General features: G+C 59.4%; 34 protein-coding genes and 1 pseudogene (1 of these 35 running past the window's edge). 27 read left to right on the top strand and 8 right to left on the bottom strand.

The genetic code is table 11. The annotated features are described in order from the left end of the window. The 3 genes from ACRRSD_RS24795 to ACRRSD_RS24785 form a co-directional block, all read right to left on the bottom strand. Nucleotides 1–9613 carry the 5' portion of a non-ribosomal peptide synthase/polyketide synthase gene (locus ACRRSD_RS24795; protein ID WP_435035863.1) on the bottom strand. Its footprint begins 5375 nt before the window's first position, so the window shows 9613 of its 14988 coding nt (coding positions 1–9613); it begins with the start codon at nt 9611–9613; the stop codon falls past the left edge of the window. Next, the gene (locus ACRRSD_RS24790; RefSeq protein WP_435035861.1) at nt 9613–21933 is read right to left on the bottom strand and encodes a non-ribosomal peptide synthase/polyketide synthase; all 12321 of its coding nucleotides are present in this window, start codon (nt 21931–21933) and stop codon (nt 9613–9615) included. Before ACRRSD_RS24790 ends, ACRRSD_RS24795 begins: the two co-directional genes overlap by 1 nt. A gap of 241 nt (nt 21934–22174) precedes the next feature. Then, nucleotides 22175–22912: a thioesterase II family protein gene (locus tag ACRRSD_RS24785; RefSeq protein WP_435035860.1), complete on the bottom strand. Its 738-nt coding sequence runs from the start codon at nt 22910–22912 to the stop codon at nt 22175–22177. 129 nt (nt 22913–23041) lie between these two features. Between ACRRSD_RS24785 and ACRRSD_RS24780 the strand changes: the two genes are divergently transcribed. Further along, complete coding sequence (locus ACRRSD_RS24780) at nt 23042–24175, top strand: cupin-like domain-containing protein (protein ID WP_435035859.1); 1134 nt, start codon at nt 23042–23044, stop codon at nt 24173–24175. Nucleotides 24176–24276: 101 nt separating this feature from the next. Here the strand turns inward: ACRRSD_RS24780 and ACRRSD_RS24775 are convergent, their stop codons facing one another. After that, nucleotides 24277–25449, bottom strand: a complete 1173-nt coding sequence (locus ACRRSD_RS24775; RefSeq protein ID WP_435035857.1) for an MFS transporter — start codon at nt 25447–25449, stop codon at nt 24277–24279. Between the two features lie 263 nt (nt 25450–25712). Here ACRRSD_RS24775 and ACRRSD_RS24770 point away from each other — a divergent pair, with 263 nt between their 5' ends. From ACRRSD_RS24770 to ACRRSD_RS24750, 5 genes are all read left to right on the top strand, one after another. Beyond that, nucleotides 25713–26714: a family 2 encapsulin nanocompartment cargo protein terpene cyclase gene (locus ACRRSD_RS24770; RefSeq protein ID WP_435035856.1), complete on the top strand. Its 1002-nt coding sequence runs from the start codon at nt 25713–25715 to the stop codon at nt 26712–26714. A 91-nt stretch (nt 26715–26805) separates the two neighbouring features. Further along, complete coding sequence (locus ACRRSD_RS24765; RefSeq protein ID WP_435035854.1) at nt 26806–27606, top strand: glucose 1-dehydrogenase; 801 nt, start codon at nt 26806–26808, stop codon at nt 27604–27606. After that, the gene (locus ACRRSD_RS24760; RefSeq protein ID WP_435035853.1) at nt 27599–29425 is read left to right on the top strand and encodes a glycoside hydrolase family 15 protein; all 1827 of its coding nucleotides are present in this window, start codon (nt 27599–27601) and stop codon (nt 29423–29425) included. Before ACRRSD_RS24765 ends, ACRRSD_RS24760 begins: the two co-directional genes overlap by 8 nt. Before the next feature lie 357 nt (nt 29426–29782). Beyond that, nucleotides 29783–30172 carry a hypothetical protein gene (locus ACRRSD_RS24755; protein WP_435035851.1) on the top strand — a complete coding sequence of 130 codons (390 nt, stop codon included), beginning with the start codon at nt 29783–29785 and terminating at the stop codon, nt 30170–30172. A gap of 12 nt (nt 30173–30184) precedes the next feature. Further along, nucleotides 30185–30817 (top strand): BRCT domain-containing protein, encoded by a 633-nt coding sequence (locus ACRRSD_RS24750; RefSeq protein ID WP_435035850.1) that lies wholly within the window; start codon nt 30185–30187, stop codon nt 30815–30817. Between the two features lie 8 nt (nt 30818–30825). On the opposite strand, the gene ACRRSD_RS24745 is transcribed toward ACRRSD_RS24750, so the two are convergent. Then, nucleotides 30826–31809, bottom strand: a complete 984-nt coding sequence (locus ACRRSD_RS24745; protein ID WP_435035848.1) for a GlxA family transcriptional regulator — start codon at nt 31807–31809, stop codon at nt 30826–30828. 89 nt (nt 31810–31898) lie between these two features. Between ACRRSD_RS24745 and inhA the strand changes: the two genes are divergently transcribed. From inhA to ACRRSD_RS24715, 6 genes and pseudogenes are all read left to right on the top strand, one after another. Then, nucleotides 31899–32585: an isonitrile hydratase gene (gene inhA, locus ACRRSD_RS24740; RefSeq protein WP_435035846.1), complete on the top strand. Its 687-nt coding sequence runs from the start codon at nt 31899–31901 to the stop codon at nt 32583–32585. A gap of 231 nt (nt 32586–32816) precedes the next feature. Further along, nucleotides 32817–33608: pseudogene (locus ACRRSD_RS24735) on the top strand (CPBP family intramembrane glutamic endopeptidase). A gap of 102 nt (nt 33609–33710) precedes the next feature. Beyond that, on the top strand, nt 33711–35276 hold the full coding sequence (locus ACRRSD_RS24730) for a methyl-accepting chemotaxis protein (RefSeq protein WP_122604914.1): 1566 nt from the start codon (nt 33711–33713) through the stop codon (nt 35274–35276). Between the two features lie 685 nt (nt 35277–35961). Then, nucleotides 35962–37386 (top strand): asparagine synthase-related protein, encoded by a 1425-nt coding sequence (locus ACRRSD_RS24725; protein WP_435035844.1) that lies wholly within the window; start codon nt 35962–35964, stop codon nt 37384–37386. Nucleotides 37387–37402: 16 nt separating this feature from the next. After that, the gene (locus ACRRSD_RS24720; RefSeq protein WP_435035842.1) at nt 37403–38083 is read left to right on the top strand and encodes a lasso peptide biosynthesis B2 protein; all 681 of its coding nucleotides are present in this window, start codon (nt 37403–37405) and stop codon (nt 38081–38083) included. A gap of 12 nt (nt 38084–38095) precedes the next feature. Beyond that, on the top strand, nt 38096–39751 hold the full coding sequence (locus ACRRSD_RS24715; RefSeq protein WP_435035840.1) for an ATP-binding cassette domain-containing protein: 1656 nt from the start codon (nt 38096–38098) through the stop codon (nt 39749–39751). 324 nt (nt 39752–40075) lie between these two features. On the opposite strand, the gene ACRRSD_RS24710 is transcribed toward ACRRSD_RS24715, so the two are convergent. After that, a complete protein-coding gene (locus ACRRSD_RS24710) occupies nt 40076–40441 on the bottom strand; it encodes a DUF6124 family protein (RefSeq protein ID WP_077571871.1) in 366 nt (121 codons plus the stop codon). 1046 nt (nt 40442–41487) lie between these two features. Continuing rightward, a complete protein-coding gene (locus ACRRSD_RS24705) occupies nt 41488–42168 on the bottom strand; it encodes an alpha/beta family hydrolase (protein ID WP_435035838.1) in 681 nt (226 codons plus the stop codon). Nucleotides 42169–42263: 95 nt separating this feature from the next. Here ACRRSD_RS24705 and ccoN (ACRRSD_RS24700) point away from each other — a divergent pair, with 95 nt between their 5' ends. The 10 genes from ccoN (ACRRSD_RS24700) (at nt 42264) to ACRRSD_RS24655 (ending at nt 50372) form a co-directional block, all read left to right on the top strand. Beyond that, nucleotides 42264–43688 (top strand): cytochrome-c oxidase, cbb3-type subunit I, encoded by a 1425-nt coding sequence (ccoN, locus tag ACRRSD_RS24700; protein ID WP_122597583.1) that lies wholly within the window; start codon nt 42264–42266, stop codon nt 43686–43688. A gap of 10 nt (nt 43689–43698) precedes the next feature. Further along, complete coding sequence (gene ccoO, locus ACRRSD_RS24695; protein WP_003223389.1) at nt 43699–44307, top strand: cytochrome-c oxidase, cbb3-type subunit II; 609 nt, start codon at nt 43699–43701, stop codon at nt 44305–44307. Nucleotides 44308–44312: 5 nt separating this feature from the next. Further along, entirely contained in the window at nt 44313–44510 is a 198-nt protein-coding gene (locus ACRRSD_RS24690; RefSeq protein ID WP_123592872.1) for a cbb3-type cytochrome oxidase subunit 3, read from the top strand. Further along, entirely contained in the window at nt 44507–45460 is a 954-nt protein-coding gene (ccoP, locus tag ACRRSD_RS24685; protein WP_435035835.1) for a cytochrome-c oxidase, cbb3-type subunit III, read from the top strand. Before ACRRSD_RS24690 ends, ccoP (ACRRSD_RS24685) begins: the two co-directional genes overlap by 4 nt. Nucleotides 45461–45942: 482 nt before the next feature. Next, on the top strand, nt 45943–47385 hold the full coding sequence (ccoN, locus tag ACRRSD_RS24680; RefSeq protein WP_034152833.1) for a cytochrome-c oxidase, cbb3-type subunit I: 1443 nt from the start codon (nt 45943–45945) through the stop codon (nt 47383–47385). Then, entirely contained in the window at nt 47385–47993 is a 609-nt protein-coding gene (ccoO, locus tag ACRRSD_RS24675) for a cytochrome-c oxidase, cbb3-type subunit II (RefSeq protein ID WP_007917161.1), read from the top strand. The genes ccoN (ACRRSD_RS24680) and ccoO (ACRRSD_RS24675) overlap by 1 nt, the downstream gene beginning before the upstream one ends. A gap of 5 nt (nt 47994–47998) precedes the next feature. Beyond that, on the top strand, nt 47999–48184 hold the full coding sequence (locus tag ACRRSD_RS24670) for a CcoQ/FixQ family Cbb3-type cytochrome c oxidase assembly chaperone (RefSeq protein WP_003175465.1): 186 nt from the start codon (nt 47999–48001) through the stop codon (nt 48182–48184). Next, nucleotides 48181–49164 (top strand): cytochrome-c oxidase, cbb3-type subunit III, encoded by a 984-nt coding sequence (gene ccoP, locus ACRRSD_RS24665; protein ID WP_435035832.1) that lies wholly within the window; start codon nt 48181–48183, stop codon nt 49162–49164. The genes ACRRSD_RS24670 and ccoP (ACRRSD_RS24665) overlap by 4 nt, the downstream gene beginning before the upstream one ends. Nucleotides 49165–49695: 531 nt before the next feature. Then, the gene (locus ACRRSD_RS24660) at nt 49696–49950 is read left to right on the top strand and encodes a type II toxin-antitoxin system Phd/YefM family antitoxin (protein WP_435038539.1); all 255 of its coding nucleotides are present in this window, start codon (nt 49696–49698) and stop codon (nt 49948–49950) included. Beyond that, on the top strand, nt 49950–50372 hold the full coding sequence (locus tag ACRRSD_RS24655; protein ID WP_435035831.1) for a type II toxin-antitoxin system VapC family toxin: 423 nt from the start codon (nt 49950–49952) through the stop codon (nt 50370–50372). The genes ACRRSD_RS24660 and ACRRSD_RS24655 overlap by 1 nt, the downstream gene beginning before the upstream one ends. Before the next feature lie 37 nt (nt 50373–50409). On the opposite strand, the gene ACRRSD_RS24650 is transcribed toward ACRRSD_RS24655, so the two are convergent. Beyond that, entirely contained in the window at nt 50410–51414 is a 1005-nt protein-coding gene (locus ACRRSD_RS24650) for a metallophosphoesterase family protein (RefSeq protein ID WP_435035829.1), read from the bottom strand. Nucleotides 51415–51992: 578 nt separating this feature from the next. Here ACRRSD_RS24650 and ccoG point away from each other — a divergent pair. The 5 genes from ccoG (at nt 51993) to ACRRSD_RS24625 (ending at nt 57644) form a co-directional block, all read left to right on the top strand. Then, nucleotides 51993–53408, top strand: coding sequence for a cytochrome c oxidase accessory protein CcoG (gene ccoG, locus ACRRSD_RS24645; protein ID WP_435035827.1), 1416 nt, complete (start codon nt 51993–51995; stop codon nt 53406–53408). Between the two features lie 11 nt (nt 53409–53419). Next, on the top strand, nt 53420–53959 hold the full coding sequence (locus ACRRSD_RS24640; protein ID WP_435035826.1) for a FixH family protein: 540 nt from the start codon (nt 53420–53422) through the stop codon (nt 53957–53959). 321 nt (nt 53960–54280) lie between these two features. Further along, complete coding sequence (locus ACRRSD_RS24635) at nt 54281–56731, top strand: heavy metal translocating P-type ATPase (RefSeq protein WP_435035824.1); 2451 nt, start codon at nt 54281–54283, stop codon at nt 56729–56731. Between the two features lie 24 nt (nt 56732–56755). Then, nucleotides 56756–56968: a cbb3-type cytochrome oxidase assembly protein CcoS gene (gene ccoS, locus ACRRSD_RS24630; protein WP_435035823.1), complete on the top strand. Its 213-nt coding sequence runs from the start codon at nt 56756–56758 to the stop codon at nt 56966–56968. Continuing rightward, a complete protein-coding gene (locus ACRRSD_RS24625; protein WP_016984739.1) occupies nt 56961–57644 on the top strand; it encodes a sulfite exporter TauE/SafE family protein in 684 nt (227 codons plus the stop codon). The genes ccoS and ACRRSD_RS24625 overlap by 8 nt, the downstream gene beginning before the upstream one ends. Nucleotides 57645–57671: the final 27 nt, after the last annotated feature.

Genomic DNA, 57671 nt, shown 5'->3' with positions numbered 1-57671 from the left:
CTTGCGTATCGCCCGGCACGCTCAGCGTCGCAGCGACCGCTTGCTCAGTGAGCAGCACCCGCGCACGGCTGTCTTCGAGCATGTAGGCAACGCGATCCGCCGGGTAATCCGGGTCCAGCGGCACATAGGCGCCGCCGGATTTGAGCACCGCCAGCAAGGCAATCAGCAACTGCTCGGAACGCGGCATCGCCACGCCCACGCGCACTTCCGGGCCGACACCCAACTCGATCAGTTTGTGCGCCAGACGATTGGCCTGCGCATCGAGTTCGGTGTAGGTCAGTTGCTGGTCAGCAAAAGTCACCGCCAAGGCAGCCGGCGTCGCCGCCACCTGACGGGCAATGCCCTGATGAATGCACAGCTCGGTGACGAAATCGGTCTCGGCACTTGGGCCGTTGTCGATCAGGTTCAACTCGCTGAGCGTACGCTCGCCCGACTCACTCATTTGCCCGAGCAGGCGCTGCAAGTATTCGCCCAACTGCACAACGCTGTGCGCCGCAAAGCTGTCGCACTGGTAGCTGAAGTGCATCGACAACTCGTCGCTCAAGTGCACCAGCAGGGTCAGCGGATAGTTGGTCTGTTCATGGTTGTTGATCTCGCCGAAGCGCAATTCCTGCGGCGCGCCCTGCGCCAGCGCCTCGGATACCGGATAGTTCTCGAACACCAGAATGTTGTCGAACAGCGCTTCACCGTTGCGCGCCGCCCAACGCTGAATGTCGAACAACGGCGTGTGTTCATGCTCACGCAGCGTCAGGTTTTGCGCCTGCACGCTCTGCAACCACTCACCTACGCTCGATTGCGAACGTGGGCTGGCGATCACCGGCAAGGTGTTGATGAACAGACCGATCTGCTGCTCGACGCCTTTGAGTTCTGTCGGACGCCCCGCCACCGTAGCGCCGAATGCGACGCTCTGTTGACCGGTCAAGCGCTGCAACAGCAACAACCAGGCCGCTTGAATCAGCGTATTGAGAGTGACTTTCTGCTGCCGGGCGAACTCGCCCAACTGCCGCGTTTGCGCCGCGTCGAGCACGCAGAAGTGCTCGCCATGGCCGTCCCGTTGAGCGTCGCCACGCTGTGCCTGAAGTGCCTGCGCCAGCAAGGTCGGTGCCTCGAGGTCAGCCAGTTGCGCGGTCCAGTAATGTTCGCTGGCCTGCACGTCCTGACGCTGCAACCACTCGATGTAATCACGATAACGCCCGGCCAGCGCCGGCTGAGCGATGCCGCTGTAGCGCTGCAACACTTCGCCGAGCAACTGCGAGTTGCTCCAGCCGTCCATCAGGATGTGGTGGTTGGTGTAGATCAAATGGCAACGCTGATCGTCCAGGCGCACCACGACCATACGCAGCAGCGGCCCCTGGCTCAGGTCGAAACCTTGTGCCTGCTCGGCGGCGGCCAGCGCGTTCAACTCGCCCAGGCAATCGCTGCGCTCACGCCAGTCAAGCACACTGAATGGCATGTCCAGTTGCTTGTGCACCACTTGCACCGGACGCGCCAGTTCACCTTGCCAGACAAAACTGGTGCGCAGGATGTCGTGGCTGTCCACCGCCGCTTGCCAGGCCTGCTGGAAGCGTTGCGGGTCGAGGCCTTCGACGTCGAGCCGGACCTGGTTGATGTAATCGCCAGTGGCCTGTTCGTAGAGACTGTGGAACAGCATGCCCTGCTGCATCGCCGACAGCGGATAGACATCGGCAATCTGCTGGGCCGGCAAAGGCAAGCCGTCGAGTTGCGCCTGGCTCAGCGCCGCCAAAGGGAAGTCCGACGGCGTCAGGCCTTCAACGCCTGGGGTCAGGCAATGGCCGATCAACGCCGCCAGTTCTTCGGCGTAATCCGCCGCCAGTGCTTCGATTACCGCGCTGTCGAAACGCTCGCTGCTGAACGTCCAGCCCACGCGCAATTCGCCGCCATACACCTGACCGTTAAGGGTCAGCCAGTTGCCCAGCGGCGCGTCCGCGCTCTGATCGAGGCCGGCATTGTCCGGCGCTGGTGCAAACAGCGCGCCGTCATCACCCTCGAAACTGCCGTCGAACTGGCCGAGGTAGTTGAAGGTGATGCGCGGGGTCGGCAAGGCGCGCAGGCTCTGTTGTGCCTGAGCATCGCCGAGATGACGCAGTGCGCCGAAACCGATGCCTTTGCTGGGGATAGCGCGCAGTTGTTCCTTGATCTGCTTGATCGACTCGCCCGGTGTAGCCGCCGGGGTCAGACGCACCGGGAACAGACTGGTGAACCAGCCCACGGTGCGGGTCAGATCGACACCGTCGAACAGTTCTTCGCGACCATGGCCTTCGAGCTGAATCAGCGTCGATGGCTGCCCGCTCCAGCGCCCGATCACCCGCGCCAGTGCGGTGAGCAACAGGTCGTTGACCTGAGTGCGATACGCCGCTGGGGCTTCTTGCAGCAGTTGCCGGGTCAGCTCCGCGCCGAGTCTGGTCTGTACCGTCTGCGCCAGCCCGTTCTGCTGACCGGCGTCCATACGCTTGCACGGCAGATCGCTGCCGACATCGCTCAGGCACGCCTGCCAGTAAGCCAGTTCCTGTTGTAACGCCGCGCTGTTGGCGTAGCGCTGCAAGTGCTCGCTCCAGTCCTTGAAGGCGCTGGTCTTGGACGGCAGGCTCAGCGGCTGCGCATCGAGCAATTGCTGATAAGCGTTTTGCAGGTCTTCCAGCAGAATCCGCCACGACACGCCGTCGACGGCCAGGTGATGGATCACCAACTGCAAGCGCTGCGTGCCATCGGCCAGATTCGCCAACACGGCGCGCAACAGCGGTCCGTTGTGCAAATCGAGGCTGCGCTGCGCGCGGTTGCCCAAGGCTTCCAGCGCAGCCGCATCGGCGACGTCTTCCTGCCACAGCAGGTTGTGCGGCAGGTCTTCAACCGCGCGGTGCTCGGCCTGCCACACGCCGTCGTGCTGAGTGAAACTCAGGCGCAAGGCATCGTGATGCGCGACCAGCGCGCGCAATACTTGCTCGATTTTCTCCGCGACCAGTGGCTGACGCGGCTTGAGCAACACCGACTGGTTCCAGTGCTGACGCTCAGGGATATCGTCTTCGAAAAACTGTTGCTGGATCGGCAGCAACAACGCCGCACCGGTGACCGCTTGTTGGTCGATGCTCGACTCGTCATCGCCCAATTGCGCGACCAGGGCCAGACGTTGAATGGTCTGGTGCTGGAACAGGTCCTTGGGATTGAGGCGAATGCCGGCCTGACGCGCACGGCTGACCACTTGAATCGAGATGATCGAGTCGCCGCCCAGTTCGAAGAAGTTGTCGTTCAGGCCGACTTGCGGCAGCTTCAGCACCTCTTGCCAGATTGCCGCCAAACGCTGCTCCAGCTCGCTTTGCGGCGCTTGATAGGCCTGCTGCGCCTGACTGGTATCCGGCGCCGGCAACGCACTGCGGTTGAGTTTTCCGTTGGCGGTCAGCGGCAATTGCGCGAGCAGCAACAGGTGCGCCGGGATCATGTGATCCGGCAGATTTTCCTTGAGTTGGGCACGCACGCGGTCGCGCCATTGCGCCTGTTCCGCTGGACTGGCGTCGAGCAACGTAGCGTCGCTCGGCACCAGCCAGGCGACCAGTTGTTGACCGCTGAGACCCGGTTGCGCCAGCACCACGGCTTGGCGTACGGCAGCCTGTTCGAGCAGTTGCGCTTCGATCTCACCGAGTTCGATACGGAAACCGCGAATCTTCACCTGATGGTCGATCCGCCCGATGTATTCGATCACGCCGTCAGCGCGATAGCGCGCCAGGTCGCCGGTGCGGTACAGACGACCACCGTCAGCGGCAAACGGATCGGGAATGAAACGCAACGTGGTCAGATCGGCACGGTTCAGATAACCACGGGCCAGCCCGGCGCGACCGACGTACAGCTCACCGATGCAGCCTTTGACCACCGGGTTCAGATCGCCGTCGAGCAGGTACCACGACAGGTCAGGAATCGGCTCGCCGATCGGGCTGCTGGCGTCACGCTGCAAATCGGCCAGCGACAACGGCCGGTAGGTGACGTGCACGGTGGTTTCAGTGATGCCGTACATGTTGATCAGTTGCGGTGCCTGATCGCCGAAACGCTCGAACCACGGGCGCAGGCTCTTCACTTCCAGCGCTTCGCCACCGAACACCACGTAGCGCAGCGCCAGTTGTTGCGCGGCGTGTTCCGGGGCGCAGGCCACTTGCATCAGTTGCTTGAACGCCGAGGGCGTCTGGTTGAGTACAGTGATGCCTTCGCGACAGAGCAAAGCGAAGAAATCTTCCGGCGCACGGCTGATCTCGTAAGGCACCACCACCAGTTTGCCGCCGTACAGCAGCGCACCGAAAATCTCCCACACGGAGAAGTCGAAGGCGTAGGAATGGAACAGGCTCCACACATCCGATGGGCCGAAATCGAACCAGGCAGCGGTGGCTTCGAACAGTCGCAGCACGTTGCGATGGGCGAGCAAGGTGCCCTTGGGCTGACCGGTCGAACCGGAGGTGTAGATCACATACGCGAGGTTGTCCGCGCTCATCTGCACCTGCGGGTTGCAGTCGCTGTAGCCCTCAAGGTCTTCACGATCCTGGTCGAGCATCAGACTGCGTACGGAGTCCGGCACGGGCAGGCGCGCAAGCAAGTGGCTTTGGCTCAACAGCAGGCCGATGCCGCTGTCGCCGATCATGTAGGCCAGACGCTCTTCCGGATAGCTCGGGTCCAGCGGCACATACGCACCGCCAGCCTTGAGAATCGCCAGCAGGCCGACCAGCATGTCGAGGCTGCGCTCCACCGCGAGGCCGACACGCACGTCCGGGCCGACGCCGCTGGCGATCAGCTTGTGGGCCAACTGATTGGCGCGGCTGTTCAGTTCACCGTAGCTCAAGGATTGCTCGGCATACGTCACGGCAACGGCTTGCGGTGCGCGGGCGGCCTGGGTTTCGATCAAGTGATGCAGGCACTGCTCGTTGGGGAAATCCGCCACGGCCGGGTTCCATTGCAGCAGCGTCGCCGCGCGTTCGGCGCCGTCGTGCAGCGGCAGTTCGGCAATGCGCTGACCGCTGTCGGCGATGATGCCGTGCAGCAGATTCGTCCAGTGTTGCGACAGGCGCTCGATGGTCTCGACGTCGAACAGGTCGGTGGCGTAGGTCAGTTCAGCCCAGACGTTATCGGTCGATTCGAAGGTGTTCAGGGTCAGGTCGAACTGCGCGGTATTCGACGCCCAAGGCAAGCCTTCGATGTGCAGTTGCGGCAAGCGTGTTGCGCCTTGTGCCTGACGCGCCTGGCTCTGGTGGTTGTGCATCACCTGGAACAGCGGGCTGTGGCTGAGGCTGCGTTCCGGTTGCAGCGCATCGACCAGTTGCTCGAACGGCAGATCCTGATGGGCCTGAGCGCCGAGCACGGTGTTTTTCACTTGCTGCAACAGGCTGCGGAAGGTCTGCTGGCTGTCGAATTCGGCCTTGAGTACCTGAGTGTTGACGAAGAAGCCGATCAGGCCCTCGGTCTCGACCCGGTTACGGTTGGCCACCGGCACGCCGACACGGATGTCGGCCTGACCGCTGTAGCGGTGCAGCAAGGTCTGGAACGAGGCCAGCAGCAGCGCGAACAGGGTGACGTTTTCACGCTGCGCGACTTGCTTGAGGGCAGCGGCCAGTTCGAGGCTCAGCGGGATGTCGCGACGCGCGCCGCGATAGCTTTGCTCGGGCGGACGCGGACGGTCGGTCGGCAGCTCCAGCAACGGTTGATCGCCATCGCCGAGTTGCGCGGTCCAGTAGCTCAACTGACGCTCGCGTTCACCAGCGTCCATCCACTGCTTTTGCCACACGGCGTAGTCGGCGTATTGCACCGGCAGCGCCGGCAATTGCGCGATCTGGCCCTGGCTGTACGCGGCATAGAGCGCCACCAGTTCATCGACCATGATGTTCATCGACCAACCGTCAGAGACGATGTGGTGCAAGGTGATCACCAGCGCGTGATCATTGGCGGCCAAACGCAGCAATTTCACCCGCAACAACGGGCCTTGCTGCAGGTTGAACAGGTGCAGGGTTTCTGCGGCGACCAGCGCTTGCAGCGCCGTATCGTCCAGCCCTGCAACGTCCTGCACTTCCAGGTCCAAGGTGCCGTGGGCCTGAATCACTTGCAGGGTCTGACCGTGCTCTTCGACGAAACAGGTACGCAGGGATTCGTGTCGCGCGATCAGCGCACTGAAGCTTTGCTGCAACGCCGGCAGATCCAGTTCGCCGCGCAGACGCAGCGCCGCCGGAACGTGGTAAGCGGTGCTGGTCGGTTCCAGCTGCCAGAGGAACCACTGACGCTCCTGCGCATAGGAAAGCGCCAGCGGTTGCAGGCGTGGCAAGGCAACAATCGGCGGTTCCTGAGTGGCCTGATCGACACCCAGCGCGGCAACGAAATCTTCCAGCGTGCTGTGCTCGAACAGCGTGCGCAGCGGCACTTGAACGTTCAGCGCCTGACGCACACGGGAGACCACTTGCGTTACCAACAAGGAATGGCCGCCGAGTTCGAAGAAGTTGTCACTGAGACCGACACGCTCAAGCTTGAGCACTGCTTGCCAGATTTCGGCGACGGCGTGTTGAGTCGCGGTTTGCGGCGCGATATAGGTTGACTGCAACTGGCTGGCGTCGGGCGCCGGCAAGGCTTTGCGGTCGACTTTGCCATTGGGGGTCAGCGGCAGTTGCGCGAGGAACAGCAGGTGCGCCGGCACCATGTATTCCGGCAGTTCGGCCTTGAGGCTGGCTTTCAATTCAGCGCGCAGTACGACTTCATCAATCGTGCTCGCGGATGGCACCACATAGCCGACCAGTTGCGGACCGGTCGGGCCGTCCTGAGCGACCACCACGGTTTCGCGCACGCTGTCGAGTGCGAGCAAACGCGCTTCGATCTCGCCAAGCTCGATACGGAAACCACGGATTTTCACCTGATGGTCGATGCGCCCGATGTACTCGATCACGCCTTCTGCGCGATAACGGGTCAGGTCGCCGGTGCGGTACAGACGGGCGCCGGTAGCCGAGAAAGGGTCCGGCACAAAACGTTCGGCGGTCAGGCTCGGGCGCTGGAAATAACCGCGCGCCAGACCGTCACCACCGATCAGCAATTCACCGGGTGCGCCGAGCGGATTCAGCTCAAGGTCGCTGCCGAGAATGTACAGCGCGGTGTTGTCGATCGGCGTACCGAGAAACGGGCGGCTGTGGTCCGCACTCAGCGCATGTTGCGCCGACCAGATCGTGGTTTCGGTCGGGCCATAGAGGTTCCACACGCTCGGCGTCAGCGCCAGCATGCGCTGGGCCAGTTCCTGCGGCAGTGCTTCACCGCCGCAGAGGAACGTGCGGCCCTTGAGAATCGCCGCGTGCTCGTTATCGAGCAGCATGCGCCAGGTCGATGGCGTGGCTTGCAGCACGCTAACGGCGTGACGCTCGATCAACGCCAGCACCGCTTGCGGGTCTTGATGCACGTCCTTGCCGGTCAGCACCACACAGGCGCCAGCCAGCAGTGGGCCATAGATTTCCAGGCCGAAAATATCGAACGAGAACGTGGTCAGCGATAGCATGCGATCCGCAGCGGCAATCCCCGGCTGCTTGATCATGCTCGCGACAAAGTTGCGCAGCGCCGCGTGGCGCACCATCACACCTTTCGGTTTACCGGTGGACCCGGAGGTGTAGATCGTGTACGCCAGATGTTCACCATTGACGGCGACGCTCGGCGCGGTCTGTGGGTAAGCCGCCAGCCAGTCACCTGGCTGATCGAGCAACAGGGTTTGCACACCCGCCGGGATCGGCAACTGCGCTTGCAAATGCGCTTGGGTCAGCAGCAATGGCAGGCCGCTGTCCTCGATCATGTAAGCCAGACGATCCTCGGGATACGCCGGGTCCAGCGGTACATAAGCACCACCGGCCTTGAGGATCGCCAGCAGGCCGACGATCATTTCGACGCTGCGCTCGACCGCGATGCCGACCACTTGGTCCGCGCCGACGCCGGCCTCGATCAGTTTGTGCGCCAGTTGGTTGGCCCGGGCATCCAGTTCGCCATACGTCAGTACATCGTCGCCAATGATCAGCGCCGTCGCCTGCGGGTTTTGCTGCGCCTGCAAGGCAAAGTCCTGTTGCACGCACTCGGCCTGCGCACTGTGATCCGCTACGCGCAACCAGTCTTGCAACAACACGCCGTGTTCAGCACTTTCCAGCAGCGGCAGTTCACCGACCCGCTGGGTTGGCGCGGCGATGATCCCCTGCAACAGGTTCTGCCAGTGACGCGCCAGACGCTCGACCGTTTCCGGCTTGAACAGATCGGTGGCGTAGGTCAGCTCGGCGGCGAAACCGTCATTCGATTCATAGGTATTGAGGGTCAGGTCGAATTGCGCGGTGCGCCCTTCCCACTGCACATCCTCGACACTCAGTTGCGGCAGTTGCACCGCGCCACGGCTCTGGTCACGACTGGCCTGGTGGTTGAACATCACCTGGAACACCGGGCTGTGGCTCAGGCTGCGTTCCGGTTGCAGCGCTTCGATCAACTGCTCGAACGGCAGATCCTGATGCGCCTGCGCGGCCATCGCCGCTTGCTTGACTTGCGCCAGCAATTGGTTGAACGGCAGTTGACCATTCACCTCGGCATTCAGCACCTGGGTGTTGACGAAGAAGCCGATCAGGCCTTCAGTCTCGACCCGATTGCGGTTGGCGGTCGGCACGCCGACGCGAATCTGCGCCTGACCGCTGTAGCGATGCAGCAACGCCTGAAACGACGCCAGCAACACCATGAACAGGCTGGCGCCTTCGCGCTGGGCCAATTGCTTGAGCGCATCGCCGAGGGCGGCTGGCAGGTCCAGTTGCAGGCGTGCACCGCGCAGGCTTTGCACCGCCGGGCGCGGAAAGTCGACGGGCAACTCCAGCACCGGCTGCTCGCCGTCCAGCGTCTTGATCCAGTAAGCCAGTTGCCGCTCACGCTCACCCGCTTCCAGCCAGTGGCGCTGCCAGATCGCGTAGTCGGCGTATTGCACCTCCAGTTCCGGCAGGCTCAACGGCTGCCCGGCGGTGTCGGCGGCGTAATGCTGGATCAGCTCGTTGACCAGCACTTTGATCGACCAGCCATCAGAGATGATGTGGTGCTGGATCAACACCAGCACATGATCGTCTGGCGCCACTTGCAGCAGTGCCACGCGCAGCAGCGGGCCCTGTTGCAGATTGAACGGGCGCGCGGTTTCGCCTTCAACGAACGCCTTGATCGCCGCTTCTGCGCCAGCGGCGTCGAGGCCGGCCGGCAACGGTGTCAGGGTGATGTTTAGCGGCAACTGCGGGTGAATCACCTGGCAGAAGGTTTCGCTGTGCTCGGCAAACGTGGTGCGCAAGCTTTCATGGCGCGCGGCCACGGCATTGAAGCTTCGTTCCAGCGCCGCCACGTCCAGCTCGCCCTTGAGGCGCAAGGCGCTGGGAATGTGATACGCGGTGCTGTGCGGGTCCATTTGCCAGAGGAACAGCTGACGTTCCTGAGCGTACGACAGAGGAATGGCGGCGAACCCGGAACGTGTTTCCGGGATCGGCAGGTTGGCCGGAGAGACGCCCTCTTCGAGCATCTTTTCCAGGTACAGCTTACGTTTGTCCAGCGGCAGAGTGATAAAGCGCTTGGCTACCCTCAAAGCAACACTCTTGTCCATCAGACTTCCTCCATATCGTCAAGCAGGGCTTCCAGCTTGCTCAGTTTCTGTTCGTTGATTGCCCCGCCTCCTGTATCGAGTCGAGCGACAAAGTCGCTCAGGACGGGGTGCTGGAATAACAGTTGCGGGGTCAGCGTCAGGCCCAGTTCAAGGGCCATGCGCGACACCACGTTGACCGCCAGCAGCGAGTGCCCGCCCAGTTCGAAGAAGTGATCGTTCAGACCAATGCGTTCAACCTCGAGCACTTGCTGCCAGATCGCCGCGACCTGCTGCTCAAGCTCACTCTGCGGCGCGATATACGCGGCCTGCATCTGGCTGGCATCCACCGCTGGCAGGGCCTTGCGGTCGAGTTTGCCGTTGGGCGTCAGTGGCAACTGCTCAAGGAACAGCAGGTGCGCGGGAATCATGTAGTCAGGTAACGAAGACTTGAGGCCAGTCTTTAGTCCGTCGCGCAGTTGCCGCTGCGCTGCACCGTCGTACAGATCCAGCTGCGGGGCGACCACATAGGCCACCAGTTGCGCACCGCCCTCTCCTTCAACGGCCAGCACCGCCGCTTCGGTGACGGCCGGTTGCGCGAGCAATCGCGCCTCGATCTCGCCCAGTTCGATGCGGAATCCACGAATTTTCACCTGATGGTCGATCCGGCCCATGTACTCCAGCGCACCCTCTTCGCGTTCACGAATCAAGTCGCCGGTGCGGTACATGCGCTCACCATTGCCGACGAACGGGTTCGGCACAAAGCGCTCGGCGGTCATCGCCGCACGGCCCAGATAACCACGGGTGATACCGGCGCCGGACAGGTACAGCTCGGCGGATATCCCTTGCGGCACCGCTTGCAGATCGGCGTCGAGCAAATGGCTGGCGCTGTGATCGAGGGCACGACCGATGCGCGGCTGGCCACCGGCAATGCGGCGGGTCCAGGTCGAATAGGTGGTGTCTTCCGACGGGCCGTACAGGTCGTAAACGTGCTCGACCGTCGACTGCTGATACAGCGCGTCGACCAGGCCTTGCTTGAGTGGTTCGCCAGCCAGATTGATGATGCGCACGCTCGGCGGAATCTGCCCGGCGCGTTGCAGGGCAGCGATCGCCGACGGCACGGTGTTGATCAGGCGGACCTGATCACGCGCCGGCAGGTTCGCCAGCTCCAAAGCGTTACGCGCAATGATCAGCGAACCGCCGTTGGCCAATGTGACAAACAGCTCCCACACCGACAGGTCGAAGCACACCGAAGTCGAGGCCAGCACGCCTTGGATGTCGTCGCGGCTGTAGACCTTGGCCGACCAGTCGATCAGCGCCATGACGTTGCGATGGGCGATGGCCACGCCTTTCGGTTTGCCGGTGGAACCGGAGGTGTAGATCACGTAGGCGAGGTTGTCCGGCGTGACCGATGTTTGAGGTGCGCTAGCCGGATAAGCGTTCAGCGAAACCTGATCCATCAGCAGCACTTGCGTATCGCCCGGCACGCTCAGCGTCGCAGCGACCGCTTGCTCAGTGAGCAGCACCCGCGCACGGCTGTCTTCGAGCATGTAGGCAACGCGATCCGCCGGGTAATCCGGGTCCAGCGGCACATAGGCGCCGCCGGATTTGAGCACCGCCAGCAAGGCAATCAGCAACTGCTCGGAACGCGGCATCGCCACGCCCACGCGCACTTCCGGGCCGACACCCAACTCGATCAGTTTGTGCGCCAGACGATTGGCCTGCGCGTCCAGTTCGGCGTAGGTCAGTTGTGTATCGGCGAAGGTCACCGCCAGCGCATCCGGGGCCGCCGTCACTTGGCGAGCGATGGCTTGATGAATGCACTGCTCGGCGACGAAATCGGTCTCGACACTTGGGCCTTTGTCGATCAGGTTCAACTCGCTGAGCAAGCGTTCGCCCGCGCCGCTCATCTGGCTGAGCAGGCGCTGCAAATGCGCGCCCAACTGCGCCACGCTGGCCGCCGCAAAACTGTCGCGCTGATAACTGAAATGCACCGACAGTTGCGCGCCCATGCTCACCAGCAAGGTCAACGGATAGTTGGTCTGCTCCTGATTGACCACTGCACCGAAACGCAAACCCTGCGGCGCGCCGCGCTCCAGCGCTTCGCCAATCGGGTAGTTCTCGAACACCATCAGGCTGTCGAACAACGCATCACCGCCCTGCCCGGCCCAGCGCTGAATGTCCGCCAGTGGCGTGTGTTCGAACTCGCGTGAAGCGAGGTTCTGCGCCTGCACGGCTTGCAGCCAACTGGCCAGACTCTGCTGCGCTTGCGGCGCGGCAACGACCGGCAAGGTGTTGATGAACAGACCGATCTGCTCCTCGGCTCCCGGCAGATCCGCCGGACGTCCGGCTACGGTCGCGCCGAACGCCACGCAGTCTTTGCCGGTGTAACGCTGCAACAGCAACAGCCACGCGGCTTGTACCAGCGTGTTGACGGTGACTTTCGAGGCACGGGCAAATTCACCCAGACGTACGCTCAGGTCGGCGTCCAGTACTTGGTAATGGTCGCCATAACCGACACTTGGCAAAGCGTCGATTGGCCGCGCAATGGCATTGGCCAGACGCGTCGGCTCTTGCAGGTGTTCCAGCGTTGCCAGCCAGTAATTCTCGGCAGCCGCCGCATCCTGACGCTGCAGCCAGCCGATGTAGTCGCGATAGCGACCCGCCGGACGAGGTACCGCTTCACCGCGGTAATGCTGCAACACTTCGCCGAGCAACTGCGCGCTGCTCCAGCCATCCATCAGGATGTGATGGTTGGTGTAGATCAGGTGATGACGATCAGTCGCCGTGCGCACCAGCACCAGGCGCAACAACGGCGCACTGTTGAGATCCAGCCCCAGTGCACGCTCCTCATCAGCCAGGGTTTGCAACGCCGAATCCAGATTAGCCTTGCCGTTCCAGTCGAGCACGCTGAACGGCACCTCGACCTGGCGCTGCACCACTTGCACCGGTTGCGGCAAGTCGCCCTGCCAGAAGAAACCACTGCGCAGGATATCGTGCGCATCCACCACCGCTTGCCAGGCCGCGTGGAAACGCTGCGGATCGACACCATCGACGTCGAGGCGCATCTGGTTGATGTAGTCGCCATTGCCGTGTTCGAGCAAGGTGTGGAACAACATGCCTTGCTGCATCGGCGACAGCGGATAGATGTCATCGATACCTTGCGGTTCCAGCACCAGCGCATCCAGTTGCGCTTGCGACAGGTGCGCCAGCGGGAAGTCCGACGGCGTCACGCCACGATTGCCGGTGTCGCAGCAATGGCCGATCAGTGCGGTCAGCTCTTGCACGTAGTCATCGGCCAGACGCTGAATGGTCGCGGCGTCGAACATGGCGCCACTGTAGGTCCAGCTCAGGTCCAGTTCACCGCCGAAGACTTTGCCATTCAGCGCCAACGGATTGCCCAGCGGCCCTTGCATATTGACTTCGGCACCGCCGGCTTCGCTGGTCGGCACAAACAAGGCTTGGTCGGCCGCGTCGAAGCTGCCGTCGAACTGGCCCAGATAGTTGAAGGTCAGGCGCGGCGCCGGCAAGGCCTGCAGAGTTTCGCGAGCCAGCGCATCACCCAGATACGCCAGCGCACCGAAGCCGATGCCTTTGTGCGGAATTGCCCGCAGTTGCTCCTTGACCTGTTTGAGCGATGCACCCAATTCGGCCACCGGCGACAGACGCGCCGGAAACACACTGGTGAACCAGCCCACGGTGCGGGTCAGGTCGATGCTGTCGAACAAGTCTTCGCGACCATGGCCCTCAAGCAAGACCAACGCGTTGTCAGCGCCGGTCCAGCGCACCATCACTCGCGCCAGTGCGGTCAGGAGCAGATCGTTGACCTGCGTGCGATAGGCCTGTGGCGCATCCTGCAAGAGTTGACGGGTCAGGGCTTTGTCCAGTTTGCTGCGGATCGTCAGCGCCTGATCGTGTTGCTGCCCGCCGTGCGGATGGTCGTAGGGCAAGGCAGCCGAAGCGCCCTGCAACTGCTGCTGCCAGAAGCCCAGTTCGGTTTGCAGCGCCGGGGTTGCCGCATAGTCCTGCAACGCTGCTGCCCAGGCTTTGACTGCGCTGGTCTTGGCCGGCAATTGCACGGGGTTACCCGCGAGGATCTGCCGATAAGCGTTTTGCAGGTCTTCGAACAGAATCCGCCACGACACGCCATCGACCACCAGGTGATGCACGATCAGCAACAGGCGTTGCGTACCGTCAGCCAGGTTCGCCAACACCGCGCGAATCAGCGAGCCGCCGCTCAATTGCAGACTGCGCTGGGCCTTTTCACCCAGGGCCTCCAGCGCCGCGAGGTCAGCGACCTCGACTTGCCAGAGGGTGGTCTCGCCGGCTTGCGTTGCAGCATCACGGTATTGCGCGACCCAGCCGTCAGCCTGCTCGACAAAGTCCAGGCGCAAGCTGTCGTGATGCAGCACCAAGGCATCCAGCGCCTGCTCGAGCACGTGAGCATTCAGGGGTTGATTGGGTTTGAGCATCACCGACTGGTTCCAGTGATGACGATCGGGAATGGCCTGCGCGAAGAACTCCTGATGAATCGGCAGCAGCGCCGTGCTGCCCGTCACCGGTTGTTGATCGATCAATTGCAACGCTTCACCGGTCTGCGCGACCACGGCCAGCGCCGCAATGGTCTGGTGCTGGAACAGGTCTTTCGGTGTAAAGCGAATCCCGACCTGCCGCGCGCGGCTGACCACTTGAATCGAGATGATCGAGTCGCCGCCCAGCTCGAAGAAGTTGTCGCTGATACCGACCTGCTCAAGTTTGAGCACGTCTTGCCAGATCGTTGCCAGTTGCTGCTCCAGCGCCGTTTGCGGTGCAACGTAAGTTTGTTGCAGTTGGCTGACGTCCGGTTTCGGCAGGTTCTTGCGATCGAGTTTGCCGTTCGGTGTCAGCGGCATGCGCTCCAGACGCAGCACGTAAGCCGGCACCATGTGCGCTGGCAACGTGGCTTTCAGTTGCGCACGCAGATCGTCGGTGAAGTCGGCACGGCTTGCATCGCCGACCACGTACGCCACCAGACGCTTGCCACTGCCGGCGCTGCCCTCCTGCGCCACGACCACCGCTTCGCGCACGCCGTCGAGCGCTTGCAGGGCTGCTTCGACTTCGCCCAGCTCAATGCGGAAGCCACGAATCTTCACCTGATTATCGATGCGATCCAGGTAGTCGAACGTGCCATCGACACGCTGGCGAACAAGGTCGCCAGTGCGATAAAGCAAGCCACCGGTAATGCTGAACGGGTCCGCGACGAAGCGCTCGGCAGTCAGCCCCGGACGGTTCAGATAACCCCGCGCCAACCCCGTGCCACCGAGGTACAACTCACCGGCCATGCCTTGCGGCAGCAGGTTCAGATCGGCGTCGAGCACGTAGGCGCTGCGGTCACCGATACGGCTGCCGATTGGCGCATAGGCTGCACCGCATGGCACCTCGCGACCGGCCTTCCAGATCAGCGGCGTGACCACGGTTTCGGTCGGGCCGTAACCGTTGATGATGTAGTCCGGATCGAGCGCACGCTTGACCCGCTCGAAACTCGCGTTCGGCACTGCATCACCGCCGAAGCAATAGATCCGCACTTTCGGCGGGTTACCGACGCGCTCGGCGTGTTCGGCCAGTTGTTGCAGGTACACCGGCGGGAATGCGACCACGGTCACGCCGTGTTCGATCATCGCGTTGTAGGTCTGCTCCGGCGTCCACAACGTGTCGTCGCGAATCAGCAGCGACGCGCCGTGGGTCAGGCTGGTCAGCCAGCGTTCGTGGGCACCGTCGAAGGCGAACGACATGAAGTGGAACTCACAGTCGCTGTCACGCATTTCATAGCGTTGGCCGATGGCCTGGCAGTGCATGGCCAGCGGGCCGTGGGCGACGCTGACGCCTTTCGGATTGCCGGTGGAACCGGAGGTGTAGATCACGTAGGCGAGGTTGTGCGGATCGAGCTGCACCTGTGGCGCCTTGACCGGCAACTCACGCAAATCGAGACGATCCAGTTCCAGCAACGGCACCGATTCATCGACCGGCAATTGCGCCGACACCGACGAGTCGCTGATCAGCAGCGCCAGCCCGGAGTCTTCGATCAGATAAGCCAGACGTTCGCGGGGGTAGCTGGTGTCCAGCGGCACATAAGCGCCGCCGGCCTTGAGCACGGCCAGCAGTGCGACGATCACCGACTCACTGCGCGGCAGCGCGACACCGACGCGGGTTTCCGCGCCGACGCCACGGGCGATCAGCGCGTGTGCCAGTTGGTTGGCGCGCAGGTCGATCTCACCGTAGCTGAAACGCTGACCGTTGAAGATCACCGCCGTGCGTTGCGGATTTTCTGCGGCCAGCGCGGCAATGCGCTGATGCACGCCGATGTCCAGCGGGTACGGCTGCGGCTGGTTTTCGGCTTGCTGGCGCGCCTGCTCTTGCGCGTCCGCCAAAGCGATTTCACCGAGGTTGCGCTCGGCCGACACGGCGAACTGCTCGAGCAATTGCAGCAGGTGCGCGCTGATACCGGCGATGACATCGGTGGCGAACTGGCCGCGATCGAAGCTGTAGTGCAAAGCCAGTTGCTGACCGAGCGTAACGGCCACGCTCAGCGCATAGTGCGTCTGCTCGAGGTTACCGACCTCGCCAAATGTCAGCCCTTGCCCGGCCTGACTCAGCGCCTGGGCAATCGGGTAGTTTTCGAACACCAGAATGTTGTCGAACAGTGCTTCACCGCCCTGCCCGGCCCAACGCTGGATATCGGCCAGCGGCGTGTGTTCGAAGTCGCGCAGGCTGAGGTTTTGCGCCTGTACCGCTTGCAGCCAGCTGCCAACGCTTTGATCCGGACGCGGCGCGCCGATCACCGGCAAGGTGTTGATGAACAGGCCGACCTGCTGCTCGATGCCCGGCAGATCCGCCGGCCGCCCAGCCACGGTCGCACCGAACGCCACGGTTTCGTGACCGGTATAGCGTTGCAGCAACAGCAGCCACGCCGCTTGCACCAAGGTGTTGACGGTGACTTTTTGCTGGCGGGCAAAGGTTTCCAGTGCCTGCGTACGCTGCACGTCGAGTGTCAGGTAGTGATCGCCGTGACCGCTGAGGTTCTCGCCGCCCGTGGCTGCGCGCGCCAGTCGCGTCGGCTCTTGCAGGGCGGCCAATTGGCCGCTCCAGTAGTCCTGACTCAATTGGCCGTCCTGACGTTGCAGCCAGGCGATGTAATCACGATAACGGCCGCCGCCATTCAGCGGCGTACGGCCGCTGTAGCGCTGCAAGACTTCGCCGAGCAACTGCGAGTTGCTCCAGCCGTCCATGAGGATGTGGTGATGGGTGTAAATCAAATGCCATTGCTCGGCACCGGTCTGCACCAGAACCAGTCGCAGCAGTGGCGCACAGCTCAGATCGAAACCCTGCTGACGCTCGGCATCGGCCAACGCCGCGAGCACTGCGGGCTGATCGTCGCGGTCGCGCCAGTCAAGAATGCTGAACGGCAGTTGCACCTGTTTGTGGACGATCTGCAGCGGGTGCGCCAACTCACCCTGCCAGACGAACCCGCTGCGCAGAATGTCCTGCGCATCGACGGTGGCCTGCCACGCAGCGCGGAACCGCTCGGGATCGAGACCCTGGACGTCGACGCGCAACTGGTTGATGTACTCACCCGCCGCTTGCTCGTAAAGGGTATGGAACAGCAAGCCCTGCTGCATCGGCGACAGAGGATAGACATCGTCGAGCTGACCTGCCGGCACCGGCAGCGCATCCAGTTGCGCTTGCGTCACGCGCGCCAGCGGGAAGTCCGACGGCGTCGCTTGCGCGGCTTGCAACGTGCAGCAATGCTCGATCAGCGCATGCAGTTCGCTGGCGTACTGATCCACCAGTTTCTGCACGGTAGTGCTGTCGAACATTTCGCGGCTGAAACCCCAGCTCATCGACAGTTCACCGCCATACACCTGACCTTCCACGGTCAGCCAGTTGGCCAGAGGCGCGGCCGGATCCTGCGCGACACCGCTGGTTTCGGCGGACGGTACGAACAGCGCCGCGTCGTCGAACTGACGATCGAACTGGCCGAGGTAGTTGAAGGTAATCCGTGGCGGCGCCAACTCCGCCAGTTCGGCGCGCACCGCCGGTGCCGCCAGATAACGCAGCACGCCGTAGCCCAGACCTTTGTCCGGCACCGCGCGCAGCTGCTCCTTGATCGCCTTGATCGAACCGTCGAGATCATCGGCAGCCGTCAGCTTGACCGCGAACAGACTGGTGAACCAACCCACGGTGCGGGTCAGGTCGATGTCATCGAACAGGTCTTCGCGGCCATGCCCTTCCAGTTCGATCAACGTGCCCGGCTGCTGGCTCCAGCGGCTGATGGTGCGCGCCAATGCGGTGAGCAATAGATCGTTGACCTGCGTGCGATACGCGGCCGGTGCCTGTTGCAGCAACTGGCGAGTGCGCTCGGCGTCGAGGCGCCATTCGATTTTCTCGCCGTGCAGGTTTTGCAGGCTGCCATCGGGACGTTCGCACGGCAGGTCCGTCGCGCCCTGATGCTGGGCTTTCCAGTAACCCAGTTGTTCATCGAAGCGTGAAGCGGCGCTTTCGAGGCGCGCGGTCCAGTTCTGGAAGGCATTGGTCTTGGCCGGCAACTGAATGCCGCCGCCCGCCGCCAGTTGCTCGTAAGCCTGCTGCAGATCTTCCAGCAACACCCGCCAGGAAACGCCGTCCACTGCCAAGTGGTGAATGATCAACGCCACGCGCTGAGTGCCATCGGCCATCGTCACCAGCAATGCACGCAGCAGCGGACCGTTTTGCAGATCGAGGCTGCGCTGGGCTTCGTTGCACAGCGCCTGCAATTGCTCAGCCGACTCGGCGTCACGCAACCACAGGTCAGCGCTGTCCACCAGCGGGCCATGGTTTTGCTGCCAGCCGTCGGCGCTTTCGCCAAAGCGCAGGCGCAAGGCGTCGTGATGATTGATCACCTGCGTCAGCGCGGCATCCAGCCACTGCGCATTCAAGCTGTCGCGCGGGGTCAGCAGCAGCGACTGGTTCCAGTGCTCACGCAGCGGCATCGCGCGGCTGAAGAAATGCTGTTGAATCGGCCCGAGCACGGCGTCGCCGGTCACCGGCCCTTGATCCATCGAGGTCTGATTATCCAGCGTCGCCACCAGCGCGAGGCTGCGCACCGTCTGGTACTGGAACAGGTCACGCGGGCTGAGACGAATCCCGGCCTGTCGCGCACGGCTGACCACTTGAATCGAAATGATCGAGTCGCCGCCCAGTTCGAAGAAGTTGTCTTCGAGGCCGACGCGCTCAAGGCCGAGCACGTCTTCCCAGATCGCCGCCAAGGCTTTTTCCAGCGCATTCTGCGGGGCAGCGAATGCTTGTTGCGGCGCGGCGTCCGGTTGCGGCAAGGCTTTACGGTCGAGTTTGCCGTTGGCGGTCACCGGCAGTTTGGTCAGCGTGATCAGGTAAGTCGGCACCATGAATTCCGGCAGGCTGCCAAGCAGCCACGCCTTGACGTCCTGCTGCCACTGCTCGTCCGGCTGAGCCTGTTCCAGCACCAGGTAAGCCACCAGGTGCTTGCCGCCCTGCACCAGCACCACCGCTTCGCGCACCAGCGGGTGCTGCATCAGGCGCGTTTCGATTTCGCCCAGCTCGATGCGCAGACCGCGCAATTTCACTTGATGGTCGAGACGACCGAGGTATTCGATCACGCCGTCGGCGCGCTGACGCACCCGGTCACCGGTGCGGTACAGCCGCGCGCCGTCGTGGAACGGGCACGGCACAAAACGCTCGGCGGTCAGCGCCGGACGCTGGTGATAACTGCGCGCCAGACCGGCGCCGCCCAGGTACAGTTCGCCGGCCACGCCACTCGGTACCGGCAGCAGCTCGGCATCAAGCACATGGGTGCGCAGGTTGGCGATCGGCCGACCGATCGGCACGCTGTCGGCGCCTTCGTCAACGCAGGTCCAGTGGGTCACGTCGATGGCCGCTTCGGTCGGGCCGTAAAGGTTGTAGAGGCCGGCGTTCGGCAGCTTGGCGAAGACTTGCAGTTGTGCGTCCAGCGGCAGCGCTTCACCGCTGCAGACGATGCGCTTGAGGCCCACGCAGCTTTCAACGCCCGCCTCGTGAATGAACGCCTGCAACATCGACGGCACAAAGTGCAGCGTGCTGATGCCATAGCGGTTGATGGTGTCGATCAGTTGCAGCGGATCGCGGTGCGCACCCGGCGCAGCAACCACCAGACGCGCACCGGTCAGCAGCGGCCAGAAGAATTCCCAGACCGACACGTCGAAACTGAACGGGGTTTTCTGCAACACCGAATCGCTGGCGTCGAGCCCGTAGGCTTCTTGCATCCAGCACAAGCGGTTGACCAGCGCGGCGTGGCTGTTGCCGGCGCCTTTCGGTTTACCGGTGGAACCCGAGGTGTAAATCACATAAGCCAGGTTCAGCGAATCGACGCTGACTTCAACACGGCTGTCGCTGAAGCTGTCGAGCAGACCCGGCTGATCCAGTGTGATGACCTGCACGCCGTCAGTCGGCAGCGATGCCCGCAAAGCATCCTGGGTCAGCAGCAAGGTGATGCCGCTGTCCTCGATCATGTAGGCCAGACGTTCCTGCGGGTACTCCGGATCGAGTGGCACATAAGCGCCGCCAGCCTTGAGAATCGCCAGCAGCGCGACGACCATTTCCACCGAACGCAGGGCGCACACACCGACCAGACTGTCGGCCCGCACACCTTGCTCACGCAGCAGATGCGCGAGGCGGTTGGCGCGGGCATCCAGTTCGGCGTAGCTCAGGGTCTGCTCGCCGAACACCAGCGCCGGCGCATTCGGTGTGCGCGCCACCTGCGCTTCGATCAGTTGGTGTATCGGTGTTTCGGTCGGATACACCGCGTGGACGTTGTTCCAGTCATGCACCAGCGTGCGCTGCTCCTCGGCTTCCAGCAGCGGCAATTCGCCGATGCGTTGCGCCGGATCGGCGACCATGGCCGAGAGCAAGCGCAACCAGTGGCGGGCCATGCGCTCGATGGTCGAAGCCTCGAACAAGTCGCTGGCGTACGTCAGCGCCGCGTGCAACTTGCCGCCCTTCTCATAAGTATCGAGGGTCAGGTCGAACTGGGTGGTGCGGCTCTGCCAGTCGAGGCTGTCGAGCACCAGGCCGGAGGCGGTGCTGAGGCTGGCAATATCGGCCACTTGCGGCTGGTGGTTGTACATCACCTGGAACAGCGGCGTGTGACTGAGGCTGCGTTCCAGTTTCAGCGCTTCGACCAGTTGTTCGAACGGCAGATCCTGATGCGCCTGAGCACCGAGCGCGGTGTCCTTGATCGCGCGCAACAAGTCGTCGACCCGGGTCTGCCCGTCCAGTCGGGTGCGCAGCACTTGGGTGTTGACGAAGAAGCCGATCAGCCCTTCGATTTCGCCACGGTTGCGGTTGGCAATCGGCACGCCGACACGGATGTCGGTCTGGCCGGTATAGCGATGCAGCAGTGCGTTGAAGGCACCGAGCAACAACATGAATAAAGTGACCTGATGCTGCTGCGCGGTGTGGCGCAGCTGTTCGGCCAATTGCCCATCGATGGCGAATTCGTAACGGGTGCCGCGATAGCTCGGCATCGCCGGGCGGGCATGATCCAGCGGCAGCTCCAGCACCGGGTGTTCGTCGCCCAGTTGGGCTTGCCAGTAATCGAGTTGGCGCGCCTGCTCGCCCGCCTCCAGCCAACGGCGCTGCCACAAGGCATAGTCGCTGTACTGGATCGGCAACGCGGACAGCTGTGGTGGCTGGCCGGCGTCGAAAGCGTCGTAGCAACGGATGAACTCGTCGATCAGCACATTCATCGACCAGCCATCGGAGACGATGTGGTGCAGGGTCAGCAGCAGGACATGTTCCTGCTCGGCAAGCTTGAGCAAAGTCACCCGCAGCAGCGGGCCGACGGCCAGATCGAACGGCAGCACCGATTGCAGTTCGGCAGCGCGGACCACGGCCTGCTCACGCTCGAGGACCGGCAGCGCGCTGAAGTCTTCATGTTTGATCAGCAACGGCGCGCTGGCCGGCACTTGCAGCAAGCAGTCGTCGGCCTGACGCTGGAACACCGTGCGCAGGGTTTCGTGACGCTCGACCAGGCTGGCGAAGGCTTGCTCCAGCGCGCTGAGGTTCAGGCGACCGCTCATGCGCACTGCGCCCGGCAGGTTGTAGGCACCGCTCTGCGGATCGAGCTGCCAGAGAAACCACATGCGCCGCTGCGCGTAGGACAACGCTTGGCGATCCTCGGCTTCGATTCCGGCCGGAATCGGAAACCGGGCGAAATCCACGCCCTCCTTTTGCAGGGCCGCGAGGAACATCTGGCGCTTTTCCAGGGGCAACCCGATAAACCGGCGAGCAAGTTTCAAGGAGTCTTCAGCATTCATTTCTCAGCATCCGGATCAGTAGGCAGGAAGCACAAAGGCACGTCATCCCTATAAAACGAATGCAGACCGGAAAAATTAGCGAATGAGAACAAGTGTCAGGCGGGGCTGTGCGAGGGTTTGAGAGATGTGCAAATCAGTGTGGGAGCGAGCCTGCTCGCGAACGCGGTGTGTCAGGCGCCATCTATATTGGCTGACACGGCGCATTCGCGAGCAGGCTCGCTCCCACAGGGGTTTGCGGTGGTCAGGCAGTCGCGGCCATGGCATGCCGGCGATGGTGCACATCGAGCTGATCCTTGATCACCTTCAGTACCTTCGCTTCATGCTCATGAATAAAGAAGTGCCCGCCCGCGAGCATGTCAACCGAGAAGCTGCCGCGGGTTTCCTTGCTCCAGCCGATCAATTGCTCGGTGGTGGCGCGGTCAGCCTTGCCGCCGAGCACATGCACCGGGCAATTGAGCAGCGGTCGCGCCAGCGGTTCGAACTTGCCGCACAGCTGAAAATCCGCGCGCAGGATCGGCAAGGTCAGGCTCATCAGCTCTTCGTTGGCCAGCACTTCTTCGCTGGTGCCATTGAGCGTGCGCAGTTGTTCGATCAACTCGGCGTCGGTCTTGGGTTCGGCAAAGCCGCGATCATAATCGGCGCGCAGGGTGGGTGCCGCCGTGCCGGAAGCGAACATCGCCACCGGCTCCGGGCAACCAAGCGCGCGCAAGGCATGCGCCATTTCGCAGGCCAACAATGCGCCAAGGCTATGGCCGAACAGTGCATAAGGGACTTTGAGTGTCGGGCGCAATTCCTTGGCCAGTTGCATCGCGAGCCCACGCATGTCGGTGTGCAGCGGCTCACCAAAACGTGCGCCACGTCCCGGCAGCTCAACCGGTTGCAAGTGTAGCCACTGCGGCAGTTTCGCCCGCCAGCGGCTGTAGACCATGGCACTGGCGCCGGAATACGGCAGGCACAGCAGGGTCAGCTTGGTCACCACGCTTTCCTCGAAAAATTCATCTGTAGAGAGAGACGGATCCCACGCCGGGCAAATTAGTCATCGACCAGTAAATTCCCCCAACAGGCGCTCGTTAACTGTTCAGGCCAAAACCAATAATGAGGGATCACCGTGGACCTGCAGAGCATCCTGGGCAAACTGTTCGCCAATGCCGGCGCCGTCGGCATCGAAGGCGTTTTTCAATTCGTGTTTGGTCCGCAGCAGGCCTACTGGTCCGAGGTCAAGGCCAGCAGCCGCACCGTGCCCGGACGCCACGCGAGCCCGGACGTGACCATTGAAGTCGCCGAGCGCGATTTCCTCGGGATCATGAGCGGCATGGCCAACGTCGAAGAGCTGTTCGCCAGCGGACGCCTGAAGATCGGCGGCAATATGGGCCTGGCAACGATGCTGCCGCAGATCATCGAGCATGCGATGCACGGCCGCGCCGTGGCGGAAAAAGTCGACATGAACAAGCGCTACCCGACCCCGCCGCGCTTCAGTGAAAAACTCACCGCCAGCCTGCCGACCCAAAGCAGCATCGAACGCCTTGCGCGCAGTGATCTGTCGGTCACCGAGTTCAAAAGCCGCTATCTGCCCAACGGCATTCCCGTGGTGATCAGCAATGCGCTGCAGGACTGGCCACTGTTCAAGCTCAGCCGTGAAGAATCGCTGGTGCATTTCGCCGAGCTGCAAGGCATCACCCGCCATGGCGACTACGTGAAGAAAACCTTCTCCACCGAACGTGATTTCCGCTCAACATCGATGGCCGACTTCATCGCCTCGCTGGATCAACCGGCGGTCAAAGGTGTGAATGGCGAACCACCCGCCTACATGGGCAACAACATCCTGCCGGCGCAGTTGATGCAACAGATCAAATACCCGGCCTACTTCGACGCCTCGTTATTCATTCCGCCGCGTATCTGGATCGGGCCGAAAGGCACATTGACGCCGTTGCATCGTGACGACACCGACAACCTCTTCGCGCAGGTCTGGGGGCAGAAGAAATTCACCCTCGCCGCGCCGCATCATCGTCAAGCATTGGGCACCTGGTCGACGGCGCCGAAGGGTGGCCTGGATGGTTGTGATTTCAACCCGGATGCGCCGGACTACGAGCGCTTCCCCGCCGCTCGGGACGTGACCTTCCTGCGCGTAACGCTGGAGGCTGGGGATCTGCTGTTTTTGCCGGAGGGCTGGTTCCATCAGGTGGAGTCGGTGTCGACTTCGCTGTCAGTGAATTTCTGGGTCAACTCGGGACGAGGCTGGTAAACAGCTGCCACCTCCACTTTGTAGGAGCTGTCGAGTGAAACGAGGCTGCGATCTTTTGACTTTAACGATCAAGATCAAAAGATCGCAGCGTGCCGCAGCTCCTACTCGAGATGGCGGTAACTCTGTATTGCCGAGCCCAGCACCACCGCACCGGCCGCAATCGCCAGCCAGAACCCGCTACGAGCACCGAAGGCATCCACCAGCCAACCGGAACCGGCAGCCCCCATCGCCACGCCGATACTCAAACCGGTGACCAGCCAGGTCAGGCCTTCAGTCAGTTTGGCTGGCGGCACAATGCGCTCAATCAACGCCATCGCCACAATCAGCGTTGGCGAGAAGAACAGCCCGGCGACGAACACGGCCACCGACAAGCCGAAAATATTGCTCGCCAGCAACAGCGGCAACGTCGTCACCGCCGTCGCCACGCCGCCGTACAAAAACAGTTGCGGCAATGGCAGCTTCGAGCGCATCGCACCGAAGGCGATACCGGCCAGGCACGAACCGATGGCGTACACCGACAGCACAATGCTCGCGGCTGCCGGTTGCCCTTGCTGCTGGGCAAACGCGACGCTGACCACATCAATCACACCGACGATGATGCCCATGGCAATCATCAGCGCCAGCAGCAATTGAATGTCTGTTGAAGCAATGATCGAACCCTGATGATGCGACTCCTGCGGATGCACCGCCGGCTCGGTGCTGCGCTGGGCGACGAACGCCGTGACACCAATAGCGAGCGCCAACAACGCCGCCAACGGCCCGGCCTCGGGGAACACTGCCACACACAAGCCCACCGACAACGGTGGGCCGACGATGAAACACACTTCATCGAGCACCGACTCCAGCGCATAAGCGGTCTGTAGTTGTGGTTGGCCGCGATAGATTTCCGTCCAGCGCGCCCGCACCATCGCCGACATGCTCGGCATGCACCCGGCCAGCGCGGCGAAGATGAACAGCGTCCAGGTCGGAGCCTGCAAGCGGGTGCAGAGCAGCAACATCAACAGCGCCCCGCCGCCGATCAACGCCGATATCGGGAGAATTTTTCGCTGGCCATAACGGTCAACCAGACGCGACACCTGTGGCGCGCAAAACGCCGTGGCCAAGGCAAACATCGCCGCCACCGCACCGGCCAACGCATAGCCACCCTTCAACTGTGAAAGCATGGTGATCACACCAATACCGGTCATGGAGATCGGCATGCGCGCGATCATCCCGGCCAGCACAAAATTTCGTGCGCCGGGGGCGGTGAATAATTCGCGGTAGGGGTTTGCCATGGGTTACAGCCTCATCAGGGGCCGCCAAGTTGCCATAGCGCCGGGAGACGTGGAAGCGCGCAATTGTTGGTGGAATGTGAAGGCGTGAAGTCCAAGGGCCTTTTGATGAACAAGTGATTCAGCTGCCCTAGCGAGCCTGCCGGCGTCAACTGACCAGACCGATGGAAACCTCCGTCGAATGCTGGATCGACGACGACCATCTGTCGCAAAGCCCACAGACCTGTCAGGTCTGACAGGTGTCTTTTTTCGTCAATCGGGCTCTGATGACCCTGCGCTCAACTGCGAAGGAATCGTCGATGAAATCGCCTTGGTCCGTTCCGCCGCTGTATGGACTTGCACCCTTTAGAGTCGACCCCTGTCTGGCGGCGGAAGTGGACGAACGCCTTATGCCGTGGATCGAGCAGGTCGGGATTTTTCCAGGCCAGCACAAAAAAGTGCGAGCGATGGGCTTCGGGCGCTTCGCCATGCTTTGCCATACCGACACCGATGATCCCGATCGTCTGCTACTGGCGGCGCAATGTTTTGCCGCCCTCTTCGCTGTCGATGATTACTACTGTGATGATGAGAGAACCGGATCTGAACCGAAAATGGTCGGCCCGCGCCTGTCCGTGGCGCTGGCGGCGCTGGAACCGGTTTACTTGAGCGAACGTTTCCGACCCGGCCTTGAGCAGGCACTGAGCAGCGATCCGGTACTGGTCGCTCTGCGCGGCTATCTGGCGCGGGTGGAGGCCCTCGCAACACCGGCACAGGTCGCACGCGTACGCCATGAAATCATCGCCATGTTCGTGACCATGAGCGCCGAAGCGGCCTGGCGCACCGAAGGTCTCACGCCAGCGCTTTGGGAATATCTGGCCCACCGTCAGGTCAACAGTTTCCTGCCGTGCCTGTCGTTGATCGACATCATCGGAGGCTATGAACTGCCCGCAAATGTGTACAGCGCACCCGACGTGCGACGCGTGACAACTCTGGCCGCCAGCGCGACGATCATTGCCAATGATCTTTTTTCGGCGCTGAAGGAGCAGCAAGCCGGGATCGGTGATTTCAACCTGCCCTTGCTGTTGATCCGCGAACAGCAATGCTCGCCTGAACAAGCGATGGCGCAAAGTGCCGCCATTCACGACGAAATCATGCATTTGTACGAGGCGGCAGAAAACACCGTATTGCTGCGGGCCTCGCCGTTACTCAAATGCTATCTGACGGGCCTCAAGTGCTGGCTGGCCGGCAGCGTGGAGTGGCATCGCACCAGTGGGCGCTATCAGGTCTAAAGCTATCGATCTTTTCATGATCGCGAGATGAACTCTCGCCGCCGCCCGTCGGTCAGCTAAATAAGCCCACCGACCCAAGGCGCGACGCTGCATGCATATTTCCCTCGCCCGACAAACAGCCCTGATCACCGGCGCCAGCTCCGGCATCGGCCACGCTTGCGCCAAAGCCCTGGCTGCGGCGGGCGCAGCGGTGGTCATCAACTACAACCGCCAGGCTGAACCGGCCGAAGCATTGGCCCGGCAGATCATCGCTGACGGTGGCCAGGCCGTCGCCATCCGCGCCGACGTATCAAAGGAAGACGAGGTTGAACGGCTGTTCGCCGAAACCCTCGATGCCTTCGGTTCGCTGGATATTCTGCTGGCCAATTCCGGGATGCAAAAAGACGCCGCCGCTGTTGATATGTCGCTGGACGACTGGAATGCGGTCATCGGCGTCAACCTCACCGGACAGTTTCTCTGCGCCCGCGCTGCCCTGCGCATCTTCAATCGCCAGGGCATTCGCGAAGGCGTGTCCCGCGCGGCCGGCAAGATTATCCACATGAGTTCGGTGCACCAGCGCATTCCCTGGGCCGGGCACGTCAATTACGCCGCGTCCAAGGGCGGCGTCGACCAACTGATGCAGACCCTCGCGCAGGAAGTCAGCCACCAACGCATTCGCATCAACGGCATCGCGCCCGGGGCGATTCGCACGGCGATCAATCAAGACGCCACCGAAGGCACTGCCGGCGAAAAGCTGCTTGAGCTGATCCCTTACGGACGCATCGGCGACGCGGAAGACGTCGCCAATGCGGTGGTCTTTCTCGCCTCGGACGCCTCCGATTACATCGTCGGCACCACCCTGTTCATCGACGGCGGCATGAGCCTCTATCCGGAGTTTCGCGGCAATGGCTGAGCATCACCTGGAACGACAAAGCCCGATTGACGCCCACGGCATCATCGGCGACATGCGCAGCGCGGCACTGGTCAACGACCGTGGCAGTGTGGATTTTTTCTGCTGGCCGGAGTTCGACAGCCCATCGATTTTCTGTGCGTTGCTGGACACCCCTGATGCGGGGATTTTCCAGTTGGCGCCCGACTTGCCTGATGCGCGCCGCGAGCAGATCTATCTGCCGGACACCAATGTTCTGCAAACCCGCTGGCTGAGTGAGCGGGCGGTGGTGGAAGTCACCGATCTGCTGCCTATCGGAGACAGTGACGATGCCCTGCCGCTGCTGATGCGTCGGGTACGTGTGGTCAGCGGCGAAGCGACTTTCACGATGCGCTGCGCCGTGCGCCACGATTACGCCCGAGCCGACACCCGAGCAGAGATGGATCAACAAGACGTGACGTTCAGCGCTGCTGGCCAACCGTCACTGCGCCTGGCTTCGGACCAGCCGATGCAGATCGACGCGCAAGCGGCGGTGGCGCAATTCACGCTCAAGCAAGATGAAACGGCGGCGTTCATGCTCGGTGCGACCGATGATCCACGCTTCGCCGAAGGCGCCGGACACTTGTGCATGGAACGCACGCTGAAGTTCTGGCGCGACTGGATCGGTCAGTCGATTTATCGCGGACGCTGGCGGGAAATGGTCAACCGCTCGGCCCTAGCGTTGAAACTGCTGACGTCGCGCAAACACGGCGCGATTCTCGCCGCCGCCACCTTCGGTCTGCCGGAAACACCCGGCGGCGAGCGCAACTGGGATTATCGCTACACGTGGATCCGCGATGCCTCGTTCACGGTGTACGCGTTCATGCGCCTGGGCTTTGTCGGCGAGGCGAACGCCTACATGGGCTGGTTGCGCGGGCGGGTCAGCGATTGCTGCGGCAAGCCGATGAAGTTGAATATTTTGTACGCCATCGATGGTCGTCAGGAATTGCCGGAAACCGAGCTGTCGCACCTGTCCGGTCATGGCGGTGCGCAACCGGTGCGCATCGGCAACGGCGCTTACGATCAGATTCAGCTGGATATCTTCGGCGAGCTGATGGACGCGGTGTATCTGGTCAACAAATATGGCGACGCGATTTCCCACGAAGGCTGGAAGCATGTGCGCGAAGTGGTCGATCAAGTCTGTGAGACGTGGCAGACCGCCGATGTCGGCATTTGGGAGATGCGCGGTGAGCAACATCACTTTCTGCACTCGCGGCTGATGTGCTGGGTGGCGCTGGACCGGGCTATTCGATTGGCCTCGAAACGTTCGCTGCCGGCACCGTTTGCGCAGTGGGACCAGACCCGACAGGCGATTTACGCGGATATCTGGGACAACTTCTGGAATGAAGAGCGCGGACATTTCGTCCAGTACAAGGGTGGTACGGCGCTGGATGGCTCGATGCTGTTGATGCCGTTGGTGCGTTTCGTCAGCGCCAAGGATCCACGCTGGCTGTCGACCCTCGCGGCCATCGAAAAGACCCTGGTGCGCGACGGCATGGTTTATCGCTATCGCAATGACGACAGCAACATTGACGGCCTGGCCGGCACTGAAGGCGCGTTTGCCGCGTGTTCGTTCTGGTACGTCGAGTGCCTGGCCCGCGCGGGGCAGGTTGAAAAAGCCCATCTGGAGTTTGAGCAATTGCTGCGTTATGCCAATCCGCTGGGCCTCTATGCAGAGGAATTCGACAGCCATGGTCGGCATTTGGGTAATACCCCGCAAGCACTGACGCATTTGGCGTTGATCAGCGCGGCGAGCTTTCTGGATCGGCGCTTGAGCGGGGAAAAGAGTGAGTGGCAGCCGTAATGTTCGCCAGTGGTTGTAGGAAATAGCCCACAAAATGATGACTTTGTAGGATTTCTGTGGCGAGGGGATTTATCCCCGCTGGGCTGCGTACAGCCGCAAAACCATCCTGCTCATTCATTCAGAAGTATCGGCGCTTCTGACTTTGGGGCCGCTGCGCAGCCCAACGGGGATAAATCCCCTCGCCGCAGTTGGGCACACCTGCGGACTACAACGGCTAAACATCCCCCCTGTCCTCCCTCCCCCGCAACTCAGTCACACCCGGAAATACCCTGTTGCCAGCTGTTACATCCCCCCCTACCATCCACCGCAACGGGCACAGCGGAGCTGTCCAATAAAACCCGAATTCAAGGAACCAGAATGTCCCAGCACGTCCAGCGCAGCATCGACTCCCCTCTTCGCACGGGCCTGACCCGCACCCAGCTCTGGGAAGCCGCGGACCAGGGCCTGATCAAATGCTGGGAAATCGGCCGCCAGCGCGCCACCCGCTTCCCCGACCTCGCGCAAAAATGTCTCGCCGGCGAACTGCCCGTGCTCGGCTGGAAAGGTGGCGTGAGCCGTAGCCTGAAGAAAAACGAGAAATATGGCTCGCTGAAATATCTGGCGCAGTGGCAAGGCTTGCGCGGAGAAGATCTGGATATTGATCTGAGCAAAGAACGTTCACTGACTTGTTCGCGTACGAAGATGCGGGTGACGTTTACCCCGGATCGTACTAAGTATTTCAATCAGGTGGCGGAAGCCGAGGCTTAAGGAGAAGCAGCGATGGTCGACTTACATCAGGAATTTCAGAACAGCCGCTTCTTTCACGAAGCGCGAATCGACAGGCGTTCGGCGGATGCCCTGGCAGGTATTGCTGTCGGGCTCGCCGCAGACGGAAAGATTAACCAGCAGGAAGCCGAGTTTCTCAAGACCTGGATCGAAACCCACTTGGTGCATTTGGAAGATCCGGTCGTAAACATTCTGTATAGACGTCTTGCCAACATGCTCAGTGACGGCGTGCTGGATGCCGATGAGTCTGTGGAATTACTGGGAATGCTTCATCAATTCACTGGTTTGCCTGCCGGTGCTGCGACTATGACTTACGCGCCGACTAGCCTTCCTTTCGATAATCCCGCCCCGGAACTTAGTTTGCCTGATCGAGTGTTCCTGTTTACCGGCGTGATGTCGTATGGACCACGCAAGGAATGTGAATCCTTGATCGTCGAACGAGGCGGACTGATTGGCGGTTCCGTCAGCAAAAAGATTCATTATCTGGTCGTTGGCAATATCGGCAACGAACAATGGTTGCACAGTAGCTATGGAACCAAGATAAAAAAGGCCGTTGAGCTCAGAGAAAACGGCGTACCTATCGCTATTGTTGGCGAAGATCATTGGTTAAAAGTGTTGTTCGGTTAGGCATTTCCTTAAGGCATTACTGGATCTGTTGCAGCGCTAACCGAAAACCGCTCGCGATAGGCCTGAGGCGTCACGCCGATAGCCCGCAGGAAACTTCGTCGCAATGTCTCTTCACTGCCAAACCCGCAATTGGCGGCGATGCGTTTGACCGGTAAACCAGTGTCGCTGAGCAATCGGCGCGCCGTCTCGACACGGATCAATTCGATCGCCCGCGCCGGAGTTTGGCCAGTGTCGGCGCGGTAGTGGCGGACGAAGCTGCGCTCGCTCATGCCCGCCTGTTCCGCAAGGGTCGGGATGCCGAGGTCGCAGGTGAGGTTTTCCGCGATCCACGCGTGCAACTCATCAAAGCGATTGCCCTGATTCTGCAACGACAAGGTCACGCTGAATTGTGATTGTCCACCGGGGCGTTTGAGGAACACCACCAGATGGCGGGCGACATCCAATGCGATGTCGCTGCCCAGATCCTCTTCAACCATCGCCAATGCCAGATCGATGCCGGCGGTGACACCGGCCGAGGTCCAGACCGGGCCGTCGTTGATGAAAATCGGATTGGCCTCGACGTGCAGTTTTGGGTGCTGCTGCGCCAGTTGTTCGCAACGGGTCCAGTGGGTGACGACGCGACGACCGTCGAGCCAGCCACTCGCTGCGAGCAAAAATGCCCCGGTGCACACTGAGGCCACGCGCCGACATTTCGCCGCGTGCTCGCGCACCCAATCCACCAGCGGCACATCTTCAGCGGCAGGATAAATGCCCCAGCCACCGGCAATGATCAACGTATCGCTGGGCGCTTCAGGCAACGGCTCGGCCAACACCGCCAGACCCGCCGACGACATCACCGCCCCGCCGCCGCTGGCAATCACGCTCGGCGCATACGGAACTGGCAATCCACGCTGACGGGCGAGGTCATTGGCCGAAGCAAACACCTGCAACGGTCCGGTGACGTCGAGAATCTGCATGTTGGCAAACGCGAGTACATGGATGGCTTTGGGCATTTGGCGTAATTCGTGGGGTTATTGGCGTATGCGCCAGAACCTACGCGCCTACAGTGAAGACGTCCACCCCTTTTCATGGAGCAAGAACGATGACGCTGCAGATCGGTTTTCTGTTGTTTCCGCAGGTTCAGCAACTCGACCTGACCGGGCCTTATGACGTGCTCGCCTCGTTGCCGGGCGTGCAGGTGCATCTGATCTGGAAGGATCTGATGCCGGTCACCGCCAGCACCGGTCTGTTGCTGAAACCGACTACCACGTTCGAGGATTGCCCGTGTCTGGATGTGATCTGCATTCCCGGTGGCGGCGGTGTCGGGCCGTTGATGGAGGACGAGCAGACGCTGGACTTCATCAAACGCCAGGCCCTTCAGGCGAAGTACGTGACATCGGTGTGCACCGGTTCGCTGGTCCTTGGCGCGGCGGGCCTGCTGCAAGGCAAACGCGCGACCACGCATTGGGCGTATCACGATCTACTGCCGACGCTGGGCGCGATTGCCGTGAAGGATCGAGTGGTGCGTGACGGCAATCTGTTTACCGGCGGCGGGATTACGGCGGGGATCGATTTTGCCTTGGTGCTGGCTGAAGAGTTGGTGGGTGCCGACGCGGCGCAACTGATTCAGTTGCAATTGGAATACGCTCCGGCGCCGCCGTTCAACGCGGGCAACCCGGAGACTGCGCCGGGTACGATTGTCGATGAAGCACGTTTGCGTGCAGCGCCGTCGTTGAAGCTGCGCACGGAAATTACCGAACGCGCGGCAGCGAAACTTAACTTGCGCTAGATCCAATCCCTACATAAATCCCCTGTGGGAGCGAGCCTGCTCGCGAAGACGGCGGATCAGTCGACATTGATGTTGTCTGACCCACCGCTTTCGCGAGCAGGCTCGCTCCCACATGGATTTGTGTGTGGCCGGACGTTTGTGTGCCGTCCCCACTTGCCGCCACACCTTCACTTGTCCCCACGCCCCCACCCGTGTAGAAAGCCCTTCCACAAATTTGCACAGGGACTTTCGATGAAGGCTTTGCCATGGCTCTATCTGGCACTTCTCAGCCTCGGTTACGGATGGGCGCTGAGCTTCGGTCACCTCGGCTGGCTGGCGTTGATTTCCATCGGGCTGCTGGTGTTCGCAGGTTTTGCCGTTCGCCAACAACAGGTACCGGTCGCACGTTTTCTCGGTCATGGCCTGTTTATCGTGCTGGCTTTGGCGCTCGCCCTGCATTGGCTCCCAGGGTTCGCCAACGGTCGCGCCATTGATCCACAACGTTTCACCGACAACGCTGTGCCGTTCTCGATGTACCTGAATCTCGACAAACCACTGATTGGCTTTTGGCTGTTGCTGGTCTGCCCATGGATTGTCGGGCGGCGTTCGTTGCGTCTTAGCGTGTACGCCACCGCCCTCGCCCTGACGCTCAGTGCGGTTCTGGCCCTTGGCGGCGCACTGTAACTGGGCGTGATCGCCTGGGCGCCGAAGTGGCCCGATCAGGCATGGTTATGGGTGCTGAACAACCTGCTGCTGGTGACCTTGGTCGAGGAAGCGCTGTTTCGCGGCTATATACAGGGCGGCCTCAGCCAGCGCCTCAAACACCTGCCGTACGGCGACAACCTCGCCCTGCTGCTGGCCTCGTTGCTGTTTGGTCTGGTGCATGCCGGCGCGGGCTGGACGTGGGTGTTGCTGGCGGGTCTGGCGGGTGTCGGCTATGGTCTGGCCTATCGTTTTGGCGGGCTCGGCGCGGCGATCGCCACGCATTTCGGCCTGAACCTGCTGCATTTCGGCCTGTTCACCTATCCGATGCTCGCCGGCTGAAGCAAGCGCCGTTTTGCGACGCTGTGCTGATTATTGAAAAAAAATTTCAATAAAAAGCTGTCACCGCCGACAACCTTTCAAAGCCTTGCGGATTGAAAAACCATGCGTAATAACCAGCCCATTACACAACGCGAACGGACTTTCCCGGCTCAGCAACGGTTGATTTCCACAACCGACGCCAAGGGCGTGATCACTTACTGCAACGACGCTTTCGTCGAAATCAGCGGGTTTTCGCGTGAGGAACTGATCCGTGCGCCGCACAACCTGGTCCGTCACCCTGACGTGCCGGCGGCGGTGTTTTCGCACATGTGGGGCACACTGAAACAAGGCTTGCCATGGATGGGCATTGTCAAGAATCGCTGCAAGACCGGTGACCATTACTGGGTTAACGCCTATGTCACACCGGTGTTCGACGGCAACCAGGTGGTCGGTTACGAGTCGGTGCGGATCAAACCTACCGCCGAACAGATCCGCCGTGCCGAAGCGCTCTACCAACGCATCAACCAAGGCAAGTCGGCGATCCCTTCCAGCGACAAATGGCTGCCGGTGCTGCAAGACTGGCTGCCGTTCATTCTGGTCAGCCAACTGAGCTTCGTGATCGGCGCCACCCTGAACTCGCAGTGGGGCTTCGCCCTCGCCGCCGGTCTGTCAGTGCCGCTGGGCCTGATGGGCCTGCAATGGCAGCAACGCGGGCTCAAACGCCTGCTGCGCCTGGCCGAGCAGACCACCTCCGACCCGTTGATCGCACAGATGTACACCGACAGCCGCGGCGCCCAGGCGCGTCTGGAAATGTCGATCCTCAGCCAGGAAGCACGCCTGAAAACCTGCCTGACCCGCCTGCAGGATACCGCCGAACACCTGACCGATCAGGCCAAGCAGTCCGACGCCCTGGCGCACAACAGCTCCAGCGGTCTGGAACGTCAGCGCGTGGAAACCGAACAGGTCGCCACCGCCGTCAACCAGATGGCCGCGACCACTCAGGAAGTGGCCAGCCACGTACAGCGCACCGCCGACGCGACTCAGGAAGCCAATCGCCTGACCGGTCGCGGCCGTGACATCGCCGGGGAAACCCGCGAAGCCATTCAGCGTTTGTCTGTGGTCGTCGGCGAAACCGGTTTGACCGTGACCCAACTGGCCAAGGACAGCGACGAAATCGGCGGCGTGGTTGATGTGATCAAAGGCATCGCCGACCAGACCAACCTGCTCGCGCTTAACGCTGCGATCGAAGCCGCACGTGCTGGCGAGATGGGCCGTGGTTTTGCTGTGGTGGCTGACGAAGTTCGTCAACTGGCGCAACGCACCAGCGAATCGACCGGGCAGATTCATGCCCTGATCGCCAAGTTGCAGCAGACGGCTTCGAGTGCCGTGCAAACCATGGAAGCCGGGCATCGTCAGGCGGAGGAAGGTGTGGCGCGGGTGCTGGAAGCGGATCAGGCACTGGTCGGCATCAGCGAAGCGGTGGCCAACATCACCGACATGACCACGCAGATTGCTGCGGCGACGGAAGAGCAAAGTGCGGTGGCTGAAGAGATCAGCCGCAACATCAGCAATATTTCGGAGTTGGCGGATCAAACGTCGGAACAGGCGCATAACTCGGCGTTGCTGAGTGAAGAGCTGACCAAAACGGCGAATACGCAGTACTCGTTGGTGGAGCGGTTTAACCGCTGATTGAACTGGCGATAACAAAAAACCCGGAGGGCGAGAGCTTCCGGGTTTTTTGTTGCTTGTATGAAATGGACGTTGTTGGGCAGGCCGCTTTCGCAACAAGCGCTGGCCATGCAGGAACCTCGACGATCACGTCACTTCGCGGAAGGCGTTTAAGATCAACCCAAGATGCGTTTAAAGCACGCATTGCTGCACCACCTTAAGCCTACAGACCCTCTCGCCATTGCCTACATCAACGACAGAATCCGCTGGCTTGTACGCTTGGCGCACGGACTCTATCGTGACCTTGTTACAAAAAAACGCGAAACGATTTGGAGAAAAGGCTTCCTCAGAGGAATGCCTGTTCTATAGAACGTTTTTTAATCTGCCCCGTTACTCAATACGCAAATCTCAACAATCTCCCACAACTTATTCAGGCATTAAATTTAAAAAAGAGGATTGGATCATGTTCAAAAGAAACGAATACGTCACTCACGATAAAACAAGCCGCCCTTTGATATTCAAAGCGACCCCAACGATAAATGGCTATGGTGGAGGCTGCGTCTTGGAAGGCAAATACTTCATTTTTCGGCCAGATTGCGGCGGCCCTAGAATTCCAAGCCCGAGGTAATTCCTAAACGTCATTATTGAGCGCCCCCTATAGGGCGCTCAATAATCGGTCTAGCTCACATAAAGCCAAGGAGTGGCCATGAACAACAAAGGAAAGCGCTATCAAACGCACAACCCTAATTCAACACAACAAAAACCCACCGCAGAAAAAATAGTGCACGTAAATCCTTTATCATCCTGCAAGTTGATAGTAATCAACAGCAATATCGGCAGCATTATGAGTGATAAATTCGAGCACCCCATATTCAAAAAAGAACCGGACAGGTATCAAATAATTCGCCAACTCACCCAAGACGAACCTGCCTCAACGTCCACTTATTGGCAGGGGGTCATATTGCTCCCGCCCTCACACACATACACGTACGATACCAAACTAAAGACCAGCATTATTGAGACCAACCTCACCCACCTTCAAGGCCAATATCCATTCGCAAATCAAGACCCTTTTGAATTGATAATTGATTACATCGCCGAAGAACATAATAAAAACAAACATGGAGAGCTTGTAGTGCGTTTCTCGGGAGGTGTCGATTCAACGTGCTTACTACTTGCAGCGATTGAAGCCGCTGGAAAAGATCACGTTACCGCCATCACTTGGTTCGACGAAAAATGCAGTGCAAATAATGATAGAAATACAGCCACCGCTTTATGCAATACACTTGACGTAAACCACATATTGTTCAAGCTCGAACCAGAAGACTTCTTTCAGGAAGTGAATCCGACTGATCATTTCTGTATCAACTCCAGCATGGCTTCTGAGCAGGTATTCAAAAAAGAAAGAGACTTTATCTTCTCCCAACTAGGACACGAATTCATTGTATTGGATGGACATGGAGGCGATCACTTATTCTTAGACCCCGTACCCTCCGTTGCATTCCAACAGTTAATTAGAGAAAAGAGATTTTTCAAGGCATTTAATATAGCTGCAACGATCTCCAAACTGACAGGATCAAACCTCTACCAAACCCTTACTCAAAACAGGCGACAACAAAACAACGAGACTGACCAGTTAAGGTATTTTTTTAACTCGCAGTTTTTGCCGCGAAGGGGTGCAGAAAAACCTAAGAGCCTAGCCGAGGAACATGTACAAGCTATAACACAGGCCGTTTTCCAGAACTCGATAAGTTCGACCCTTAACAAGTTCAACAACATAATTTTCCCATTCACAAGCCAAAAAATCATTGAATATGCACTCACACAAAACCCATACAGCATGTTCGACGAAAGTGAAACCAGACTACCAATAAAGCGAGCCTTCAGAAAAAAACACCCAAACATACTACTTCGACGTGACAAGGGGCATATAACAGGCGCCTATCAAAAAGCATTAAAATTTCATCAAAAAGACATTATAAAAAAGATCCGCAGCAGTTGGATGACCCAAGAAAACATAATTAACATGCCCAACATTGAAAACTCTATAAATCGCTCAGCAATGGGATTTGGAGGTATCGAAAAAAATTTGCTGAAAATCATATGCGCGTCCTTAATTAAAAACATTTAAAGGAGAAAAGGAAAAAATGGAATTTACTTTTCAGCCTCACGCACACGCCATCTTGATAGACAACCAACTTGTCATCCTTGATGAAAAGCTCGACACCTACTTAATTTTTAACGAATCACAAACTACGATACTGATTAAAGGCGACAAAGACTGCAATGAATACAACGAGATTCGACACGAACTATCCTCTCTAAACATCATCACTGATTCGATTCACAACTCCAACCCTCTAACAAAAGCGAATGATGACTACGAAGGTATTGATAACTATACGTGGAGAATAAAAAGGCAAAACCCTCGTCAACCCGTTAAATTGCTACCGACAATTCGGGCATGCCTGGACCTCCTGATTTTAAAGGTAACAATCGCACTCGGCGGCCTGGAAACCTGCCTGAATAGCATGAGAGCCTCAAAAAAAGCTCTATCAGGAAACCCTGTATCGGCTTGGCACGAAAGTATTGAAAGCTACGCGCAAGGCGTTCGCATCGCTTCACTTGTATTGCCTTTTAAGGTCAAGTGCCTTGAGTCTTCTATCTGCCTCTTCAAACACGCCATGAGAAACAATAAAAAGTGCGACTTCTTTATTGGCATTCAATTATATGACTTCCTTTCACACGCGTGGATCGAAATAAATGGAGAAGTCATTGCCGATGATCCACACCTATCACGCAAGCTACCTAAAATACTGACAATATAAGGCTGTTCAAAAATGAATTGGCTGTATCAATACATAAAAATCTTTAAAATAATCTCAGAAAATTATCGCTGGTTTACAGCCAGCTTTGTCGGAATATCAGCAATATTTCTCCTATGCAGCGCCCTAAACTCTCTCCTCCCGGTTATATTAAGAAATGCTGCCAATTCCATTCACGAATCAAATAGCATGCAAACACAGTTTCTGTTTTTTGCGGCATCTTATTCGGCCATATGGACTTTTTCTCAGGTTCTGTCGAATATACGTGGAATTTTATCAGCGTGGATACTCGCAAAGTGTGACACTACAATCTACGAAACAATCATTAACAGGATCTTTAAGTACCCATATAAAAAACAAAAAAACCTGGACCCCGGATTTGTTGTAGCTGACATAAACAGATCCGCTAGCAGTTTCAGCATGATAACTATAGGCGTATTTTGGACAATTACCCCTATTACTGTGGAAATCATCATTGCGATAAGTGTACTGTACGCGTTCATGGGCCCTGCCTACGCAATCTTGTTCCTTCTCTCCTCCTTAGTACTGATATGCATATCGGTTTATGTTGCCAGGTCCAGCTCCAGCATTCATCGGGAATTATTTGAGGCAGACGCCAAATTATCCAGCTATACAGTCGAAAGGCTTGGCCGCACTTACGACATAAAGCTTAATAGTACGCAACTTAAGGAATGCCATGCAGGCAAAAGCTTTTTTGACAACTATGTCAAGACAATCAGAAAAGCCAACCTTCATATGGGTATACGTATTTCCGCTCAAGGATTAGCAATTGGAAGCGTGCTGGCTTTTTTCGTTATTTTGTCAGGAGTTAATTATCATTCAATATTTACCTCAGGTGATTTCATCATGATCACTGGCTATATCACAATGTTCACGATGCAGTTACATCTATTGGCTGGAACACTGATAAATCTTCAGGGAAACCTTGTCTCCCTGGATGACGGCGTTAAATACATCGAAGAAAAAATCAACAATTCATATCACCCAAACACATCTCAGACCGAACAAGGTTTTGTTCTTAAAGAACTATCACTCACCAAAGACAATAACGTTATATTTTCCAGAATCAACTATCAATTCAAACAAGGTGTACACATTATAGCGGGGAGTTCTGGTGCAGGAAAAACGACACTCATCAATACTCTATTAGGCTTCGAAGAAAACTATACGGGAGCAGTACATTACAGAGGGCACTTGATAAACGAAACCATGAGTGAATTCATACTCTCTGAGGTTTCCGTCGCACCACAGCAACCTATACTCATAGCTGGCACCTTTAAAGACAACCTGCTTTATGGATCGAAAAATGTTTCACCGCAAAAGCTAAGAAGGGTCATTGAACTTCTGGGGCTTTCAAAGGACAACTCCGAAATAGAGGGATTATTGGCTACCGTAATAGGCGCCGCGAATAGCGAACTCAGCGGGGGCGAAAAACAGCGAATTGCTATTGGCCGAGCGATTCTAAGAGATAAACATACATTGATATTAGATGAACCGACCTCTTCACTTGATGATACAACGGCTTACAAAATCATTGAGTGGCTCGCCGCCAACATACCCTGCTTAATAATTGTCACTCATGATGCTGGTTTGAAGAAAAAATACGGAGTGGCAATAGAGCTGACTGAAAATCACCCTCAGAGCACTTAGCCACTCAGCGTGCTCCCCTCCGCTCGCGATGAGCGCTATCACTACCGGGAACGACCTCACTCAAGTAATGCAGACATTGCCTACAATTGCGCCAGAATGCGCCGACTGGTGCTTGTTGAGGCTGCGATCTTGTAATTCTGAAAGCCCGGACGGCGAAAGCTTCCGGTTTTTATTGCCTGTTTTAAATCGATGGTGCTTGGCAGATCGCCATCGCGAGCAGGCTCACTCCTACAGGGGATCGTTGTCGGGCACTCAATCAGTGATCAACGCAGATCCAATGTGGGAGTGAGCCTGCTCGCGATGAGGCCATAACAGCCAGCGAAATTATTGAGGCAACTTCAGCTTATCCAGCAGCCGATTGACCAACAGCTCGTTGAGCATGATCACCTGTTGCAGCGCCAGCAGCGGTTTGCGCTCCGGGCCACCGATTGAGTTGGCGATATTGCCGGCCATGGCATGGGCGTATGAAAGCGACTCGCTCGCCTCGACCAGCAGGGTTTCGTCGTCCAGTGTGGGGTCGACGAGATAGACGGGCCGAAACTTGGGCGAGTTTGGCGGGGCCGCCAGGGCTTCGGGTCGGAGGTAGTAGTCGAGGGCGCGATCGGTTGCTTCTTTTGTCTTTTGAGACTCAAGCGCTGGGTCGTGAGGGGTTGGGTCGATGCCCGGAGGGTTTGGCGTGGCTTTGAACATAAATATCTAATTCCTGAACAAGGGCCGCGACCGTTCTCTACTAAAAGAAGGGTGGCGGCTGTGCGCAGGTTAGTAGACCGGAGGAATTAGCAAGACCGGCGCGCTCGAAAGCGCCCTGAGCACAGCCACCATTGAGTACAGGCAGATGCGCCTGACTTTATGGGACCTATGCACTTACTAAAACCATACGGGCTACTAAACCCGACCACTCATGGGCAGTGGCAGGGAAACGATATAGCCCGAGCCATGGTCGTGTAAGCCGGCGGATTCTGGCGTACGCGTAGGTAACGGCGCAAGGTGTTGTAGGCCCCGTGGCGTAACGGTTTGTGTAATTTAAACGTGCTCACAAAATCATGTTTACGCACAGGAAATGCTGGACAGAGAGCGCTTCCAGTTTTTTATCGTGCCAGCGAAATTGCCCCTCACCCTAACCCTCTCCCAGAGGGAGAGGGGACTGATCGAGGTGTTTGGTAGAGTTACGCCGACGTGAAAGTCCGAGTTGAACGCAAATTTTGAGAGGCCCACCATCGGCTCCCTCTCCCGCGGGAGAGGGCTGGGGTGAGGGGCAAGAGCACCACAAAACCAAAGCCGAACACCCGCTCTTCACCACTCAATAGGCCGAGTGTCAGCTCGCCTGCTTTTGATCTTGATCCACGGGCGACGTCGGAAGGCTGAGTGGAGGGATTGATCCGGGCGTGGGAGCGTAGCGACCGTTTGGCGAAGCCAAACACAGCGAGAGGAGGTGCAGCGAAGCAAACCGTAGGCGCTGCGCCCGGATCGATCCCGGAGCGAAGGAACCCCGAGCTTTAGCGAGCGGGCCGTACGTAGGAGCAAGCCTTTTGGGTTACCTTTTCGGCGTTTGGAAAAGGTGACCCGCCGTAAGGGCGGAACCCTAAGTGGCCGTTACCGCAGAAATGGATATGTACCCAAAACGAAAAACTGTGTCGTAGCTGAAATCGATCCCCCTCACCCCAGCCCTCTCCCCCATGGGGGCGAGGGGGAAGGGAGCAGATCTTCATGCAGTTCAAAATCTCAGCCCAGCTCGGTCAGTCGCTGAGAAACTCGGCTACCTTTTGCGCGGCGCTGGCCAAATGCTGTTCATGGGTAAAACCTGAAGCCTTGAGCGGTTTCAAATCATGATCCCCGGCCACCAGCCAAAACACCTTGATATTCGGCGATAACGCATACGCCTCGACAGCTTCACGATTGCCCAGCGCATCCCGCTCACCTTGCACAATCAACGTCCGCGCCTGCAAAGAAGCCAAATGCTCAACCCGAGGCTTCTCCGGCTTCCCCACCGCATAAAACGGATAGCCCAAACACACCAACGCATCGGCACCCAATTCGTCAGCCATTAGACTAGCCATCCGCCCGCCCATGGACTTGCCGCCGATCGCCAGCGGCCCAGCGACATGACGTCGCACTTCAGCAAACACCTCACGCCAACACTCCTGCAATTTCCCCGCAGGATTCGGCGGCCGTTTAACCCCATCCACCCGCCGCTGCGCCATATAAGGAAACTCAAACCGCAACACGTTCACGCCCAGTGCAGCAAGGCGCCCAGCCATATCTGTCATCCACTCGCTATCCATCGGCGCCCCCGCACCGTGGGCGAGGATCAACGTCGCCGTAGCCTCCCCCGACGCGGCATTCCAAAGCCACCCATGATCACGCACGCACTGCGCCCATTGATCCCCGTCAATACTGGCCTTGTGCTGTTTGTCCATGCTTGCCTCGCTTTTAGTCTGCCTATAACTCCAGACGAAGGATTCGCCGCGTGTTTTGCGCGCGCTCACTTCGGCTGAACCGTGGATGGGGAACCATGAACACTTCTATCAGTACCGCCTACAACTACAAGGTGGTCCGCCAATTCGCCATTATGACGGTGGTGTGGGGCATCGTCGGCATGGGGCTCGGGGTTTTTCTCGCGGCCCAATTGGTCTGGCCCGAACTCAACTTCAATTTGCCCTGGACCAGTTTCGGCCGTCTGCGCCCGCTGCACACCAACGCGGTGATCTTCGCGTTCGGTGGCTGTGCGCTGTTCGCCAGTTCGTTCTACTCGGTGCAACGCACCTGCCAGACCCAGTTGTTTGCACCAAAAATTGCCGCGTTCTGTTTTTGGGGCTGGCAACTGGTGATCCTGCTGGCGGCGATCAGCCTGCCACTGGGTTACACCAGTTCCAAGGAATACGCCGAGCTGGAATGGCCGATCGACATCCTGATCACCATCGTCTGGGTCGCCTACGCCATCGTGTTCTTCGGCACGATCATGCAGCGCAAAACCAAACACATTTATGTGGGCAACTGGTTCTTCGGCGCGTTCATCATCACCGTGGCGATTCTGCACATCGTCAACAACCTTGAGTTGCCAGTGAGTTTCACCAAGTCCTACTCGGTTTACGCCGGTGCAACCGACGCGATGGTGCAATGGTGGTACGGCCACAACGCCGTAGGCTTTTTCCTCACCGCCGGTTTCCTCGGGATGATGTACTACTTCGTGCCGAAACAGGCCGAACGTCCGGTGTACTCTTATCGCCTGTCGATCGTGCACTTCTGGGCGCTGATCACCCTGTACATCTGGGCCGGCCCGCACCACTTGCACTACACCGCGCTGCCGGACTGGGCACAGTCGCTGGGCATGGTGATGTCGCTGATCCTGCTGGCACCGAGCTGGGGCGGGATGATCAACGGCATGATGACCCTCTCGGGCGCCTGGCATAAGTTGCGCAGCGACCCGATCCTGCGCTTCCTCGTGGTCTCGCTGGCGTTCTACGGCATGTCGACCTTCGAAGGTCCGATGATGGCGATCAAAACCGTCAACGCCCTCTCCCACTACACCGACTGGACCATCGGCCACGTACACGCCGGCGCCCTCGGCTGGGTGGCGATGATTTCCATCGGCGCGCTGTACCACATGATCCCGAAAATCTTCGGCAAAGCGCAGATGCACAGCGTTGGCCTGATCAACGCGCACTTCTGGCTCGCGACCATCGGCACCGTGCTCTACATCGCGTCGATGTGGGTAAACGGTATCGCCCAGGGCCTGATGTGGCGCGCGGTGAACGAGGACGGCACGCTGACCTACTCCTTCGTCGAAACCCTGGTGGCCAGCCACCCAGGCTTCATCGTGCGGCTGATCGGTGGGGCGATCTTCCTCAGCGGCATGTTCCTGATGGCTTACAACACCTGGCGCACCGTGCGGGCCTCGCAGCCTGCTGACGTCGTTGCTGCCGCGCAGATGGCCTGAGGAGTCCGCCATGAAACACGAAACGATTGAAAAGAACGTCGGCCTGTTGATGTTGCTCATGGTGTTCGCCGTGAGCATCGGCGGCCTGACCCAGATCGTCCCGCTGTTCTTCCAGGACGTTACCAATAAACCGGTGGAAGGCATGAAGCCCTACACCGCGCTGCAACTGGAAGGCCGCGACATCTATATCCGCGAAGGCTGCGTCGGTTGCCACTCGCAGATGATCCGCCCGTTCCGCGCCGAAACCGAACGCTACGGGCACTACTCGGTCGCCGGTGAAAGCGTTTGGGATCACCCGTTCCTCTGGGGTTCGAAACGTACCGGTCCGGATCTGGCCCGGGTCGGCGCGCGTTACTCGGATGACTGGCACCGCGCGCACTTGTACAACCCGCGCAACGTCGTACCGGAATCGAAAATGCCGGCCTACCCGTGGCTGGTCACGCAAGCGGTCGACAGCAGCCACACCGAAACCAAGCTCAAGACCATGCGCACCCTCGGCGTGCCGTACACCGACGACGACATCAGCGGCGCGGTGGCCAGCCTCAAGGGCAAGACCGAAATGGACGCCCTCGTCTCCTACCTGCAAGTGCTCGGCACTGCGATCAAGAGCAAGAGGTGAGCACGATGATCATTGAAATGAGTGCAGGCCTGATTCGCGGCCTCGGCACGGTCGTGGTGTTCGTCGCCTTCGTCGGTTTGACGCTTTGGGTGTTCAACCGCAAGCGCACCCCGGAGTTTGCCGAAGCACGTCTGCTGCCGTTTGCCGACGAGCCGCAAGCCGAAATAACCCAAGCAAATGAGACAAGGAGTACCCGGCCATGACCACCTTCTGGAGTACGTGGATCTGCGTACTGACCATCGGCAGCCTGATCGGCCTGACGTGGCTGCTGATCGGCACCCGCCGGGGCGAAACCAAGGGCAGCGTCGACCAGACCATGGGCCACAGCTTCGACGGCATCGAGGAGTACGACAACCCGTTGCCGCAGTGGTGGTTCATGCTCTTCGCCGGCACGCTGGTGTTTTCCGTGGGCTATCTGATCCTCTATCCGGGCCTGGGCAACTGGAAAGGCATCCTGCCGGGTTACGAGGATGGCTGGACCGGCGTGCACGAGTGGGAAAAGGAGATGAACAAAGCCGATGCCAAATTCGGGCCGATCTTCGCCAAGTTCGCCGCCATGCCGGTGGAAGAAGTGGCGAAGGACCCTCAGGCGCTGAAAATGGGTGGCCGTCTGTTCGCCTCCAACTGCTCGGTGTGCCACGGTTCGGACGCCAAAGGTGCGTTCGGTTTCCCTAACCTCGCCGACAGCGACTGGCGCTGGGGCGGCGACGCCGAGACTATCAAGACCACCATCATGGGTGGGCGGATGGCGGCGATGCCGGCCTGGGGCGAAGTGTTGGGCGAAGCCGGGGTGAAAAACGTGGCCGCCTATGTGCGTCACGAATTGGCTGGGCTGCCATTGCCCGCCGACAGCAAGGCTGACCTGCAAGCCGGACAGCAAGCGTTCAGCACCACTTGCGTTGCCTGTCATGGGGCAACCGGCCACGGCACTGAAGCCATGGGGGCGCCGAATCTGACGCACCCGGCCGGGTTTATCTACGGCACCAGTCTGACCCAACTCGAGCAGACCATTCGCCACGGTCGTCAGGGTCACATGCCGGCGCAAAACGAGCTGCTGGGCAACGATAAAGTGCAATTGCTCGCCGCTTATGTGTACAGCCTGTCGAACGGATTGAATACAGAAAAGTTGATTACTGAAGACAACAAGAAGTAAGCATTGCGTACACCCATGCCGCACCATTCTCGGTGCGGCAGCATCCAGCCCCTTTGCGACGCATTGTCGCACCCCTTCACACCCTCACCTTTCGGTTCCCCGGATTCGGGTCTACGCTTGCTCGATGCGGACTGGCTTGTGCCGGTTCCAGGTCAACGCTGACTGCTGTGTTCCGCGAACCGGCTGACTGATGTGGCCGCAAAGGCCGGTAGATACCGGCTGTCGTGCCATTCACCGTCCGTCACCCGAACAGAGCGTTTGAACACACCCCGTTACAAGCGACCTGAACCCCTCGCTTTTATCGTCCGCTGCGACATTTTGTCCGAGGCCAATTTTGACCTTACGCGGCGCATGGAAAGGCCGCAGAATCAGCGCTGGAAAGCATTGACCCAGGTCATGGCGCGTTGCAATGCCCCCCTGCTCTCTGCATACTTGCGGCCGATTTTAATCCTAATAAAATACCCAAACCGTGGAACCTTAGAATGAGCACAGCAATCAGTCCGACTGCTTATAACTATAAGGTAGTCCGCCAGTTCGCCATCATGACGGTGGTCTGGGGGATCCTTGGCATGGGGCTAGGTGTCTTCATTGCCTCGCAACTGGTCTGGCCGGAGTTGAACTTCGGTCTGCCGTGGACGAGCTTTGGACGCCTGCGCCCGTTGCACACAAACCTGGTGATTTTCGCCTTCGGTGGTTGTGCACTATTTGCCACTTCCTACTATGTCGTGCAGCGAACCTGCCAGACGCGACTGATCTCCGACAGCCTCGCGGCCTTTACCTTCTGGGGCTGGCAAGCGGTGATCGTCGGCGCGATCATTACCTTGCCGCTGGGTTACACCACCACCAAGGAATACGCGGAACTGGAATGGCCGATCGCCATTTTGCTGGCCATCGTCTGGGTCACTTACGGTCTGGTGTTCTTCGGCACCATCACCAAGCGCAAAACCAAGCACATCTATGTCGGTAACTGGTTCTACGGTGCGTTCATCGTCGTCACGGCGATGCTGCACATCGTCAACCACATGTCGCTGCCGGTGAACCTGTTCAAGTCCTACTCCGCCTATTCGGGCGCGACCGACGCGATGATCCAGTGGTGGTACGGCCACAACGCGGTGGGCTTCTTCCTCACCACCGGTTTCCTCGGGATGATGTACTACTTCGTGCCGAAACAGGCCGAACGTCCGATCTACTCCTATCGCCTGTCGATCGTGCACTTCTGGGCACTGATCACCCTGTACATCTGGGCCGGCCCGCACCACTTGCACTACACCGCACTGCCGGATTGGGCACAATCGCTGGGCATGGCGATGTCGATCATCCTCCTGGCGCCAAGCTGGGGCGGCATGATCAACGGCATGATGACCCTGTCGGGCGCCTGGCATAAGCTGCGCACCGACCCGATCCTGCGCTTCCTTGTGGTGTCGCTGGCGTTCTACGGCATGTCGACCTTCGAAGGTCCGATGATGGCGATCAAGACCGTCAACTCGCTCTCGCACTACACCGACTGGACCATCGGCCACGTACACGCCGGCGCTCTCGGCTGGGTGGCAATGATCTCGATCGGCGCGATCTACCACATGATCCCGCGTCTGTTCGGCCGTGCGCAGATGCACAGCGTCGGCCTGATCAACGCGCATTTCTGGCTCGCGACCATCGGCACCGTGCTGTACATCGCGTCGATGTGGGTCAACGGCATCACCCAGGGCTTGATGTGGCGGGCAATCAACGACGACGGCACCCTCACCTACTCGTTCGTTGAAGCGCTGCAAGCCAGCCACCCGGGCTACATCGTCCGTGCACTGGGCGGTGCATTCTTCGCCAGCGGCATGTTCCTGATGGCTTATAACGTCTGGCGCACCGTGCGCGCCTCGAACCCGGTTGAAGCCGAAGCCGCTGCCCAGATCGCTGTCGTTGGAGCTCACTGATGAAGCATGAAGCTGTCGAGAAGAATATTGGCCTGCTGGCCTTCTTCATGGTCATCGCCGTCAGCGTTGGCGGCCTGACCCAAATCGTTCCGCTGTTTTTCCAGGACGTCACCAACAAACCGGTCGAAGGCATGAAGCCGCGTTCGGCACTGGAACTGGAAGGCCGCGACGTCTACATCGCCAACGGTTGTGTCGGCTGCCACTCGCAGATGATCCGTCCGTTCCGTGCTGAAACCGAACGCTACGGCCACTACTCGGTTGCCGGCGAAAGCGTCTGGGACCACCCTTTCCTGTGGGGTTCCAAGCGTACCGGGCCGGATCTGGCCCGTGTCGGCGGTCGTTACTCTGATGACTGGCAACGTGCGCACTTGTACAACCCGCGCAACGTAGTGCCTGAGTCGAAAATGCCGGCTTACCCGTTCCTCGTGGAAAACAAGCTCGACGGCAAGGAAACCGCCAAGAAAATGGAGGTTTTGCGCACCCTCGGCGTCCCTTACACCGACGAAGACATCGCCGGTGCTCAGGATGCCGTGAAGGGCAAGACCGAAATGGACGCGCTGGTGGCCTATCTGCAAGGCCTGGGCACCATCATCAAAAGCAAACGGTGAATTAGATGGATATCGGGATGATTCGTGGCCTGGGCACCGTTGTTGTGATGGTGGCCTTCATCGGTCTGGCGCTGTGGGTGTTCAGCCCCAAGCGCAAGTCGGAGTTTGAAGACGCGACCTTGTTGCCTTTTGCGGATGATCCCGAAGCCATCAAGCACGTCGAGCAAGCTTCTAGGAGTAACAAAGAATGACTACATTCTGGAGTCTGTACGTCACAGTCCTCAGTCTCGGTACGATCTTTTCCCTGACCTGGCTGCTGCTGTCGACCCGCAAGGGCCAGCGCAGTGAACAGACGGACGAGACGGTCGGGCACTCCTTCGACGGGATCGAGGAGTACGACAACCCACTGCCGAAATGGTGGTTCATGCTGTTTGTCGGAACCATCATTTTTGCCCTGGGTTACCTGGTGCTGTACCCGGGCCTGGGTAACTGGAAAGGCCTGCTGCCGGGCTACAACTACCTCGACAACGACAAGCAGACCGCGTTCGCCAACGGCCAGACCGGCTGGACCGGCGTGCACGAGTGGGAAAAGGAAATGGCCCGCTCGGACGCCAGGTTCGGTCCGATCTTCGCCAAGTTCGCCGCCATGCCGATCGAAGAAGTGGCCAAGGATCCGCAAGCACTGAAAATGGGTGGCCGCCTGTTTGCCTCCAACTGCTCGGTGTGCCACGGTTCCGACGCCAAGGGCGCTTACGGCTTCCCTAACCTGACCGACGCCGACTGGCGCTGGGGCGGCGAGCCGGAAACCATCAAGACCACCATCATGGGCGGTCGTCACGCGGTGATGCCGGCCTGGGCTGAAGTGATTGGCGAGCAAGGCGTTGCTGATGTTGCAGCCTTCGTCGTGACCAACCTGGATGGCCGCAAACTGCCGGAAGGCACCAAGGCTGATCCGGCCAACGGCGGCAAACTGTTCGCCGCCAACTGCGTGGCCTGCCACGGACCGGCCGGCAAGGGCACACCCGCCATGGGCGCGCCTGACCTGACCCACCCGGGTGCGTTCATCTACGGTTCGAGCTTCGCGCAGCTGCAGCAGACCATCCGTTATGGCCGTCAGGGCCAGATGCCTGCGCAGGAGCAACTGCAGGGCAACGACAAGGTTCACCTACTGGCGGCGTATGTTTACAGCCTGTCCCACGGTGAAAAAGCACCGCAAGCGAACGCCGAATAAGGCCAACGTTTGAAACAAAAAAAGGCCCCGCCAATGTTGATTGGCGGGGCCTTTTTTCATGCCGGCATTCATGCCTTGAAACGTTTGCTCAATAGACCTGAACAGTAGTCCCCTGTAGGTTTTTCCCACCCCGATGAGCAGCATCGGGTCAACCTTCAAGGATGAAGTCTACATGTCAAAAAATGACGAAAACACACTGCCAAAACGTTTGCAGCCCCGCCCTGATCATGAAGCGACGCCGGTAAAAACGCCTATGACGCCCGCACGCTCACCATCGGCAGACACCGTAGGCCATCCAGGTAACGAGGGCGGTCTGGACGGTCTCGGCGGCGGACGATTGCCCTGACACGGGGCAGCAAAACACAGCGAACATTTGCCCAATACCCTGCGCCCCTGCCGTTTGGCAGGGGCGCTTTCGCCGGTGCCGTTATGACAGTGATAAACCGATCGTCCGCAATCCACCTTTTCGATTGCCGCGCAAACTCCAAGGTAGTAACGTTTCTACACACGAATCTCTGGAGGCCAAACATGATGGCCATCACGACCATTTCCAGCCGCGAATTCAATCAGGACACCAGTGCTGCCAAAAAAGCCGCGCATCAGGGTCCGGTCATCATTACTGATCGTGGCAAGCCAGCCCATGTACTGCTGAGCATCGAGGAGTTCCAGAAACTGACCGGTAGCCAGACCAGCATCGTCGATCTTCTGGTCATGCCGAATGCGCCTGACATCGAATTCGAAGCCGAACGCGCCGTCATCACCCCTCGTAGCGTGGATCTGTCCTGATGTTTCTACTCGATACCAATGTGGTTTCCGAACTGCGAAAACCCCAAGCCGACCCGCAGGTGGTGACATGGGCAAACAGCGTCGCCCCGGCCAGCCTATATCTATCGGCAATTACCGTACTGGAACTGGAAACCGGCATTCTGCGCATCGAACGCCGCGACCCACCGCAAGGAGGGATGCTGCGTCATTGGCTCGAGCGTCACGTCAAACCCGCATTCTCGGGAAGAATCCTCTCGGTCGATACCGTCGTCGCCACTCGATGCGCTCAGTTGCATGTCCCTGATCGCAGCAATGAATGCGACGCCTTGATCGCCGCCACCGCACTTGTACATGGCCTGACCCTGGTCACCCGCAACGTTGCGGATTTTCAACTCAGCGGCGTTCATCTGATCAACCCATGGCTCGCTGCCAATAACTGTTGATAAAAAGCCCCCGCCAGATCACGGGCAGGGGCGTTTTTCATGGGCGTTTGGCAAAGATTGAATGCACTGGCGTGGTGTCGATCAGCGTTCTATTACGCCACTGATTATTCTTCACCAGGTATATCTGCAGCTGCTTGCGGTCCTCGGTAAAACTGGCAATCAGATAGGTTTGCTGAGAGGTACTGCCACTCAAGTAAATCGGCACGCTACCCTCCCAATAGGCATCACCGCCGTCTTTATGCAAATGGCCGGCGAAGATTGCCGTCACCTGGTACTTGTTGACCATGTCGCGGAAGCGCTTCTGTTGCGCCTGACTGCCTTTGTGATCAAACGGTTTATGCATGTTGATGATAATGGCATAACCCGAGGTCCGCGCCAGTCTCAGGTCCTTCTCGAGCCAATCGAGTGCATCGTTGATTTCAAATGTCGTCGGGTTAAGTGGGTGAGATATCCGTGTGGTGTAAGTCGGCTCGTTATTGAGTTGAACCATATGAACTTCGCCAATATTCTTGGAATAGGCGAGACTGCCAGAATAGGTCTTGTTCAGAAACCCGCTGGTAATATTCAGATCAAAGCTGTCCACCTTGTCTTCATGATGCTCTTTAAATTCAACGATACTCCCCGCGGCACAGCTATTAGTAAAACAATCATCAACATTGTTCTCATAATCATGATTACCCAGACCGTAGAGATACTCACCCTTGAAGTGCTTATCCAGTATCTCCTTCATGAACGACCGCTGGCTGCCATGGCCAAATGCGGTTATATCGCCATTGATCATCAACGGAATCTGCGCTTGAGAGCCCTGCTGACTTCTGAATTCGGCAATACTCGAAAGCTGAGTATCAACCAGCCACTTGGAGCGGACCTCAAATTCCGAATTGGATTCGGGTTCCCGGTTATCGGTCTTGTCGGTCCAGGGATATTGAGTATCCGAGGCAAAAACCATGTGCTTCGGCATTCCCGCTACAGCCTGGGCGGAGCTAACCGAAGTTAACAAAACACCCCCCAGCACCACACTTGCAAACTTTTTAAAAGCCATACATAAAATCCATTTAATTAATCAGTTATACGCAAAGTAATTTTCGCGAACACAGAACCTATTCGAAAAAACAGAAAACTTCAAAGCACTAACAGAGCACAATCAATTAGATATATTTCAAGCATCCCCACAACTTGAATATCCACCAAGGCACTACAAAAAAAACATGAGAAGTCTTGCGCAATTGATGCCAAGCGAAACGCCGCCCTCGAAGTTTCGATTTACAAAGGCATACAACGGCTTCTGTCATGGAAAGCCTGAACCTGACGCCATCCGTGCGTGCGCCCCATCGGACTAGTTTGTTGTGAGACTTGCGATGGCAACGGCAGTGGACTGTTCGCCCATGGAAACAATGAATTAGCCCTCAGGCCAAAAGCGGCCATACTCAACAAGTCAATTGACCTGCATCAAGCTTTGCTGCATTCGCTACACCATTCGGGTTTTTTACCCAACGCGACCAAAGGTCGCACCCTTGAGCCAGAGCGACAGGCGTATCATTGCGCCACTGCTTCGCCCCTTTTTGACCTTGGTTGGCACGTATCGACCGAGGCATTTTTCCACTGCCGTGGGATGCAATGATGAGCAACCAGATTCCGGTACACGACGTCACACCACCGAGCAAAAACGCGAACAACAGCGTTGATCTTTACGCCTCTCGAGAAAAAATCTACACCCGAGCTTTCACCGGTCTGTTCCGCAATTTGCGGATGATGGGCGGCGCGGCCCTGTTCCTGCTGTATTTCGGAACGGTATGGCTGAACTGGGGCGGTCACCAGGCCGTGTGGTGGAACCTGCCGGAGCGCAAGTTCTTCATTTTCGGTGCGACCTTCTGGCCGCAGGATTTCATTCTGCTGTCAGGCCTGCTGATCATTGCCGCCTTCGGCCTGTTCTTCATCACCGTGTATGCCGGCCGCGTCTGGTGCGGTTACACCTGCCCGCAAAGCGTGTGGACGTGGATTTTCATGTGGTGCGAGAAGGTCACTGAGGGCGACCGCAACCAGCGCATCAAGCTCGACAAGGCGCCGATGAGCGGCAACAAGTTTCTGCGTAAAGCCGCCAAGCACGCGCTGTGGCTGTTGATTGGTTTCGTCACCGGCATGACCTTCGTCGGCTACTTCTCGCCGATTCGCGAACTGGTCTTCGAGTTCTTCACCGGCCAGGCTGATGGCTGGTCGTATTTCTGGGTCGGTTTCTTCACCCTCGCCACCTACGGCAACGCCGGTTGGTTGCGCGAGCAGGTGTGCATCTACATGTGTCCTTATGCGCGCTTCCAGAGCGTGATGTTCGACAAGGACACGCTGATCGTTTCCTACGACCCGCGTCGCGGTGAAAGCCGTGGTCCGCGCAAGAAAGGTATCGATTACAAGGCTCAGGGCCTGGGCGATTGCATCGATTGCACCATGTGCGTTCAGGTCTGCCCGACCGGCATCGACATCCGCGATGGCCTGCAGATCGAGTGCATCGGCTGCGCCGCGTGTATCGATGCCTGCGACAGCATCATGGACAAAATGGACTACCCGCGCGGCTTGATCAGCTACACCACCGAACACAACCTGTCCGGGCAGAAAACCCATAAACTGCGGCCACGCCTGATCGGCTACGCCGTGGTGCTGCTGGCGATGATCAGCCTGTTGGTCACCGCGTTCTTCATGCGCTCGCTGGTCGGTTTCGACGTCAGCAAGGACCGCGTTCTGTACCGCGAAAACGCTGAAGGCCGGATCGAAAACGTCTATAGCCTGAAGATCATGAACAAGGATCAGCGCGACCACACCTACGTGCTGGAAGCCAGCGGTTTGCCGGATCTGCGCCTGCAAGGCAAACGCGAGATCAAGGTCACGGCCGGCGATATCGTCAGCATGCCGGTCGAGTTGTCGAGCGCACCGGAACAACTGCCATCGAGCACCAACGAGGTGAAATTCACCCTCAAGGATGCCGATGACGACAGCGTCCACGTTGAAGCCAAGAGCCGATTCATCGGCCCACAAATCCGTTGAGAGAACTGAACATGCCCGCAGCAAACGCCGCAAGTCCCTGGTACAAGCACCTTTGGCCATGGATCATCATCGGGATTCTGGCCTGTTCGGTGACACTGACGCTGTCCATGGTGACCATCGCGGTGAACAACCCGGACAACCTGGTCAACGACAATTACTACGAGGCCGGCAAAGGCATCAATCGTTCGCTGGACCGTGAATTGTTGGCGCAGAATCTGAAGATGCGTGCGGCTGTGCATCTTGATGGTGTGACCGGTGAAGTCGATTTGCGTTTGAGCGGTGACAGTCAGCCGAAGACGCTGGAATTGAACCTGATTTCGCCGACTCAGCCGGAGAAGGACCGCAAGATCGTCCTGACCCGCAGTGAAACCGAGATCGGACGCTACATCGGTCAACTGGGTGACAAGGTTGAAGGTCGCCGGTTTGTCGAATTGCTCGGCAGTCAGGATGACCATGTGTGGCGCATGTTCGAAGAAGAACTGGTGAGCCATGACAAGGATCTGCTGCTCGGTGATGAACCGCTGCAAGGTGCTGAAGACTTGAAGAAGTGAGCCAAGATCAGAAGCCCCTCACCCTAACCCTCTCCCGGAGGGAGAGGGGACTGATCTCGAGCGCTTGCACGCTTTGTGTATGACAGTGACGATGTCAGCGACTGAATCTGTTCTTCCGGCTCACACCGATCGGCTCCTTCTCCCCCTGGGAGAGGGGACTGATCTTGAGCGCTTGCACGCTTTGTGTATGACAGTGACGATGTCAGCGACTGAATCTGTTCTTCCGGCTCACACCGATCGGCTCCCTCTCCCTCCGGGAGAGGGCTGGGGTGAGGGCAAGCGGACAACTCCAATGCAAGGGCTTACCCCCTCAACGATGCCATGACCACCCCACTGCCCTGCTACCACTGCGCCCTGCCCGTCCCGTCCGGCAGCCGCTTCACCGCTGTCGTACTCGGGGAGTCCCGCGAGTTCTGCTGCCCGGGCTGTCAGGCCGTGGCTGAAGCGATCGTCGCCGGTGGTCTGCAAAGCTATTACCAACACCGCAGCGAAGCCTCGGCCAACCCCGAAGCGCTGCCGGTGCAACTGACCGACGAACTGGCGCTGTACGACCGCGCCGATGTCCAGCAACCCTTCGTCCGCCACGAAGGCGAGCTGGCCGAAACCACCCTCTTGATGGAAGGCATCAGTTGCGCCGCGTGTGGCTGGCTGATCGAAAAACACCTGCGCACATTGCCCGCCGTGGCCGAAGCGCGACTGAACCTGTCCAACCATCGTTTGCACGTGAGTTGGGCCGACGCGCAGTTACCGCTGAGCCAGATCCTCGCCGAGCTACGCCACATCGGTTACGCCGCCCACCCGTATCAGGCCGACCGCGCCAGCGAACAACTGGCCAGTGAAAACCGCCTGGCCCTGCGTCAACTCGGCGTGGCTGGACTGCTGTGGTTCCAGGCGATGATGGCGACCATGGCCACCTGGCCGGAATTCAATATCGACCTCAGCCCCGAACTGCATACGATTCTGCGCTGGGTCGCGCTGTTCCTGACCACGCCGATCGTGTTCTACAGCTGCGCGCCGTTCTTCAAAGGCGCCATGCGCGATCTGCGCACGCGCCACCTGACCATGGATGTCTCGGTGTCGCTGGCGATCGGCAGTGCCTACATCGCCGGGATCTGGACCTCGATCACCGGGGTCGGCGAGCTGTATTTCGACGCGGTCGGCATGTTTGCGCTGTTCCTGCTCGCCGGGCGCTATCTCGAACGTCGTGCCCGCGAGCGCACGGCTGCCGCCACCGCACAACTGGTGAATCTATTGCCGGCCTCGTGTCTGCGGCTGGACAACAACGGCCAGAGCGAACGCATCCTGCTCAGCGAGCTACGCCTCGGCGAGCGGATTCTGGTGCAGGCCGGCTCGATTCTGCCGGCGGACGGCAAGATCATCGACGGCCAGTCGAGCATCGACGAATCGCTGCTCACCGGCGAATATCTGCCGCAACCGCGCATGCCGGGCGATGCGGTCACCGCCGGCACGCTCAACGTCGAGGGCGCGCTGACCGTGGAAGTGCAGGCGCTGGGCCAAGACACGCGCCTGTCGGCCATTGTCCGTCTGCTCGACCGCGCCCAGGCAGAAAAACCGCGACTGGCGGAAATCGCCGACCGCGCCGCGCAATGGTTCCTGCTGCTATCACTGATCGCCGCAGCCGCCATTGGCCTGCTCTGGTGGGAGCTGGATTCATCTCGGGCGTTCTGGATTGTCCTTGCCATGCTCGTCGCCACCTGCCCGTGCGCCCTGTCGCTGGCAACACCGACCGCGCTCACTGCCGCCACCGGCACCCTGCACAAACTCGGCTTACTGCTGACGCGCGGGCATGTGCTGGAAGGTTTGAATCAGATCGACACGGTGATCTTCGACAAGACCGGCACCCTCACCGAAGGCCGATTGATGCTGCGTTCAATTCGCCCACTCGGCGCGCAGGACAGTGATCAATGCCTGAGCCTCGCCGCCGCTTTGGAAAACCGTTCGGAACACCCGATTGCCCGCGCTTTCGGCCGTGCGCCGCTGGCCGCCGAAGAAGTCCACAGCACGCCGGGCCTTGGCCTTGAAGGCTTGGTCGATGGACAGCGCTTGCGCATTGGCCAGGCAGCGTTTGTCTGCGCCCTCAGCGGTGCGCCCGTGCCGACAATGCCGGACGAGGCCGGCCAATGGCTGCTGCTCGGCGACACTCAGGGGCCACTGGCATGGTTCGTCCTCGACGACCGCTTGCGTGACGACGCCCCCGCGCTGCTCGCGGCGTGCAAGGCACGTGGCTGGCGCACATTGCTGTTGTCCGGCGACAGCTCGCCGATGGTCGCCAGTGTGGCGGCGGAACTGGGCATTGATGAGGCTCGCGGCGGTCTGCGTCCGGACGACAAACTTCAAGTCCTGCAGCAACTGCACAAGGAAGGCCGCAAAGTGTTGATGCTCGGCGACGGCGTCAACGATGTGCCAGTGCTCGCGGCAGCCGACATCAGTGTGGCCATGGGTTCAGCCACCGATCTGGCGAAAACCAGCGCCGACGCGGTACTGCTGTCGAACCGCCTCGACGCTTTGGTCCAAGCCTTTACCCTCGCACGGCGCACCCGTCGGGTAATCATCGAGAACCTGCTGTGGGCGGCGCTGTACAATGGCCTCATGTTGCCGTTCGCCGCCCTCGGCTGGATCACGCCGGTATGGGCCGCCGTCGGCATGTCGATCAGTTCGTTGACCGTGGTGCTCAACGCCCTGCGTCTGACTCGCCTGCCGAGTCAGACGCCCGCCAGCACCCGATCGCAAACCCGCCCGCTGCCGGCCTGAGCCGCGCGGGCGCCTGGAGTACAGATGCCAGCTCTCTACGTGATGATCCCGGCCGCCCTGCTGATCGTGGCCATCGCCGTTTACATCTTCTTCTGGGCGGTGGACAGCGGTCAGTACGACGACCTCGACGGCCCGGCGCACAGCATCCTCTTCGATGATCAGGATCCGAACCACACCGCTGCCGTGGACGAAGTCAACGCCAGCAAAGCGGACGATAAGGCCCCACCTCATGCTTGAACTGGCGCCGCTGCTGGTGTCTGCACTGATTCTTGGTTTGCTCGGTGGCGGACATTGTCTGGGCATGTGCGGTGGTTTGATGGGCGCGCTGACCCTGGCAATTCCGAAGGAGCAGCGCAGCCGCCGCTTTCGTTTGCTGCTGGCGTACAACCTGGGGCGGATCCTCAGTTATGCCACGGCGGGCTTGCTGATCGGACTGGCGGGCTGGGCGGTGGCCAACAGTCCTGCTGCGTTGTTCATGCGCGTGCTGGCCGGGTTGTTGCTGATCGCCATGGGTTTGTATCTGGCCGGCTGGTGGAGCGGGCTGACGCGCATTGAAAGTTTGGGGCGCGGGCTGTGGCGCTACATTCAGCCGGTCGCCAATCGTTTACTGCCGGTGTCGAGTCTGCCGCGCGCGCTATTGCTTGGCGCCTTGTGGGGCTGGCTGCCGTGCGGACTGGTTTACAGCACGTTGTTGTGGTCGGCGAGTCAGGGCAATGCACTGGACAGCGCGTTGTTGATGCTTGCGTTCGGCCTCGGCACCTGGCCGGTACTACTCGCCACGGGGCTTGCGGCAGAACGCGTTACTGCCATTTTGCGCAAACGCAGCGTGCGCATGGCTGGCGGGTTGCTGGTGATTCTTTTCGGGATCTGGACGTTGCCGGGGCCGCATCAGCATTGGCTGATGGGCCATTAAGATCAGAAGATCGCAGCCTTCGGTAGC

Origin of the sequence: Pseudomonas neuropathica (assembly GCF_051174785.1) — a bacterium.
GTDB classification, from domain to species: Bacteria; Pseudomonadota; Gammaproteobacteria; order Pseudomonadales; family Pseudomonadaceae; genus Aquipseudomonas; species Aquipseudomonas neuropathica_A.
Note: the sequence above shows the minus strand (reverse complement) of the source record. Positions and strands in the feature narration are given on the sequence as shown.

What these genes read in the sequence shown, in the direction of transcription:
- ACRRSD_RS24790 (WP_435035861.1), bottom strand. Translation starts at nt 21,933, where the DNA reads ATGAATGCTGAAGACTCCTTGAAACTTGCTCGCCGGTTTATCGGGTTG.
- ACRRSD_RS24775 (WP_435035857.1), bottom strand. Translation starts at nt 25,449, where the DNA reads ATGGCAAACCCCTACCGCGAATTATTCACCGCCCCCGGCGCACGAAAT.
- ACRRSD_RS24770 (WP_435035856.1), top strand. Translation starts at nt 25,713, where the DNA reads ATGACCCTGCGCTCAACTGCGAAGGAATCGTCGATGAAATCGCCTTGG.
- ACRRSD_RS24765 (WP_435035854.1), top strand. Translation starts at nt 26,806, where the DNA reads ATGCATATTTCCCTCGCCCGACAAACAGCCCTGATCACCGGCGCCAGC.
- ACRRSD_RS24760 (WP_435035853.1), top strand. Translation starts at nt 27,599, where the DNA reads ATGGCTGAGCATCACCTGGAACGACAAAGCCCGATTGACGCCCACGGC.
- ACRRSD_RS24755 (WP_435035851.1), top strand. Translation starts at nt 29,783, where the DNA reads ATGTCCCAGCACGTCCAGCGCAGCATCGACTCCCCTCTTCGCACGGGC.
- ACRRSD_RS24750 (WP_435035850.1), top strand. Translation starts at nt 30,185, where the DNA reads ATGGTCGACTTACATCAGGAATTTCAGAACAGCCGCTTCTTTCACGAA.
- ACRRSD_RS24745 (WP_435035848.1), bottom strand. Translation starts at nt 31,809, where the DNA reads ATGCCCAAAGCCATCCATGTACTCGCGTTTGCCAACATGCAGATTCTC.
- inhA (WP_435035846.1), top strand. Translation starts at nt 31,899, where the DNA reads ATGACGCTGCAGATCGGTTTTCTGTTGTTTCCGCAGGTTCAGCAACTC.
- ACRRSD_RS24730 (WP_122604914.1), top strand. Translation starts at nt 33,711, where the DNA reads ATGCGTAATAACCAGCCCATTACACAACGCGAACGGACTTTCCCGGCT.
- ACRRSD_RS24725 (WP_435035844.1), top strand. Translation starts at nt 35,962, where the DNA reads ATGAACAACAAAGGAAAGCGCTATCAAACGCACAACCCTAATTCAACA.
- ACRRSD_RS24720 (WP_435035842.1), top strand. Translation starts at nt 37,403, where the DNA reads ATGGAATTTACTTTTCAGCCTCACGCACACGCCATCTTGATAGACAAC.
- ACRRSD_RS24715 (WP_435035840.1), top strand. Translation starts at nt 38,096, where the DNA reads ATGAATTGGCTGTATCAATACATAAAAATCTTTAAAATAATCTCAGAA.
- ACRRSD_RS24710 (WP_077571871.1), bottom strand. Translation starts at nt 40,441, where the DNA reads ATGTTCAAAGCCACGCCAAACCCTCCGGGCATCGACCCAACCCCTCAC.
- ACRRSD_RS24705 (WP_435035838.1), bottom strand. Translation starts at nt 42,168, where the DNA reads ATGGACAAACAGCACAAGGCCAGTATTGACGGGGATCAATGGGCGCAG.
- ccoN (WP_122597583.1), top strand. Translation starts at nt 42,264, where the DNA reads ATGAACACTTCTATCAGTACCGCCTACAACTACAAGGTGGTCCGCCAA.
- ccoO (WP_003223389.1), top strand. Translation starts at nt 43,699, where the DNA reads ATGAAACACGAAACGATTGAAAAGAACGTCGGCCTGTTGATGTTGCTC.
- ACRRSD_RS24690 (WP_123592872.1), top strand. Translation starts at nt 44,313, where the DNA reads ATGATCATTGAAATGAGTGCAGGCCTGATTCGCGGCCTCGGCACGGTC.
- ccoP (WP_435035835.1), top strand. Translation starts at nt 44,507, where the DNA reads ATGACCACCTTCTGGAGTACGTGGATCTGCGTACTGACCATCGGCAGC.
- ccoN (WP_034152833.1), top strand. Translation starts at nt 45,943, where the DNA reads ATGAGCACAGCAATCAGTCCGACTGCTTATAACTATAAGGTAGTCCGC.
- ccoO (WP_007917161.1), top strand. Translation starts at nt 47,385, where the DNA reads ATGAAGCATGAAGCTGTCGAGAAGAATATTGGCCTGCTGGCCTTCTTC.
- ACRRSD_RS24670 (WP_003175465.1), top strand. Translation starts at nt 47,999, where the DNA reads ATGGATATCGGGATGATTCGTGGCCTGGGCACCGTTGTTGTGATGGTG.
- ccoP (WP_435035832.1), top strand. Translation starts at nt 48,181, where the DNA reads ATGACTACATTCTGGAGTCTGTACGTCACAGTCCTCAGTCTCGGTACG.
- ACRRSD_RS24660 (WP_435038539.1), top strand. Translation starts at nt 49,696, where the DNA reads ATGGCCATCACGACCATTTCCAGCCGCGAATTCAATCAGGACACCAGT.
- ACRRSD_RS24655 (WP_435035831.1), top strand. Translation starts at nt 49,950, where the DNA reads ATGTTTCTACTCGATACCAATGTGGTTTCCGAACTGCGAAAACCCCAA.
- ACRRSD_RS24650 (WP_435035829.1), bottom strand. Translation starts at nt 51,414, where the DNA reads ATGGCTTTTAAAAAGTTTGCAAGTGTGGTGCTGGGGGGTGTTTTGTTA.
- ccoG (WP_435035827.1), top strand. Translation starts at nt 51,993, where the DNA reads ATGAGCAACCAGATTCCGGTACACGACGTCACACCACCGAGCAAAAAC.
- ACRRSD_RS24640 (WP_435035826.1), top strand. Translation starts at nt 53,420, where the DNA reads ATGCCCGCAGCAAACGCCGCAAGTCCCTGGTACAAGCACCTTTGGCCA.
- ACRRSD_RS24635 (WP_435035824.1), top strand. Translation starts at nt 54,281, where the DNA reads ATGACCACCCCACTGCCCTGCTACCACTGCGCCCTGCCCGTCCCGTCC.
- ccoS (WP_435035823.1), top strand. Translation starts at nt 56,756, where the DNA reads ATGCCAGCTCTCTACGTGATGATCCCGGCCGCCCTGCTGATCGTGGCC.
- ACRRSD_RS24625 (WP_016984739.1), top strand. Translation starts at nt 56,961, where the DNA reads ATGCTTGAACTGGCGCCGCTGCTGGTGTCTGCACTGATTCTTGGTTTG.